Source organism: Spirochaetota bacterium, from assembly GCA_035477215.1.
Classification (GTDB): Bacteria; Spirochaetota; UBA4802; order UBA4802; family UBA5368; genus MVZN01.
In genome coordinates, this window is the sequence record DATIKU010000049.1 from 1 (window position 1) to 56782 (window position 56782).

Consider the following 56782-nt stretch of genomic DNA (forward strand, 5'->3'; position numbering starts at 1 on the left):
CCGGATCGTACTCGAACCCCTTCCCGTCGTCCCACACTGACAGCGTGAGCCGACCGGCCCGATGCACCAGCACGGCCTCGACCGCGCGCGCGCCGGAGTGCTTGAGCACGTTGTTAAGAAGCTCGTTGTAGACGGCCATCACGCAATATACGCTGTCCGGATCCAGTTGCTCGTACGGCGACTCGAGGTTGGTGACCAGACGGAAGGATACCTCCTGGAGATAAAGCGCCATCTCGCCGCGGAAGCGGAGCTCCTGCGCCAGGCGCTCGGCGGCGCAGCCTGAATTTTTCAGCGTGAACAGGATGTTCCTCCCCTCGCTGCTGCAGTGCGAGAGCAGCCTCTGCGCGTACGAGAGCTTTTCGGACGAAAGGCCGCCCGAGTCGATCTGAGCGCGCAGGTAGTTTCCGGCGGCCTCGAGCTTGTTGAGGAGCGAGTTGTGCAATACGACCGTAAGCCGCGTGAGGTCGCCCCTGGCCTCCCGGTAAGAGCGCGTGACGCTCCTCAACCGGTCGGCGAACGAGGAGCTCAGGATGAACGACATGCAGAGCGTACCCACGTAGGGGCTTACCCGTATGAACGAGGAGTCCTCGAGCACGGCGAGGTCGCGGAGCATGAGAAGGACCGTGGTGACGCACACCGGAAGGAGCGCGAGCAGAAAATCGCGGGCGCGCCGCACCGCGCGAAGATACAGCGCGATCCCGGTCGAGATTCCGATAAGCGCGGTGGATATCATGAGCACGCGCGTGAGCGTGAACACGTCCGCGAAGAGCGCCAGCGGCAGGACGAGCGCGGACGCCGCTGCGGCGATCACGAGCGCGCGGTCGAAGCGCGGAAGGTTCCGCGGCGTGTCGAGGTAGCTGCGGGCGAAGAGCAGGAAGAGCGAGTTCTCTATAAGCACCGCCGGGATGTGCCCGCCGAGGAGCAGGGTGTGCGGAACGAAGGGGTAGAGGACGGCGGCGCTGCCGTCTATCGTGGGGAGGAACACCAGGAAGGACAGCACGAACATGCTCAGGTAGAGCGTCGCGGCCTCGCGCAATTTGTAGACCAGGACGAGCGCGTTGAGGAAGAGGATGATGAGCCCCCCGTAGAAGAGCCCGAGAGCGGCGAAGGTGATCATGCTCTCGGCGTGAAAATCGGCCTTGGAATGCACTATGCAGGGAAAGATCTTCCAGACGCGGCTCTGAATGCGGAGATAAAAGACGGCGGTCTCGCCGGGGGCCAGCGTGAGAGGGAACGCCGGTTTGAGGTGGCGTACGGGACGCTCGGAGAAGGGCACCGCGTATCCAGCGCGCATTACGGAGCGCACGCCGTCCGGGCCGGTGATGTACAGCTCAACGAGCTCGAGCGGCGCGAAGCCGATTTCGAGCACGAGCTCGCGCGGGCGGTCGAGCGGGTTGCTCAGGCGGAAGCGCGCCCAGCAGGCCGCGCTGTCGTTTGAGGCGTAGGGGGTCTTTTCCGACGGCCTCGCGAAGTCGCGCGCTCTCTCGCCGGAAAGGACATCTTCAATTGATAGGTTCCCCGCGGGGTCGTCGAGGACTTCAATGGAGCGGCCGATGGGCAGGCTCCGTACGCTCTCGCCGAGAACCAGGGCCTCCGGGGCGGAGTGGGCCGTCGGCGCGCGGGCGAGGACGAGGAGTACGAGGAACAGGTAGAATTTCGGCCGCGTTCGCATGTGCGATGTCTCGATGCCCGTATATGTCTGTCCGCGCCGCATGGATGCGGTTAGTCCGAAAGAGAACTCACTTATTTTCAATGCCCTCCGAATACCATGTCAAGAGAATAATGACGAATCGCATCAGGTGGAGGGAGGCCGAAAATTACGCGGTCGTCATATTGTTTGACAGACGCGGTGTGGAATTCGTGCGAGCCTGATACGAAATCCGAGTCGGCCTCCGAGGCGGTGGAAGCTCACGCCGTCACCGCGGCGCGACCGGATGAATGACAACGGTGCGACGGGAGGATGCGATGGCGCGAACGGTTACAGCGGCCGCGTGGTCGGCGGTTATGGTCGTACTCATTATGTATCCGGCCGCGCTGGCGGCGGAGTCGGTCTTTCTGAAAGACGGAAGCATCGTAGAGGGCAGAATTGTGAGGGAGAACGACCGCGATGTCCAGATCGCGCTTTCGGCCGGCGGGAGGAAGTCGATCCCGCGCGGCGAAATACTGCGCACGGTGTATCACGACGAGTACAAGCAGAGGCGCTTCATCTATCTGATGAGCGGGGAGATGATAGAGGGGTTTATCGTGGATGAGGACCGCGAGACTTATACGTACCGGAGAGATCTGGCCTCCGCCGGGGAGAACCGTGTCGCGCGCTCGAAGGTCGATTTCATATCGAAGAGACGGCTCGAGGTGAAAGAGAAAAAAAGAAGGAAGAGACCGCGCCGGCGAAGGGCGGAAAAGAGCTGGCGGCCGAAGGGCGCACTTCCATTGGGACGAGACGTGGCGAGATGGTTTCGCGGGCGCCGCGGGTGCGCGTCGGCGGCGGGCCCGGGCCTCTTGGAGGCGGTCTTGGATGGAAGGACATCGACGGCAGAGGCTGGAAGGACCGGATGTCGGTGCTGGTCGATGTGATTATATGGAGGGAGCGTGACGCGGGCGGAAACGGATTCGACTTTTACCTGCGGGGAGGAATAAAGGGGTACAGCGCTTATTCCATCGAGACTCTGTCCGGTCAGCTTCGACTCGGATCGCTCGTTAACGCGTATATCGGTGAAAGCCTAATACCGGCCACCGATAACGTGAACTCCTTTGACATCAATCACTATTACCTGTCGCCCGGAGCGAGGTACAGCCGGGGGATGTATTTTCTGGGAATACTCTGGCAGGGATACGTAACGCTCCATTACCAGTATTCCCGTGTTGAACTGGACACCCAGCTTCAGGTCGATCTTGGAGGAGGAGCCTGGTCGGAGCCCAGAAGTAAAAAATATGAATACACATCACACGGGATGGCGGGCGGCGCTGGCATCGAGCTGGGCTTGTTTCGGTATTTCGGCGTGTTTGTGGAGGCGACATACGGGTACAGTCCGGCCATGCCATCGGATAGGAACCTCGAGGAATTCGCGATTAACTTCGGCCTGACGTGGCGCACCTCATACCGGTAATCGCGGGAATGCGCACCGATCGGGCGCGGTTGTGGCGCGCTCGAGGCGGCAGAGATGCCGGTAGTGCGGCGCTTTTCGAAATCTGGGATGAGCGTTCGCTCGGTATCCGCTGGCGGGCGGGCGAATTAGTACTTGAAATTATGAACAGCCGCCCGCATTGTGTATCGTGAAATGCGACGTTGCGAGAATTCCACGGGTTCGAGCGGATATATTCCCGGTCCGGGGCCGTCATTTTGTTGCGCGTCACGGTGGCCGGTTTGTATCACTATTGGAAAGCTATACCATCGGCGGAGAGTAAACGGCAATGAAAATCGAAACGATGAATTCTCGTTTTGTCTCGGCGTTCGTCATGACGCTTCTGTGCGCGTGCGTGGGACTGGTCTCGTGCGCGAAAAAGGAGGGCCCGCCGCTCGCGGCGGTGATCGTGTTCCTGGCGGGGGATGTAAAGGTCGAACCGGCGGCCGGAAGTCCCCGCAACGCGGACCTGGGGGAGCGGCTTTCCGCGGGTGATGTTATAACCACCGGCGACAGGTCGCACGCCACCATACAGATCGGCGACCGGGGCGTGACGCGCGTCGAGCGTAACTCGCGCGTGGAGATCAAAAAGCTCTTTTCCGCGGGCGAGGGCGAAATGTTCCTCCACAAGGGAGAGGTCGCGGCGAAGATCGCGCGCCTCCAGCGTTCGGAAAGCTTCAAGGTGAAGTCGCCCACGGCGATCGCGGCCGTGCGCGGAACCGAGTTCATAGCGAGCTATAGAAACGGCTCCGGGAAGGTGGCCGTGCGCGAGGGGAAAGTGGCCGTAACGCCGCTTGAGGAAGGGAAAGAGACGGAGGCCCGCGAAACGCTCGTTGAAAAGGGAAACACGGCCGAGATCCGGGTGGACGATTCGGCGCCGGCCGAGGCGAAGACCACCGTTGAGGTGCGTCCGATCAGCGAGCTCGAGGTGATGAAGATCGAGATCGTGGCGGCGGCCCCCATCATCCCCGATATCGAGATGGCGAAAGTGGAGCAGATCGTTGTCGCCAGCGCCCCCGTGGTCGAGAAGCAGAAGGAGCTCGAGCCGAAGATCGTGGTCGAGGAGAAGAAGGTACAGGCCGCCGAAAAGGCCGAGAAGATCGAAAAGCTCATCCAGAAGCAGTCGGCCACCATGGAAGAAATAAAAGAGGCATTCGACCGTATCGACGAGATATCGCTGTACAACGGCAAAGTGCTGCGCGGCGCGATCATCGAGCGCGGAAAGCAGTATTCGATTCTCACCACGGGCGGAACGGTGCGCGTGCCGGAGAACCAGGTGCGTTCGGTCAGGGTGATTCGCTGACACCTTGTCCTCCTCTGTAAAAAAGGGTGGGGACGACAGTACGTTTATATATACAGGCCCCCCGCGGCACGGGGGGCGTTTGCGCGCTTCGGGGATTCTTCCCCGCGCGCGCATAAAGGACGCGTATAAATAAAACTCCAGGGATATATGGATGAAAAACGGGATCACCTTTTCCGGATTCGTGTTCGTATGCGCCGTCGCGCTCCTCCTCCCCGGGCCGGGCGCGCTGTTCGCCGAGTCGGTCTTCCTTAAAGACGGAAGCATAGTAGAGGGGAATATCGCAAAGGAGACTGACACGGAGATTCAGATAACGCTCAAAACGAAGGAACAGCGATCGCTTCCGCGCAGGGACGTTCTGCGCACCGTCTATCACGATGAATACAGGCAGCTCCGGTATATCCACCTGTTGAACGGCGATGTGCTCGAAGGGTATATCGTGGACGAGGACCGGGAGAGCTACACCTATCGGAAGGACCTCGCCTCGAATAAAGAGAACCGGGTGGCGAAGACCAAAGTCGATTTCGTCTCGAAGAACAGGGTCGCGGCGCGTGCCGGAAAGGACGGCGCCGAAAAGCGCGAAGAGAAGGTCGCGCCGGCCGGAAGCAGGCAGGAGGGCATCGTCTCGCGCGCGGCGAAGCTGCGGGCGGGCTACGGTTTCGGGACCGACCTTGGTTTTGAACAATGGGACAACAAGGATATCTTCAATCTCGACTATTTTCCCTCCAGCTACCGGAACAGTCGCGCGAACGGCTTTGATATGCTTGCGCGGATTAAGATGCATAAATTGCAACAATATGATAGCGCCATCGGTGATGCCGATTTTCACAATTGGATTGGAGAATCCCTGTTGCCGGCGACTTCCACAATAAATGAAATAGAAATGACCCATCTCGGAGTCGGTTTAGGCGGGCGGGCTGTTTATGGGTGGTATATTTTCGGTGTGTTGTGGCAGGGGTATACTTCGGCTCTTATTCAATACTCCAGCGTTGATTTATGGTGTAAATATCAGGATGTGGGGATCAGTTACAGTCGATCCATCAGCAAGAACGCGGTGGGCGTTGTTTCGGCAATTGGGATAGAACTTGGATTGACGAAGTATATAGGCGTGTATGTCGAAGGTAATATCGGTTATGTGCCGGTGTTCCATTCCAATCAGAATCTGGAAGAGCCGTCCTTGCTTTTCGGCGCGGTGTGGAGGATGTCGTATCTGTAGAATCCCCTCGGCCTCCGGCGGCTCCCCTTCAGTAAAGGGGAGCCTTATCAAGGTGGCTGGTGTGTATATATAGTTACCTTAACAGGAGCCCCCTTTATCAAAGGGGGCGGCCCGGCGGGCCGGGGATTTAAATTATTCAGCCAGGTAAACACACCAATGCTTCTCCGCCATTGCCGTACCTGCGAGTGCTATCTTATGGACGACGGCCGCGAGGTGTCGTGCCGTTTTTCGAGCGATATCGCCTATTACGAGATAAAGCCGGCGACCGCGGGCGCCCGGGTGGGCCGCTGTCCGCTCGCGGGGCAGTCGCCCCGCCGCGCCGCCGAGAAGGCCCGCGCGGAGCGCGGGACCGCCTGAGGCGGGCCGCGCGCGACGCAAGGCCGTATCCCGTTCATTTTTCTGGAGGCAGTGATGCGCACTCGACCCTGTCGTGTGGTACTCGCCGTTCTGCTCGCAGTCGTATGCGGTATCGAGGCCGACGCGAAGCCCGCGCCGAAGTTCGCGCTGTTCAACGCGGACGGAAAGCTCGTCACCTCGAGCGCTCTCTACGGGAAAGGCAACACGATCGTATCCTTCTGGGCGACCTACTGCGTTCCCTGTAAAAAAGAGATGCCTCAGCTCGTTGATTTCCAGCGGAAACACGGCGAGGCTAAAAAGCTCGGGCTGGTGTTCATCAACATCGACAGAGAGGGGAAGGACAGGGCGCTTCCGGTATTAAAGGAGCTCGGCGTGGAGAACGAGTGCCTGTACGACATGTACCAGCTGACGGCGAAGAAATACATCTCGGACCTTAAAATTCCCGCGGTCTTTCTGATTGACCGCAGGGGCGAGATCGTCTTTCAGGCCGTGGGCGAGAGCGCCGAGACCATGAGCCTGCTCGAAAAGGCGATTGAACGCTTGAAATAGCCCGCGCCGCTTTCGCCTCTCCTTCGTTTTTCAGCCCGGCGTATCACACGATGGTGATATACCTGTCCGTTATCGAAAAAACACAGGGCGTTGTGCCGACGTACTCACCCTCCACGTCGATGGGCACGCCCGGCGTCTCGATTTCGAGCCTGCGGACCTCGCTCTCGTCCACATGGCGCACCTTGAGGTGGGAGCCCGAATAGACGCGCGGAAACACGGTGAGAAAGACGGGCCGCGACATCCATTTGAGGAAGATCATGCGCGCGCTGTCGGAGAGCGGATCGGAATTCGGAGACACCTTCATGCCGCCGGCATAGTATTTGCTCCGCGCAAACATCACCATGAGCGCCCGCTCCTTTCTGGGCTTTCCGTCGATACTGATGACCGCCTCGATCGGTTTGATTTTCATCAAAGTTTGCAGCACGCCGAGCACGTAGCCAAACTTGCCGAGACGCCGGTAGCGGTCGAAGGTGCCGGCCACCATTGCGCCGAAGCCCGCGTCGCCCACCCCCACGAAGTAGCGGCCGGTCCCGTTCGCCTCGACCAGGGAGAGCAGCATGCGGATGCCGCCGCCCGAAAGAAGGCGATCGTAAATTTCATCCACGCGCTCTCCCGCCGCCTTTGCGATTCCGAAAAGACGGCTGAGGTCGCAGCCGGAGCCGCCGTATGTCGGCGCCACCGCTATATCGGAGCGATGCGCCACGCCGTTCGCCACCTCGTTGATGGTGCCATCGCCGCCGCAGACGATGATGACGCCGCCGGAGGCTTTTCGCGCAAGCTCGACCGCGTGGCCCCTTCTTTCGGTAAAATGAGCGGCGTAATCGAAATAGCGTCTCAGGTGTTCCTTCAGCGCCTCGAATATCTTCGATCCCGAGCGCGACGCGGGGTTGACGATGATGGTTGCGGCGAGCCGCGGCTCTGCGGCGGTTGCGGTGCCTGTATTCATGGGCGGGCCTGCTCCTGGAGTCTGGTGTGATGAAAATTTTATAAAGGCCCGGCGCTATTTGTTCAACTCATTTTATAACGACCGCCGGATAAAAATAGCGATCCGGGGCAATTCCGCTTGAACTCTCCGTATGGCGGGTATAGCGTAACGGGTGCCGTCGGTTGTCGCGAGACGGAACGGTTTTCGCCGAATTTGGAAAGCGCACAATGGACGAACGATACAAAAAGGCCCTCTCGCTCGAATATTTCACCGTGGGATACAACATCATCGAGGCGGCGGCCTCTATCATCGCCGGGGGGATGGCCAACAGCATCGCGCTTATCGGCTTTGGACTCGACAGCATAGTCGAGTCGTTTTCGGGCCTTGTGCTGATCTGGCGGCTCAAGAAACACGGTACGATCTCCGCGGAGAAGGAAGAGGAGATAGAGGAGAAGGCGTCGCGCTTCGTCGGAGTCACGTTTTTTGTCCTTGGCGCGTATGTGCTTTTCGAATCGGTCAGAAAGATTGTCACAGCCGACGTTTCCGAGCCATCGCTCTTCGGTATCGTCATCGCCGTTCTTTCGCTCGTCGTCATGCCGGTGCTCGCGTACCGGAAATACAAACTGGGTAAGGACCTCGGCCTGCGCTCGCTCGTCGCCGATTCAAAGGAGACGCTTGCATGCTCGTTCCTTTCCATCGCATTGCTCGCCGGTCTTGTCACAACGTATTTTTTCGACTTTCCGCTTGCCGATCCCATCGTCGGCATCGTCATCGTACTCTTTCTCTTCAGGGAAGGTTATGAGCTTCTTTTTGAGAAAGAGTAGGTGGTTGAAGATTAGGCAGTGCGAGGGCACTGATGGCCGGCCGGTCGGCGAGTCGATATCCCGTCCCGTCAGCGTTCCGGCGGCCGCGTTCATGAAGGTGATCGTCCCGGCGGTGTCGGTGGAGATGATCGCTTCGTCGAGGCTCGCCAGAAGCGCGGAGAGCAGACTCTGCCGGTAGCGAAGCTCTTTTTCAATGCGGTGTTTGCGCAGCGCGATCTCGATGACCGGCCGCAGCTGATTGAGCTTCAGGGGCTTCAGGATGATCCCGCTTATGTCGGTTATATTGACGTGCTCGATGGTGTCGTCCTTCGCCGTGGGGGGCGAGATAAATGACCGGGATGTCGAGCGTGTCGATTATTTTCCGCGCGGCCTCAATGCCGTCGAGGTTTCCTTCGGGTACTATGTCCATGAGCACCAGATCGGGCGTTAGTTCCGCGGCCGCTCGAACGGCCTCTTCTCCGGAGCTTGCCGTTCGGCTGACCTCGCAGTCAATGGACTGGAGCATCCGCTCGAGCTGTACGGCGGTGACGCGTTCGTCTTCGGCGATGAGAATCCTGGGGCGGATGATATGCATACACGTCTCCTCGCGTTCGAATGGAGCTGCGAAGCCATGGCCCAAACAGCCGCGCGACCGGATTATCAAGAGCATATACGTCGGTTAATGTACGTCCGCGATATGCCGTTGTCGTGGCGGCGATTTCTCCGATAGAGTTGATGCATAACCGGGAAATCCGATATCCCCGGTACTGCAACAAGATATAAGTATATAACGGGATGGGGGCTTTACACAATTACTTTCCTATGCCGGGAAGCGTTCTCGCCCGTCCGGTACGAGCGGAATACGTTGACACGCGTACTTTGGAACAGGCGAGCCGGTGTTTAATAAATCAATATATAAATAAATTATAGGGCACTACTGTCTCATGAAATTCAGAAGTGCGGCCTCGCGTAAATGGCGCCGTTCACGCTACCGTCGGCGTCCGCCGTCGCGAGGACTCCCGTCTTCGGTGTCGATTCAAAATGCTGTTCGGTTTCCATATAGCCCCGGAGGCGGAAAGATTTCCAGAAAATTATTGTTTACAAAATCCCCCCGCCGTATCGAAGGTCTCTAGCATATGGGGCCAGTTCTGAACACCAATGGAGGAACGGAATGATCCATAAAAACGTCGTTACCGATTTTTCTTCTAAAGAGTACTCCCCGACCATCGACGAAACCGCCTATGTGCACCCGCTTGCCGCGGTGATCGGAAACGCCATAATCGGGAAAAGGGTGATGGTGTCGCCCTTCGCCTCGGTGCGCGGCGACGAGGGCCAGCCGCTCATCGTCGACGACGAGGCCAACGTGCAGGACGGCGTGATCATCCACGCGCTCGAGACCGAGCACGAGGGCCATGTAATCGAGAAGAATCTCGTTGAAAGCGAGAAGGGCAAATGCGCCGTTTACGTGGGCAAGCGCGTTTCGCTCGCCCACCAGGTGCAGATCCACGGGCCGTCGTACGTCGGCGACGACACCTTCGTCGGTATGCAATCGCTGGTCTTCAAGTCGCGCATCGGCAAGGGCTGTGTTATCGAGCCCGGCTGTACCGTGATGGGGGTGAAGGTCCGGGACGGCCGCTATGTACCGGCGGGCACGGTGCTGAAGGACCAGAAGACCGCCGACGCGCTGCCGGAGATAACGCTGGACTACGCGTTCAAAGACCTCAACAAGGGAGTGGTGCACGTCAACACGCATCTTGCCGACAAGTACCGGGTGATGAAGCCGTAGGGGGATGGCCCTTCACTGCCGGTCAGATAAGCTGTGTGTACTCGGACCGCTCTCCCTCGGCGGGTTGGTGAATTAAAACGACCCTTACTGGGGCGATTCGATGTTGGCTTCGGGCGGGTGCTTATCAGGAAGCCAGTATCGCGCATAATAAAAACAGCGAGCCCCCGCGGTGCGGGGGCTCGAACATGCGCGGCAATCCGACGGGGCCTACTGCTTTTCCTGCTGTTTCTTGAGATCTTCCATCATCTTGTTGAAGTCCTTCAGCGTGTCCTCGTTCTGCTTGAGATATTTTTCTGTATCGGCCTGATACCTGTCGCCTATGGTCGAGACGGCCCTGTAGCAGGTCAGCGAGGAAATCAGTATAAGCCCTACGAGCGCCGCGAGGACGATCGTGATGATCTTGGCCGTTCCCTCTTTCGCCTTCAGCCCGCTTACGAGCGCATTATAGAGCAGGTAGAGACCGTAGAGCAAGACCGCCAGGCTGATGAGCCCGCCAAGCCACAGGTTGATGCCCGAGGCGAACGAGAGCAGTGCGTTGATCGGAGAGAGCACCAGGAGCGCCGCGGTAACGCGGACATTCGCCTCATAATTGGTGTTTCCGCCGCAGATCGCCGACACGATAAGAAGAATGACCCCGCCGATGAAAAGTCCGATGATCGCGCCGATGATTGAGCCGATGAGCGCCATCACGCCCACCCCGCCTCCGATCGCTCCCCCGAACATGCCCGCGGCCGCGGTCAGATTCAGTACGCTCCAGATGAGCGCGAACACCCCGGCGATCGTTCCATAAATGACCGCCTTGATTAGCGGCTCAACAAACCCGCCTTCGGTGGGCATGGAGGCAAAGTACTCCTTCGGAGTAGTGAGGACCGCTTTTGAATCGTCGATCAACTTTTTAAAATCAAAACCGCCTTCAGCCATACGTCCCTCCCTTTTTATATGTTGATTGAGGATTTATGCCGTCAATAAAGCGTGCTGAACAAAAATCCCACCGATTCGCGACCATACCAAACCGGTGGCCTTATGTTCGAAAACACCGTATCAACGGGTTCCATCCAGCCTTCAGAAATGCGCGCAAAGAATCCATGCCGGAAACAACTCATGATAGGCATGCCTGCGGTGCAATTTCAATAAAAAAATAATACGGCCTTCATTTCCACCAAGGCCAGGCCGAAGAACGGCTGAAAAAGAATTGACTGCGCAGCGGCGGACGCTATACTTCAGGCCAGTCGCGCACACTCGCGAAAAGGGAAAAGGGCCGAGGCCTTATATCGAGGAGAACCATATGCTCGCACATCAGCTCACGATACCAGCCGAAAACAAGCCCGGCATGCTGGCCAGGGTTACCTCCATCCTCGCGAGGGAAAAAATAAACCTTCGGGCCATAAGCATCTCCTCGTTCGGTGATCACGGATTTTTCAATCTGATCGTTGACGAGCCTAAAAGGGCGCACAAGGCGCTTTCAAAAGAGGGGCTCGCGGTGACATTGAAGGAAGTGGTCGCCGTTCTCATCGACGATCATCCCGGCGGACTGGACGGGCTGGTGCAGGTGCTCGCAGCCGAAAAGATCAACGTCGAAAATGCCTATGGTTTCGTCCTCGAGGCGCATAAAAACGCCGTCTTCGTGGTCGAGGTCGACGACCGCGAAAAGACGCAGAAGATACTGGCGACCAAAGGCTATAAAACGCTCGACGCCGACGCGCTCAACGCCATCGAGCCCTTCCATTATATGAAGTACTGAGACACGGTCCCCGCACGGGGACCGTCCGGCCAGTTTGACATTTCTCTGCAGGGCCGCGCAATAACGCGCATAACGTTTATCGCAAAAGCGACGGCAGGAAGAGTACGATCTGCGGAAACGGTATCAGGATGAGCGTGAGCACGATCAGCGCGATGAGCATGGGCACCACCCCGCGGAATATCACCTCCAGCGGAACGTCGCGCGCCACGCCGCTGACCACGTAAACGTTTATGCCCACCGGCGGCGTGATTACGCCGATCTGCGTTACAAGAACAATAATAACGCCGAACCATATCGGATCGAAGCCGAGGTGCGTTACAACCGGGTAAAAGATCGGTATGGTGAGCATGATGAGCGCGAGTGAATCGATGAAGCAGCCGCCGGCGATATACATGGCGATGATGAGCAGCATGATCAGCCACGGATGCAGGTCGAAATGAGCAATCCAGGAGGCGATGTCGAAGGGTATGCGCGAGACCGCCAGGAAATGTCCGAAGATCGTGGCGCCCGCCACGATGACCATGATCATGCACGAGATGCGGGTGGTCTCCATAAGCGCGTCCGAAAATCCCTTCCAGTTGATGGTTCGGGTGATGAGTGAGAGAAGGAGTGTTCCCGCCGCGCCGATGCCGCCCGCTTCGGTTGGGGTGAAAATTCCCGCGAAAAGCCCGCTCATCACCATGATGAACAGTGCCAGGGTCTCGATGACGCCCCCGAGCGATCGAATCTTCTCTTTGAATGTGGTCTTCGGTCCGCGAGGTCCGAGTTCTGGATTAAGCGAGGTCCAGATGAGGATTGCGGTGATGAACATCAGTGTGAGCAGTATGCCCGGAACGATCCCGGCCAGGAAAAGCGTTCCGATCGACTGCTCGGTGAGGATGCCGTAAACGATGAAGATGACGCTGGGGGGGATCAATATCCCGAGGCTGCCGCCGGCGGCGACGACCCCTGTGGCGAGGCTCGGCTTGTAGTTGTAGCGCTTCATCTCGGGCAGGGCGACCGCGGCCATCGTTGCGGCGGTCGCGTTGGTCGAGCCGGAGATGGCCGAAAAGCCCGCGCACGCGCCGATGGTGGCGATGGCGAGTCCGCCCGGCAGATGGCCGATCCAGGCGTATGCGGTATCGAACAGGCGCCGGCTGATGCCGGAGTGGAAGGCGATCTGCCCCATGAAAATAAAGAGGGGGATCACCGTCAGATTGTAGGACCCGAAAATGGAAAAGAGGTCCTTGGCCGTTATACTGAACGCGGCCTCCGGCGAGACGATCCAGGCGAAGCCCGCGAAGCCGAGTATACCCATAAGGAAACCCACGGGAATACGGGTGAAGATGAGCGTGAAAAGCATGCCGAGGCCGATAAGGCCGATGACTGTAGGGCTCATCTTTTCAGGACCTCCCCGGAGGTCCTGAAAAAGGCGAGCGCAAGCACCATGGTAAGAAGCGCACTTCCGAGAGACATTCCGAATACGAACGGGTATACGGGCATCTTGATGGTCATGGATACCTCCCCGCTGCGATAGAAATCGAGTGCGTAAACAGCGAGGCGCCACGTCGCCATGGCGAAAAAGAGCGTGGACAAAAGCCCGGTGATGGCGTCGATGACCGACCTGGCCTTGTCGGGGAGCTTCTGCACGATAAATTCCACGGCTATATGCCCCTTCTCCACCGAGGTGTACGCAAGTGAGAAGGATATCATCACGGCGCCGAGGAGCCCCACGATATCGTAGGCGCCGGGCATGGACATGCGTAAAAACCTGAGAATGACGTCCGCGACGGTGAGCGCCATCATGGCGAACACGGCCGCCATCGATATCCAGTTTATGCGTGCGGCCGCGGAGTGCAGTATCTTTTCAATCCGGTACATGGGGTTGTCTTACCTCCGGGCATGCGGACGGCCGGCCCCGGTACGGAGCCGGCCGCCGGTGATCGTCACATGCCGTATTTAGCCGAATAATCGGATATCAGCTTTTTAAGCGTCGCGACCGCCTTTTCGCCGGGAAGTCCCTTCGCACTGACGGCCTTGGTGTATTCGTTGATGACGGGCTGGACCGCGCCCTTCCATTTCGCGTTCTCCTCGGGAGAGAGGGCAATTATCGAGTTCCCCAGCTTCAGCGAGAACTCGCGGCCCTCGGCATCCACCCTGTCCCAGGTCTTGCCGTGGACATCCACCCATTCTTCGCTGACGTCGGTGAAGATTTTTTTAAGATCGTCGGGAAGGGCTTCCCACTTTGCTTTGTTCATCACCACGTACATGGCGGTGGTATAGCCGATATCACGGCAGTCAGTGGTGTATTTGATCACCTCGGCCTGCTTCCATCCCTTGAGCGTCTCGATCGGGGTGAAGGTCCCCTCGACCACGCCCTTCTGGAGCGCTTCATATGTCGCGCCCTGCGGCATGGCGACGGGCACTCCTCCGAGCGCCTTGACGACTTTCGAACTCAACCCCGTTGAGCGGATTTTCATGCCCTTCAGCGCGGCAAGGTTCTCCACCGGCTTTTTGGTGTGCAGAAGCCCGGGGCCGTGCGCATGGATGTACAGCAGCTTGACTTCGTCGAGCGCCTTGGGTGTCATCGCCTTGTAAAACTCGTGCGCGACGCGGGTCGCGACCCGGCCGTTGGGGTATCCAAGGGGAAGGTCGATCGCTTCCATTTCTACGAACCTGCCGAGCGTGTAGGCGAAGCAGGACATGCCGATGTCGGTGATGCCCTTTAAAACCCCGTTATAGGTTTCGTCGGCCGATACCAGTGTGCCGCCGGGGTAGATGTTGATTTTGACCCTGCCACCGCTTTTACTCTCGATCTCTTTGGCCCAGTCGGTGGCCACCCTGCACTGTTCGTGCGCCGGGGGGAAGAAGATGCTGTAGCTCAGGGTGAACTCGGCATCCTTTTTGGCGCCGCAGGCGGAGAGCGCCACCGCCGTGACGATTGCCAGTGCGAAACAAAGGATTGTTTTTTTCATGATTCGCTCCTCTATGCGCGTATAAATGGTATTCCGCTGTTTCGGAATCGCAGCTCTACGGGATGTATTCGCCGACTCCCGGCGCGGTCCATCGGCATTGTGAACGCGATGCGGCCGGCATAAGACCTGTTGCACGACCCGAGTATTCCCGATTTTGCAACACGCTCTACCGAACATTATTCCGGAATAAAATCAAGTAAAATATATTCGCCGCACTCTGTGCAGAGCGGAGCGAATATGCAAATATAGATGAACACGTCCCCCGGCACGGACCCGCGTTTGGGCGTCTGACCGCAGAGCAAAGCGCCATGCTGGCGGGCAAAGCGCTCCGCCGGGATTCGATGTTCCGCGGTAATCACTGATAGTGCATGGCGCCGCCCGCGGAGGAATCCCCTCGGCCGCCGGGCCGGCTAATGACGCTACCTCCTGTCGCGACGTCGGCATCAGCACGTCGTGTGCGTCGGCTCGATCGAGAAGGATTGTTTCGTCTCTTGCCACAAGTGGGAGACGAAAATACTGCAAGAAGTTTTATGCTCAGGAACACACTTTATCGAAGGGGGTGGCCCAAAGAGCCGGGGATTTAAAATCGTTGCGGCGCGCCGGCCTGTTTCGAGCGCAGTCGAAGAGCAGCGGGGGGTGCGGTAAAATGGTTGACCCGAAGACGCACTATGTGACATAATATGCCCCTGTGGGATCGGCCCGCTGAAAGGAAAATGAAAGAGATACGACTGTATACGCGAAATAACCCGCTTTATAGAGATTCTTTTCTACGGGCGGGGTGCACAGTGGCTGAAGGAGACGGGCCGCCGGCCGCAACGGGCGGCGTTGCGCACGAAAGTCCGTCGGACCGCATCGCGGTGCTTGAAATTTCGGATGATTCCCTTGAGGAATGTTCGGTTGTGGCCGGGAGGCTGTGCGGCGATGACATCCGCGTGGTCTGCGTGGCGGCGGGGGACACGGACTGCGTGCGGGGCTTTCTTTTACGCGAGGGAATAGCCGATCTGCTCCCCGCGGGGCAGCCGCAGCGGCTCGTCGAATCGGTGGCGGCCGTTGGGGATGGGGTCGCGGAACCAGTCGGAACCTTCATCGCGCTCGATGATTGCGCGCCGCGGCTTCGTATCATGCGTTCGGTCGCGGAGAGGTTTGGTTTCGGGCTTAGGGCGGTTGGCAGTGTCGAAGATTTCTTCGCGGTGCTCGGCAACGATTGCGCGGCGACTTTCGTTAACCTGGGAGCGGCCGGATTCGAGATAAACCGTTTTATCAGGATGTCGCACGCGTGCGGGAAGGTGAAGCTTGTGCCATTTATCCCCTACAAGGACGCGTGCGAAGGGATTTTCGTTCACGAAATGATTTCGGGGCTCAACCGCCTTACGAGGGTAATCCTTTCCTGCGGGGAGATGCTGAGCTTCCTGGCGGGCATGCTTTTTCGCAAGGCGCTCGTGGGGCCGATAGACGACCTCGCCCGGGTGTTGCGCTATCCGGACAGCGCGGTGTTCGCCCGCGAGAGCTTCAGCCGGCTGTATTACACGCTCGGAATGGACGCGTTCGAGATGGACAACGTCCTCGGCGAGGAGGACCACGCGCGGATGCGCGGCACGGTTGCGCGGATGCAGCGCGCGCTGGTGAAGGCCGACGGCGTTCGCTGGCTGATCAGGGAGGCCGGACGGGCGCCTACCTGCGGCGTATCGGGTGTTTGAAAACGAAATCGGCTATGAGCCCCAGCGGGAGCTTCTGGCGCTTGCGCTCCTCGGCGCTTTCAGGATAACAGGGGCGTTCCTCCGTGTGGCAGTACCGGCACAATCGCTCCCGCGTCTTTATGCCGTCGTATCCGAGGATCGGGTACATGCCGAGCGAAACGGCCTTCCTGTACGAGTTCTCGCGAGCCTCGAACGAGGCGTGATTGCTGAACTCATGGTAGAGACTGCCCGGTCCATGGCAGGCCTCACATCCCACGCCCTCGGTCTTGGCGGCCTCCGTCTTCCCGCCGCCGGTCGTATGGCATTTAAGGCAGGCAAGGCTCTGGGCGGGGGCCTCCACTCCGGCCTTCCGCGCGATCTCGAGGCCCTTATCAAGCGAGAGAGACTGATAGGCCCGTGCGTGGGGCGACCCCAGCCATATCTTGTGCTGGTTGCCGATGCTGTCGGCATCGTGGCATTTTTTGCATTCAGAAACACCGATAAAAGAGGGGAAGTTCCGCCTGGACTCGATCGGCTCAGTCGGTACGAGCGCCAGGATGGCAACGGCCGAAGCCGCGACTGCGAGCTTTTTCAGCATGGCCTGTTTCCGTTGATGATATTCGGCGCGGTGAAAGTGAACGCGCTCCACGAAACAGGTTACGCCATACTCCCGTACGGTCAAGAATTTAAACTTGACTTTGCCATTCCATCATGTACCATTTTCTACAATGGATCGTCAGGGTCGGGGCGATACGGAGTATCGCTTTGCGGCCGACGCGGCCTGCCTCCACGGCAAGGCTGAAAATTCCGGGCCGGACCACAGGGAGGTTCGCATGGATCAAAAGCCGATGGCCGATCTCAGGGTTGGGGAGTTCCTCGTAGAGAGCGGGATCATCTCGGAAAAACAGCTGGATGAGGCCCTGTCGCTTCAGAAGGATAACGTGGAACGCCTGGTCGGCGAGATACTGGTCACGCTCGGGGTGCTCAGCAAGGAGGACCTCATAATGGCGATGGAGATGTATCTGATGACCACCAACAATCAGCCGAGGCACGTGGATGAATGGCTGGACCAGGACGAGATCGACATGCTTCTTGAAAAGTTGAGGGGTAAAAACAGCGGCTACTGAGCCCGTTGAACTTGCACGGTTTCCCGATCTCGGACTTGCCGTACTAACCGTAAAAAGTAATTGACAAATAAAATCCCTTATTAAAGGATTGCGCCCATGATTGAGTATGAGGATAAGACGTGTTTTGGCTGCGGTGTGGACAACGAGCACGGTTTACGGCTGAAGCTCAAGTTTGACGAAGACACCAAGACGGCGTACGGCGAATACAGGGCGCACCAGAAACTCGAAGGGCCTCCCAATATCATCCACGCCGGCATCGTAGCGGTGCTGCTTGATGAGACCATGATGACCGTCAACAAGTACATGGAGCTCATGGCGTTGACGGGGGAACTCACGATCCGCTATTTGCAGCCGGCGTTCGTCAACGAGAACCTCTACATTCGCGGCTGGTACGTGAAGAAAAACAAGCGGGTGATCGAAAACCGGGCCGAAATAGAGAATGAGATGGGAAAGATCGTTGCCCGTGCCAAGGGCAAGTACATAGAGATGGATGAAATCCCCCAGCCCGAGTGACGCCTGCCGAAGGGGCCGGTTGCACCGGGCCCGCGAGTGATGATCAATACAAAGCCGAAGTGGTGGAACTGGTAGACGCAGCGGACTCAAAATCCGCCGGGGGCAACTCCATGAGGGTTCAAGTCCCTCCTTCGGCAGAGTACCAAACAGCCCTTTACAATGAAGGGCTTTTTTTCGCCCTGTGTGCGGGGGAGAAATCGGGGACAGGGCTCCATGGATGGTGCGGGGTTTGGGGGATAAAGGGATACGATATCTCCGAAACCCTGTCCCGCGGGGGAAGTGGGGGAGGTTACAGTTCGCAAAGTTTATACAGAGGCGTCGCATTGAGTCGCGCGAGCGATTCCGCGGCGCCGCTTTGAGCATTGATTAAAAGTCCCGAAGAAACGGTGTGCGCGTGCCCGTGGATGTCTCCATCCCCCGCCGGCCGTTCGGGCTTACGGTTTTCGATTACGGTGCCGCCAAACATGGCAATAAGGATGCCGATGGTTTCATCGACGGCGGGGCACTTTTTCGGATGACTACAATGTGCTTCTTTTCCGAAGAACATATCCTGATTTCTGTTGTTCTGCCCGCAACTTTTATGAAGAAAACGACTCTTTGCCTGTCCATTCGCTTTCATGGGGCTCCTTGTATTTTTTCGAAGTGTCCGTTCATGCCACACAGATGGAAAAACCGCATGAGCGGCAGTAGAAGCATCCCGATTCGGGGAGGAGGGACGCTCCGCAATCGGGACAGCGGCGAATGATCATCGGTCCGGTATATACTGCTGCTGTCATACTACACCTCCGTAACGGCAACAAATATATAGTATATATATGTGTAGTATTTTGCAAGCGTTTTTTAAGTATTTTTGTAATTTTTTTAAGGCCTTGCTGGTGCCCGTTGAAAGGGGGGAGCGGGCCTCATGGTTCGGAAAAGTCCGTTAAATCGACAGGACAAGGGGTTGCAATATCTTGTCCTCCGGGTCGGGAGGCTGAATTGTATATAAGCCTGTCGCCTCCTTCCCCGCGGAAGGCGCGTCGGACGAAATGCACCGTCATCGTAAAATTATTATGAGAATACGGTTGAATTATACTTCGCTTTCCGGATGATTGTCACTATATTGTTAAAATGCCGTAGCAATGTGATATACTGGTCGGTGGGTGGTGTGATTGTAGTGTCACAACAAGGTTTCACCGTATGCGTTAAGTGAACGCATGCACAGTCGGCGACGAAGATGAAGCGAGTAACATTCGCTGAAGTTTGGAGACATATTGAAACAGAAAATAAACTGACAGACTTGGTGTAAGTCCGCCGAGTCGCCTGCCTCCGCAGGGTCGAGGGCCGGGAGGGGCGTTGAGGCGGATGCAGTAAGTTAACGAGGAGAAAATGGCGAAACCATCGATAGACCCAAACAGGGATTGGGAAGAGCTGCTGAAGTCGGAGTTCACCGAGGTGATCAACCCCAATGCCGAGACGACGGGTGCGAAGCCCGGAACGGCCGCGCATCAGTCAGACATCAATTTCGATATAAAACCCGAGGAGCTGGAGAGTTATCTCAACCGCTACGTCGTGGGGCAGGAGTCGGCGGTGGAGATCATCGCCACCAAGGTGTGCACCCACTTCAACAGGATGAAGCTCGACAAGTCCATCCCCGAAGAGGACCGCATGGTCGGAAACATCAAGAGCAATATGCTGCTCATCGGCCCAACGGGAGTCGGGAAGACCTACATCATCAAGCTCATCGCAAAACGCATCGGCGTGCCCTTCGTCAAGGCCGACGCAACCAAGTTCAGCGAGACCGGTTACGTGGGCGGCGACGTTGAGGACCTGGTGAGGGAGTTGGTGCACGAGGCGGACGGCGACATCGCCAGGGCCGAATACGGCATTATCTACCTCGACGAGATCGATAAAATCGCCTCGACGGGGAATGTTTACGGGCCCGACGTATCGCGCACCGGCGTGCAGCGCAATCTCCTCAAGCTCATGGAGGAGTCCGAGGTCGATTTAAAAACGCCGCACGACCTCGCCTCGCAGGTGGAGGCGGCCATGGAGGCCCAGCGTACCGGCAAGGTGACGCGAAAGAAGATCAACACGCGAAACATCCTCTTCATCGTGTCGGGCGCGTTCGGCGGGGTTTCGGACATCATCAAGAAGCGGCTCAACATGCAGTCCATCGGTTTTGAGCAGGGCGAGGCGCAGCGGGACGACCGGCAGAATATGCTCAAGCGGGTTAAGACCGAGGACCTCATCCAGTTCGGCTTCGAGTCCGAGTTCGTGGGGAGGCTTCCCGTTACGGTCGTGCTGAACGAGATGACCGAGGAAGGTCTGTATAACATACTGAAAAACAGGTACAGCACCGTGGTGCTGGGAAAGAAGCTCGACTTCAGGGCGTACGACATCGACCTCGAGTTTTCCGACGAAGCGCTGCGGGTTTTCGCGAAGCAGGCACACTCCGAACGCACCGGCGCGCGCGGGCTCCTGAGCGTGTTCGAGAAGGCGCTCATCAAGTTCGAGAAGACGCTTCCGTCCACCGAAATCAGGAAACTGGTCGTCGACATGGACGTCGTCGAGCATCCCGAAGAGACGTTGAAAAAAATGCTCCTCAGCGACAGCATCAAGCATTATCAAAAGGACTTTTTGTTGAAAAACGGGATATATCTCGATTTCAAAAAGGAAGCGGCGGAGCGCGTTCAGGACATGGCGCAGGCGAACAACCGCAGCATCAAGCAGCTTTGCGAGGAACTGTTCCACGATTACGCCTACGGTATCCGCCTGATGTCGCTGGAGCACTTAACCATCACGAAGGAGGCCGTCGAGAACCCGCAGGCATACCTGGACAACTACATTCGCGAGAATTACAAGAAGAAGGATTGACGCTAAACCGGGCCGGCATTCAAACCCGGCCCGGGTCTTCTCATCGGGACGGGTTTCCAGCCGTTTATGGACGCACTGTCCCCCGTAATAAATGTAGCGGCCGGGTCGGGTCTCCCCGGCGTTTCTTCCCTTCCCTCCAGGCGCCGTTTAACAGTGGCGAATATTCCTTCCTTCTTAATGACTTCCTCCTTCCGATCCGCCACCGCCTACGGAGGCCCGCCGCCGGGAGTACGGTCAGTCAATCCTCTTGAACGATGCCCGGTACTGCGCGGTGAGGTCGATGTAGACCTGTTTGCCGAGCTCCCAGGTCTGGCGGTGCTTGTCCTTCACGTCGCCGATCTCCTTCGCGGGCACTCCCGCGAATATCTTGTTATCGGGCACGACCATGCGGTTCACCACAAGGGCGTGCTCGCCGATTATCGCCCATTCGCCGATGACGGCGTAATCGGTGACCGTCGCCATCATGCCGATGACGCAGGAATCTTTAAGCGTGCAGGTGTGGAGCATGGCGTTGTGGCCGACGGTGACCCTTCTGCCGATTGTGGTCCTGTCCATCGGCCGGGCATGGATGGTGACCCCCTCTTCGATGGCGCTTTCATCGCCGATGGTGATGGTGCCGTAGTCGCCGCGCAGGATGGCGCCGAAGCCTATGTAACAGTTCTTTCCGATGCGAACATCGCCGATGACCTCGGCCGACGGTGCGATCCAGGTGCCCTCGCCGATCTCGGGCCTGCGTTTGTTGATCTCGTACAGCGGCATCGTCTCCCCCCTCCTCTCTGTATGGTGTCCGGTTGTCGCGACGGCTACAGCCCCGTGGCGTCCATGATGCGTTTAACCGCCTGCGCCCTGTTGAGCGTGTAGAAGTGGAGTCCCGGCACCCCCCACGATTTAAGCTCGACACACTGTTTAATGGAGTATTCGATTCCCGCCTCACAGATGGAGTCCCCGCCCGTGCAGGCGTCGAGACGCCGTATGAGCTCGTCGGGGACCTTCGCGCCGCACATGGAGGTGACACGGTCGACCTGCGAGAGGTTCGTAACCGGCATGATGCCGGGTATGACGGGCACGGTTATGCCCAGTCGCGCGAGGCGATCCATGAATCGGTAATAGTCCTCGTTACTGTAAAAAAGCTGGGTGATGATGAAGTCGGCCCCGGCGTCGACCTTGCGTTTGAGGTTTTCGAGGTCGGCTTCCATGCTTGGCGCTTCGAGGTGCTTCTCGGGATAGCCGGCTACGCCGATGGCGAAGCCGTCGATGGAGCGGATGAACGAAACGAGCTCGTTCGCGTATGCGAAGCCGTCGGGCGGGGGGGTGAATCGGGCCTCGCCCTTCGGAGGATCGCCTCGCAAGGCAAGGATGTTTTCGATGCCGTTTTTCTTCACCTCGTCGAGGTAGCGGCGTATCTCGTCGCGTCCCGCGCCGACGCAGGTGAAGTGCACCAGCGGGAGTATCCCCAGCGCGTCGCGGAGCCTGAGCGCGAGCTCCAACGTCTTCTCCTGGGTTGACCCGCCCGCGCCGTAGGTCACCGAGATGTACTGCGGCTGGTAGCCCGAAAGCTCCGCCAGCGCCTGCTTGAGTCCGTCTTCGCCCTGTTGGGTTTTCGGAGGGAAAATTTCGAACGAGACGACAAAGCGCTCGCGATAGAGGTCGATTATCTTCATCTGGATTTCATTGGCTCTCGATGACGGGCGCCCGAGGGATCAGCCTCCGGTCCTTGCGTGGACGCTCCCGGCGCGGCGCCGGCCGCGGGAAGGCGATTCGTCTTCGACGCGCGACGACCACCGGGCCCCATTCTCGCATCCCGGCGTGATCCATCAAGTCTTTTTTAAAGGCCCGGTTTGATTGGTATGCTCAAAATATATCATCATTATTTGAATAGTGTAAGTTAGATATGGATTATTATTTTTAAATTTTAGTCGTTGTTTTCTTGACAAATTTGTTATGAGGGATGACATTCCGTCCGGTCGGTTTATATTCCGGCCGGTCGGAATACGCATAATCCGGTGTTGTTGGTGAAGCGCTACGGGGAACGGAAGCGTGGCAGGCATGCAAATAATTAGGAGATTGCCGGGATGAACCAATGTAACGATCTGGAAGAGATCAGGCGGGAGCAGATAATCGCGGCCGCCCTTCGAAAGATAGCCGAGGTGGGGATATATACGGTCACATTGGAGGAAATAGCGAAAGAAGCGGGATTTTCAAAGGGGGGCATCGCCCATTATTTTTCGACAAAAGAGACGTTGTGCAAGGAAGCATTCAAGTCTTTTTTCGAGGGGATATTCAAGCGCAGCAGGGACACCATGGGTATGTACGGCGATCCCCGCGAAAAAATTCTCTCTTTCGGATGGCTGTACGACCGGACCGACCCGGATGTCAATATGGGTTACCAGCTTCTTTTCGATTTTACGTCGATGTCCGTGCGGGATGAGGAATGCAGAAAGATTTATCACGATTGGGTGGACAACTGGATCGTCCTCCTGAAAGAGGCGATCAGCGATGGAGTAAAACAGGGAATATTCAGGGACATGGATGCCGAATTCATGGCACGATCCATTTCCGCCATATATCACGGTATCGCCATGAGGTGGTACCTCGACAGAAGCTCTCATCCGGCGGAGTGGGCCGTCAAAGCTTTCACGGAATCTATTACCCGATTGTTGGGTGTGTAGATAAAAAAATAGAGTTGCTGCATAACCGGGGAATATAGAGGCCTTCCCCCGCCCGCGGCGGGGAAAGGCGATATTCCCGGGATTTGCAGCAAGCCTAATAAAAAAAGGAGGTACTCCATGGCGGTTTTTAAAAATGCGGAAAGCATGCTGGAGATTCTCGGGGGGATGTTTTCGATAGTTTTACAGGATAAGGAGGCCGGGCCAAAATTCAAGGATGCGGGTGTCGTTATAAGATTCAATATAACCGATCCTGACGCAATTCTCTGGGTTGATACGGTGAATATGCAAGTCCTGAGCGGCAATCAGGACATTAAGGCAAACGTGGAAATGGATTTAAGCGGCGATTCATGCCACGAGTTTTGGCTGAAAGAGTTAAAGCTCCCGATAGCCCTGGCCAAAGGTAAAATCAAAGCGAGGGGTCCCATGCCTACCATATTAAAGCTCCTGCCCCTGTTAAAACCCGCATATGATATGTACCCCGGTATCGCCAGAAAGAACAATCTTCCGGTACGGGGATAGTTCAATCACACAAGGGAAAGGAGATCATTATGAGCAAAGAGAAAGCGATGAAACAATTCGAAGAGGACCGTATCCAGGCGGCAAAGATTGCGGCAAGGCTTCTTCTCGCGTCATGCACGACTTCCCCCCGCGTGGGGGGTGTGGGCGAGTGCACGACTCATATCCTTGATGATGAGTGCGCCATCGAGGATCTCTGTCAGAAAACCGAGGAGTTGTCCGGTGAAAAGGCAAGCTGGGGTTTTTTCAAGAGGGATGCCGCGATGCTGCGCGATGCCGACGCGGTGCTTCTGGTAACGTCCCTTAGAAGCCTTACCGACCCGGCGGACATCAGTTGTAATATGTGCGGATATATGACCTGCGATTACATGCGGGAGGTAAAGAAAATTGAGAAGGGACCGGGTATCGCCTATACGGGGCCTCTGTGCTCTTTCAGGGCGACCAATATCGCCTATGCCGTAAGCGGCATCGTGACCCAGGCCCGGAATTTAGGCATCGACCATGGAATATTCTGGTCGGCCGGAGCGGCGGCGATGCGCATGGGGATTCTCCCAAGGGATACCGGTTTTGCGCTGGCTGTCGGTATCTCGGTGACCGAAAAGTCGCCCTTCAGGGATATTCCGCTGCGCTACGATGAAATAAACGACAGAACCATGAATGACCGGATAATTCGGAGACTGTGGCCCATATTCCGGTCAATATACAGCTAAAGGAGGGTACCATGGTAAGAATTGAAATGAAGGAATTAATCGATAATGGTCTTGCCAGGGCCGTGGAGCTTATGGCCGTGGCGGCCTATAACGCGATAAAATTCAGCGACAGAAACACGATTAAAATCGTCGCGTTGGGAAAGGACGACATGGAACTGATCTCTGAGTTTTGTTTTTCCCTCGGGGACATGTCGCCCCTGGGCTCCAGGGACGGCCGTGCGCTCCAGGCCATGATGAAGGAGCCAATGGCCATGATGGTCATCGGCGATAAAAGAAAATCCGATTTTAACTATAACTGCGGCGCCTGCGGCTACAAAACCTGCGCGGAATTGAACAAGTCCGAATTAGTCGAAGCTCTCACATCCAATGGCCCCTACTGCCTGTTCAAGTCGATCAACCTGCACATGGCCGCCAACGCAGCGGCCGCCATGGCATGGCAGCTGGGCCTGCAATGCAGGGTGTTCAGCACCTTTGGATTTGGCGCGAAAAGCATGGAAGTTATGTCGGACATCGATACCGCGGTTGCCGTGCCGGTAAGCGTGGCGAAGCGTGATCCCTACTTCGACAGGCACCAGTATTGGACCAAGGAGCATTGGGATGCAATCTTCGAAAAAGAATTCCCTACGTTCGTCCGGGGGTTTATCGGCGCAATTGAAGAATAGGAAGCGAGGAATTTTTACGGAGGTGTATTCTAATGGGCAAGGAACATTTAAATCAGGCGATCTGCTCTCATAACATCGAGATCAAGGCGGATGAATCGCCCGACAGGGAGATATTGACTTTTATCGGAGGGGTGGAAGACGAGCACCTGACCTATAAAGATGTATATGAGAATTCGAACAAGGCGGCGCGGTTACTTCTGGATAGCGGCATAGACAAGGGTGATAAATATATCGTGCTGATGCATAACTATCCTGAGTTCGTATATTCGCTTTTGGCGGGGCCGACGGTGGGGGCCATGATGATACCCGTCGATCCCCGGTCAAAGGGCGGCAGGTTGGAATACTATTTCCGAAATTCAGGAGCGAAAGGCGTAATAGTCTCTGATGTTTGCCTTCCGCAGATAGAGGAAGTATTGCCGAATCTGCCGAAATTGAATCTGATTTCTGTCGTATCGAGGCCGGAGTCCAAGATCGCTCCAACAACCAGGTTCCATAACTTCAATGAGGTAATTCAGAAAACCTCCTGGCAGCGGGTCGACCAGCAGATATTCGATGTCCGCCAGCCCATGCAGATCATCTACACATCCGGCACCACCGGAGATCCCAAGGGAGTGATGGTCCGAAACAGCAGGACCGGTGTATTCAATATCATGACCCGTCTGATATGGAGATATCACAGGGACAATGATAAACTGTACACAGGACTTTCACTCACCCACGGCAACGCGCAGGCGGTAACGCTCTTTCCCGCGATGTACCTGGGAGTGAAGGCCGTGTTCAGCCATCGGTTTACAAAAAGCAGAATATGGGACATCTGCCGCAAATACGGGTGTACGTCCTTTTCGCTCCTCGGCGGTATGCTCGCCGGCATTTTTATGGAACCGGAACGGCCGGAAGATTCCGAGAATCCCGTAAACCTCGTCATCAGCGCCGGCACCCCAATGGTGCTATGGGAGGCCTTTGAGAAGAGATTCGGGGTTAAGATCCTTGAGTGGTACGGTGCGGTTGAGGGAGGATTCGCCTGCAACCAGGTCGGCAAGGGTCCTATCGGATCTTTCGGAAAACCGGTGCCGGGAGTGATGGAAATGAAGGTCGTCGATGAGAATGAAAATGAAGTGGCCCCGGGCGAGAAAGGGGAGCTTATATGTAGAAATATCAAGGGCGAAACCAGGGTTGATTACTGGGGCATGCCCGAGGAATCCGAAGCGAAGACGCGGGGCGGATGGCTCCGCACCGGCGATATCGTTCATAAAGACGAGGACGGATGGCTCTACTTCGATCATCGCAAGGGATCGGAGTTAAGGAGGTCGGGCGATTTCATACAACCGGAACATGTTGAAAAGATCATCGGAGAGCACCCCGATATCAGCGACATTTGCGTGTATGGCGTTCCGGCGGCATCCGGCGCTCCCGGAGAAAGCGATATCGTCGCGGCAGTTGCGCCCTTTGAAGGGAAATCCATCAATCCGGCGGCGATATACGACAAGTGCAAGAAGGATCTGGAAGCGAACTTCATCCCTTCATATCTGCAAGTTGTAAGTGAAATCCCGAAAACCGTTTCTGAAAAGAACCTGGATCGGAAGCTCAGGGAGGATTTTCAAAAGGGCGAGGGCGTTATTTATAAGTTTGATGATTATAAATAGAGTTGTTGCATGACCGGGGGATGCCGCATTCCCGAAATTTGCAACAAGCCTGATGAACATCTCAAGACCATGTGGTAAAAACAGGGGGAAATATATGGGATACAGAGAGCTGAATCTGCAACTAACGGACGAACAGATGATGTTAAAGGAGAGCGTGCACAAGTTCGCCGTCAATGTGTTAAAACCAGCGTCCATCGAGCTGGATAAAATGACCCCGGAAGAGGTGGTGAAAAAAGGCTCGCCCTTCTGGAAGGTCATGAAGCAGATGTACGAGATGAAATATCATACCGTGCTGGTTCCCGACGAGTACGGGGGAATGGGGCTTGATCCCCTGAGCCTTCATATTTTTTTCGAGGAGCTTTCCTATGGCAGCGTCGGATTTGCGGTCGCATCGGGTGTCGCGTGTTTTCCCTCATTCTACGCTTCCATGGTTCCGGAAGATCATCTGATTGAAAACATCATACTGCCGTACGTTAATTGCACTGACGCCACCAATGTTGGCTGCTGGGCCATAACCGAACCGGATCACGGCTCGGATATTTTAATGTCGGGGACGGAATTTTTTCATGACCGTAAAATAACACAAAGCGTAAAGGCGCAGAAAAATGGAGACCGGTGGATCATCAACGGTCAGACATCGGCATGGGTGTCATGCGGCCCGCTTGCGACGTCGGCGGCGCTTTCCGTGGGTATTGATCCGAGCAAGGGGATGGCCGGCGGCGGCATATGCCTGATAGACTGCACACAGAAAGGGGTAACAAAAGGAAAACCCCTCGATAAGATGGGGCAGAGGGATCTTCCGCAGGGCGAAATCTTTTTCGACAACGCGGAGGTTCCGGAAGATTACATGATTGTCGACCCCGACAGCTACGAGGCCATCACCGATACCACGCTCGCCATCGCCAACGCCTGCATGGGGGCTTTTTTCACCGGAGTCGCTCAGTCGGCCTACGACCTGGCGGTTCAGTACGCCAAAGAGAGAGTACAGGGCGGGGTGCCTATCATCAAGCATTCCACGGTAAAAGAAAAGCTCTTTTACATGTTCAGGAAAATAGAGCTGGCGCGCGCCTACTCGAGATCGACGCTGGTGTATAACTTCAGCACGACGCCGCCACACACCCAGTATTCCATCGCATCAAAGACTTACTGCACCCAGATCGCCTATGAAGTCGCCAGCGATGCCATGCAGATGTTCGGCGGTTATGGAGTTACCAGGGAATATCCCATAGAAAAGATTTTCAGGGATGCCCGGGCTGGGTTGATCGAGGACGGCAGCAACGATTCTCTGGCGCTTGCGGCGGCCGACTTGTTATTTAACGAAAAAGAATAAAGTAACGGGACGAGAATAATTCCCCCGAATATTTCATCATATAGCGATATGGGAGTGTCATATGGCAAACATATATATCATTGGAATCGGCATGATCCGTTTCAACAAGTACCCGGACAGGAACGTCCGCGACATGGCGGAGGAGGTGACAAGGCTGTCCCTCCGGGACGCGGGGCTGGATACAAAGGATTTGCAGGCCGCGTATTTTTCCAACACTTTCTGGGGTATGTTCAGCAACCAGCATTCGATCCGCGGTCAGGTGGTGCTTCGCGGCATGGGTATCGATAAAATACCGGTAACGAACGTCGAAAACGCCTGCGCCGGAGCGACCACGGCGCTTCACCTGGCATACACGGGCATACGCGCCGGGATGTTCGACGTCGCCATCGCGATCGGGTCTGAAAAGATCACCGATCCGGATAAAGCAAAGTCACTGGCTTCCTACGCAGCCTGTATGGACGTAGAGAATTTTGGAAAACAAATCCAGATGATAACGGAGGTTGGGAAAAGTTTTAAAAATATAAAACTGCCCGATTCCGATTCGGCGCCCGGGCAGGGGCGAAGCATCTTCATGGACGCCTATGCCATGGGGGCCCGGTGGCACATGGACAGGTTCGGATCGACCCAGCGGCAACTGGCGGTAATATGCGCCAAAAACCATTTCCATGCCTCGTTGAATCCCATGGCGCAGTATCAGGAGAACATGACCGTGGAGCAGGTCCTGGCTGACCGGCCCGTGGCCTATCCGCTCACCCGGGCGATGTGCGCGCCGGTCGGCGACGGGGCCGCCGCGGCGATTGTATGCTCCGAAAAGTATCTGAAAAAAATGAAAAGGGCGCGTCCGGTTAAAATCCTCGCGTCGATAATGGGGCAGGGAAGCGACCGCGATCTGGACGGTAAAGACATCGGCGAGCGCCTGTCAAAAGAAGCGTATGAAAAAGCTGGTATCGGCCCCGATGATATCGATGTCGCAGAACTGCACGACGCGACCGCGTACGGAGAATTGCATCAGACCGAGGCCATGGGGTTCTGTCCCGTGGGGCAGGGCGGCCCCTACGCGGAATCAGGGGCGACGACGCTCGGAGGCAAAAAGCCCATAAATACGAGCGGAGGGCTGGAGTGCCGGGGGCATCCGATCGGGGCGTCCGGGTTGGCGCAGATCTTCGAACTGGTGACCCAGCTCAGGGGCGAGGCCGGCGCCCGCCAGGTCGAGAACGCGAGGACAGCACTCTCTGAAAACGGCGGCGGGAACATCGGCGTTGAGGAAGCGGCGATGTGCGTTCATATACTCGGCAGGTGAATCGGTGCGGAAACGCCTCAGCGGCGAAAACATGAGGAACTCCATGAAAACCAGGTGTACGATTTTGATAACCGGAGCCGCATCGGGAATCGGGAGGGAGACCGCGCTCCTGTTCGCGCGCAAGGGCTGGTACGTCGGTCTCTATGACGTGAATCGAAAAGGGCTTGAATCGCTGCGCCGCGAGATCGGCGCGCGCGACTGCTGCCGCAAGGTCATGGATGTATCGGCCGCGGAGAGCGTTGAAGAGGGCGTAAAGCATTTTTTGAGGAATACGGGCGGGGTGATGAACGTATTGTTCAACAATGCCGGAGTATTGTCGATGGGTGCCTTCGAAAATATGCACATGCGCGACGCGATGCGCATTATCGACGTCAACCTGAAGGGGACGTTGAATTGTATTCACGCTTCCCTGGGCGCGCTCAGGAACACGAAAAATTCCCGCATCATCAACATGTCGTCCGCCTCGGCGTTGTACGGCACTTCTTTTCTCGCTGTCTATTCGGCGACCAAGGCGGCGGTGTGTTCCCTGACCGAATCGCTCAATGTCGAGCTGGGGAAATACGGGATAATCGTGAGTGACGTAAGGGCGCCGTTCGTGAAGACGCCGTTGCTCGAAAAGGAGGTGAAGGCGCCGGTAATGGAAAAGCTCGGCGTCCATCTTACCCCGGAAGAGGTGGCGATGGTGGTGTGGAAAGCGGTGTTCAGCCGGAAGATTCACAAAAACACCAGGGGCGTCGCGCCTCTCCTGGCGCTCATCAGGCTGCCGGATTTCATCTTTTTGCGAATACTGAAGTTTCTGGTATTGCCGAGGGGTTAACGCTGCAGAGGGGCGCATGAAAAAAAGATTCAACGTGTTCATTACCGGGGTGTCGGGTTTTATCGGGCAGAAGATCATCGAGCGGTTCAGTGAGCGGGACGATGTGGGGAAAATCATCGGGATCGATGTCGTGGCGCCCCCCCGCTTGCGCGAGAGGATCACCTTCATCGAGCACGATGTCCGCGACGATATGGCCCCGCTGATGTCCGGGTACAAAATTGACTGGGCGATACATGCCGCCTTTGTGGTGTCCATACTGCACGACAAAAAGCTCATGGAAGACGTCGATATAAACGGTACGGTCAATTTTCTCAACGCGTGCGCGAAGAATAAAATAAAACACGTGATGCATATGTCCTCGACGACCGCGTACGGCGCGCATGAGGACAATCCCCCGTTGCTGGGGGAAGATGCTCCGTTGCGCGGAAACGAGGGCTTTATCTACGGCATGAGCAAGGCAAAGCTCGAATTGACGGCGGTGCGGGAATTTTTCGAAAGGCATCCGGACGTATGCGGATCGATCGTGAGGCCCTGCTTCGTGTGCGGCCCCCATTTTTACAAAAACACGCTTGGCCGGCACCTGATGAAAAGGATCGTGATGTTGCCCGGCGACATGAGACCGTTCCAGTTCGTTCATGAGGACGATGTCGCCGATTCCATGTATCATCTTCTGGCGAAAAGGCAGAGAGGCGCCTTCAACCTCGCCGCCGACGGCACCATGACCTTCAGGGAGATGCTCGATTTAACCGGGGGCACGCCCCTGCCGATTCATCCGGCGCTCCTCTATCCGCTGAACGACCTGGCCTGGATGCTGCGGCTTTCCTTTGTCACCGAGTTTCCGAGCGCGCCCATGGCGCTCATCCGGTTTCCATGGATCGCAAGCAACGACAAAATCAAAAACGCGGGCTACAGATTTAAATATACGACAAGAGAGGCGTTCGAGACCTTTGCGGAGCTGGTTCTGAATTTTAAGGGAAGGGGAAATTCAGTCGTATTCAAATGATTTTCCCCATGTGAATTCAGGAGCCCTTAAGGCGGGCCTGTCCGATTGACCCGAGAAACTGATTGACAAAGCGTACGCCGCGTGAAGAAAGCATGGTATGGAGTTCAGGGTGCTCGGGCGCGATGCGCTCACGAACGCGCGCAGGGGTGAGCTTGTCACCTCCCGGGGAGTGGTGCGAACGCCGGTGTTCATGCCGGTGGCGACGCGGGCCGCCGTCCGGGCGCTGGGGCTTCGGGATGTTGAGGAGATAGGATTCGACATCATCCTCTCGAATACCTATCACCTTTACATGCGCCCGGGGACCGCTGTGCTTGAAAAGGCCGGCGGCCTCCACCGGTTTATGAACTACGAGCGCCCCATCCTGACCGATTCGGGCGGCTTCCAGGTCTTTTCCCTCTCGTCGCTTAGAAAACTCTACGACCACGGCGTCGAGTTCAGGTCGCATATCGACGGCTCGCGGCACCTCTTTACCCCCCGCGCGGTGCTCGACATCCAGCGCGTCATAGGATCCGATATCATGATGGTGCTCGATCACTGCGCCGAGTATCCGGTTTCCGAAAACGGAGCCCGGGAGGCGGTCGAGCGCACCATGTGCTGGGCAATGGAATCATATAGCTACTGGCGCGAACGCTTCGACACGGAAAAACAGGCGCTCTTCGCCATCGTGCAGGGAAGTGTGTACGAAAATCTGCGCGCGGAGTGCGCCGAACGCCTGTGCGAAATGGACTTTCCGGGATTTGCCATCGGCGGGCTGTCGGTCGGCGAACCGAAGGAACTATACAGGGAGATGACCGCGGTGACGCTTGCCCGACTCCCCGGCGAGAAGCCCCGCTACATGATGGGGGTGGGCAGTCCCCTCGAGATACTGGACGCAATTGAGTGCGGCGTGGACATGTTCGACTGCGTTATGCCCACGCGAATCGCGCGAAACGGCACGCTCTATACCTCGGAGGGCAGGCTCAACATCAAGGCCGCTCGTTACGAGGTTGATTTCTCGCCGCTCGATCCGTTGTGCTCCTGCTATGTCTGTCGCAACTTCAGCCGGGCGTACCTCAGGCATATCTACCGCGCGGGTGAGGTCGCGGCGCTGATCTACAATACGTACCACAACCTCTATTTCATGAAAAATTTCATGGATGAAATTCAACACTCCATCGGCTCCGGGGGTTTCCCGGAGACCTCACATAAATGGCGGGCCGCCTTTAAGGGGAGCTAAACAGATATTTTGCTTTATGCCAAAATTATTTCTATTGACAGACGCACGGAAAACAAATAGAATTCAAGGCTGTTCCGGTTCCGGCATCATACTGTAATCTCAGGAAGGAGCGAGCGCAAATGGACATAACCAAGCGTACGAAGGGCGAGGTCGTCTTGCTGGATATCGCGGGCGAAATAGACCTGTACAACGCGCCGGAAATAAAAGATATTGTAAGCAAGCTCATAGAAGAACAGAGATATAATGTAATAATCAACCTCGAAAAGGTTTCTTATATCGATTCCTCCGGTATCGGCGCCCTGATTTCGAGCCTGTCCAATCTTAAAAAATATCAGGGTGGATTGAAGATCATAAACGTCTACGCCTCCGTGAGAAAGGTGTTTGAGCTCACCAAGCTTACCTCTTTCTTCGACATTTTCGATACCGAAGAGGACGCTCTCGAGTCATTCTATAAGTAGTTCGCATAACCCTGCCGCTCGCCGGGCTTCCGCAGGGACCGCCGCCCCCGCGGGCGGATCGGGTAAAAATAATGGTTGGGGACCAGCAATGAACAGACCACGAAAGACGGCAGCCGTCATCGGAATTATTATAATGACCACGCTTGCGCTCGGCTGCGGCGAGCCGATACCGGTCCGCGAGATGTCGCTGGCCAGGATGGAGATTACAAGGGCCGAATCGGTCCGGGCCGACAAGTACGCTCCCGCCGAGATGGAGGAGGCGAAGAAACTCCTTCTGGGAACGCACGAATTCATTAAAACCGACCAGTTGGACAAGGCGAAGCAAGGCGCCCTCGATTCGTTTAAAAAGGCGCGCGAGGCGTACGAAAAATCACTGCCGCTCCTCGCCCGGGACACAATGGAGATAGCCGAGAAGAGCCTGGATGAGGCCGGCGAGGCCGGCGCCGACATGCTCGCAAAGGACGAGTTCGATCGTGCGCAGGCCGCGTTCAAGAACGCGGGTGAAAACTTCGAAAGCGGGAAATTCTACGAGTCATACCAGGCGGCCATCGAAGCCGACAAGCTGGCCAAGAGCGCGCGGAATTCCGCGCTTGGCAGACGCGCCATATTGAAAGAGGCGGTAGCCGAGGTCGATTCCGTAATAGCCGAGGCATTAAAGTACAACGCGCGCAAGCACTCCCCGGAGAGTTTGAAGACCGCCGAGGAGAACAACAAAACGGCGTCGGAGTCGCTCGACGGCCTCCAGCTTAAAAAGGGGTTCGCGGCCGTCGCCATCGCGAAGACCAGCGCGGACGAGGCCTACCTCGACGCGCTGAAGGGCTCTTCCGCCGACGACCTCGCAGCGGCGGAGGCATCCGTCGCACGGGCCGGGAAGTCCGATGGGGCGGACCTTGCCAAAGACGAGCTTGCGGCATCGAAGGAATCGCTTGCCCGCGCGAAGGAAGCGCGCGAGCAGGGCCGTTACCGCGAATCAATGGTCCTCTCTGCCGAGGCGGCCCGGCTTGCCGCGTCGGTCGAGGGCGCAAAAAAGGCCGGTACGGTCGCCGGCGGAAAAGACAGGGACGCCGGTGTGGCCGGGGACGGGGAGCGGGACGGCAAGGAATATACGACCTACCGGGTCAAATACAACCCCTCTCGCCGCGATTGCCTGTGGCGGATAGCCGAGCGATACTACGGCAATCCGCGCCTGTGGACCCGCATCTACGAGGCGAACCGGGACAATATACGGAACCCCCATTTAATCATGCCCGGACAGACGCTGAGAATTCCGGTGCTCAAACCGGCGATGGGGGAGCCCAAATCGTCCGGCGAGAAGGTGGTCGAGCAGAGCGCGATCCGCATGGAGGCCGCACCCGACGAGAAAACTCCGGAAGAAGAGCCCGGGCTTGACGAAGCGCCCTCGGACGATGAGCCGGAAGGAGAGATGCCATCGGACGAAACCGAAGAGGGCGTTCCGCTCGACGAGCAGATGTAGGCTTGATGCATCGGGTACGCATGCAATCCCCCGCCACGGCGGGGGATTTTTATACCTGTAACAAATCGACTGATGAAAAACCAGATATCAGAGTCCCCTGCGATGTATCCTCTTAAAAATGTGCAGGCGTGCTAACATGTATTTTCCAATCGGATTCGTTGAGGTTACGGGGGCGGGATTTCTACGCCCCCAGCGGTGCTTATGCACATTTACGGTTTATTCGGCAATGTTATAAGGCTACAGGGGAAAGCGGATGGATTACGTCGAGATAGAGAAGCTTTCGGAGCGTGTGAAGGAGGCGAGTGTCTTCGCCGCGCGTATCAGGGAAGAGATCGGAAAGATCATCATCGGGCAGGAAAGGCTCGTGGAGCGCATCATCATCGCGTTTATCTCGGGCGGGCATGTGCTGCTCGAGGGACTGCCAGGCCTCGCTAAAACGCTTACCGTTCGCGCTTTCGCCCGCTGCATCGACGCCGCCTTCAGCCGTATCCAGTTCACACCGGACCTGCTCCCGGCGGACCTCATCGGCACTCGGATCTACAATCCGAAAGAGCTCGACTTTTTTACACGCAAGGGGCCCGTCTTCACCAACATCCTCCTTGCCGACGAGGTGAACCGCGCGCCGGCGAAGGTCCAGTCGGCTCTTTTGCAGGCGATGGAGGAGCGCGCTGTAACCATCGGCGCGGAAACGCACGTACTTCCCTCGCCCTTCATGGTGCTCGCCACGCAGAACCCCATCGAACAGGAGGGAACGTATCCGCTCCCGGAAGCCCAGGTGGACCGATTCTTCATGAAATGCCTGGTGGGCTATCCCGCGGACGGCGAAGAGAAGGAGCTGCTGCGACGCTACGGTGAAATCGATCTGGCGAGGGTGGGGGTTGTGACCGACGCCGTCGCGCTTTCCGAGGTCGCGGCGCTCGTCGCCGGCATCTATATTGACGAGCGGCTCATCGACTACATTGTAAACATCGTACGGGAAACCAGAAACCCCGCGAGCGCCACGCTGGCGGGCCTTGTAGAGTTCGGGGCCAGCCCCCGGGCCTCGATCGCGCTCATGAAGGCGGCGCGCTGCATGGCGTTTCTGCGGGGGCGTGGGTATGTAACGCCCGACGATATCAAGGAGGTGGGCGCCGACGTGCTGCGCCACCGCGTGGTGCTGAGTTACGAGGCCGAAGCCGCCCGCACGAGCGCGGACGATGTCGTGAAGATCGTCTTAGACTCGGTGGAGGTGCCGTAAATGGAGCCTGCCGAACGGGCGCTCTTTCGAAAGCTCCGGATAAAGCTGCGCAGGAGGGTTGAGGACCTCTTTGCCGGCGAGTATCACTCCGCGTTCCGGGGATACGGGCTCCTCTTCGACGGAGTGCGCGAGTACATGTACGGAGACGATGTCCGCAATATCGACTGGAACGTTTCGGCGCGGGCGAACAACCTGTATGTGAAGGAGTACATAGAGGAGCGCGAGCTTTCCATCGTGCTGGCCGTGGACATGTCGGCCTCGATAGACTATGGGACCTCGCGCAGCAAGCGGGACCTTCTTCTGGACGCGGCCGCGCTTCTGCTCTATCTCGCGCGCGTGAACAACGACCGAATATCGGTTCTACTCTTCGCCGACAGTGTCGAGAAATACATCCCCCCCCGGAAGGGGCGCGGCGTCATGTACGCGCTGCACGACGAGATCGCGCGGTTCGAGCCCGGCGCCAGAGGGACCAATATTTCAGTTGCGGTCGATTTTCTAAGAAAGGTACTTAAAAAAAGAAGCGTTATTTTTATGCTCTCGGATTTTCTCGACAGCGACTATCTTACGGGGCTTCGTCTTCTCGGCAGGAGGCACGACGTCGTTCCTGTCGTCCTTTCGGACCCCGCGGAGCGGGGCGCGGGCTTTCTCGGCCTGGCGGAATACGTCGACCTCGAAACTGGGAAAACCATTCTTACCGAAACCATTCCCACGGGCATTGCGGCTCCGGATTTTCCGGGATTCGAAACGATCCGCCTGAGCACCGACATGCCCGTTGAAAAACCGGTGCTCGAATTCTTGCGGAAACGAAGTCGCGCCCACCGCGCGACGGCCCCGTGAGCGGGTTATGCGCAGACTGGCCGGAATCGCCCTGACCGTGCTGGTGGTTGCGTGCGCGTCGGCGCTTATTGTCCGCGCGGCGGAAGAATACCCGGCGGTGACGGCCTCGGTGTGGCCACAAAAGGCCACGGTAGGCAGCCGGCTGGAATACGTCGTTACGGTCAGCGGGGGAAATATCGAGGGTATCGAGATATCGCTTCCGGAGACGCGCGAGTATGTTCCGCCGCCGGACCACGGGACGGAGGAGGCCTCTCCGGCGGTCGGCCTGCTTCCGCTCTATGTAATTCACTCGGCGGAGAGGAAAGAGGAGGCCACGGGCCGGAAGTCCTCGGTTTCACTCGCCATGAGCGTCGCGTATTACCGCACTGGCCGGCATCCGCTTCCCGCGGTCGAGGTGCACGGCGCGGACGGCGTCGCCATCGGTTACCGAGTTCCCGAGGTGTTGATAGAAGCGAGCAATCCATCCGGGGATTTTCATGAGATAGAACCCCCGCTCGATCTCGGTGGCAATTATTACAGGCTGTTGATTGTCATTGCGTTACTGGGAGCCCTCGCCGCCGCCGCTTACCTTGCCCTCCGCCGTTACGAAAGCCGTCGAAAAAAGGATACTCCCGCCCCGTACGAAATCCCGGCGATCGACGAATTCCTGGCGCGGATGCAGACCCTTCGCGTTCTGGGACTGGTTGAAGAGGGGAGGGGCGAGGAATATGTCGTGGAGGCCTCCCGTTTCTTTCGAATGTTCCTCTCCCGTCTTATTGGCATCGACGCCATGGAGATGACAGGCCTTGAGCTTGCCGCCTCCCTGGAACGGCATCTCGGTCAGGCCGCCTTTTCCCGATTGCGCGGAGACCTCGAGCGCATAACGGGACTCTGGGACCTTGCGAAATTCGCGGAGTTCGCGCCCTCCCCCGGGGCGCTCGGCGACAACCTGGAACAGGCGATGGACCTCGGCAGAAGGATCGCCCGGGAGGAACGCGGTGGCAGGCCCTGACTTTAAAGATCCACTGTATCTTTTGCTATTGGTACCGTTCGCGGCGATGGTCGCCCTGTATTTGTACCGGCGCATCGGTCAGCGCGGCGCGGCGATTGCCGTCTCTTCCGAGATGGTCGTGGGATTGCGCACATCGATCCGGGTCGCAACCTACCGGTTCCTTCCCGTTCTGCGCTTCGCCTCGATCTTTCTGCTCATCATCGCGCTTGCGCGGCCGGGGAAAAGCGTCGACCTTACAAGCATCAAAAATCCCGGTATCGATATCATGATCGTACTGGATGTTTCCGACTCCATGATGGGCGAAGATTTCGAGCCGGATCATCGTCTGGGGGTCGCCAGACGGGTCGTGAAGGATTTCATCGCGCGCAGGACGACCGACCGCCTGGGCCTTGTCGTATTCTCGGGCGATGCATATCTGCACTGCCCGCTGACCCTGGACCACGCCGTGGTGGGGGAGCTTGTTGACGAGCTCGATTTCGATACCGTCGAGGAAGAGGGGACCGCCATCGGCGAGGCGATCGCGCTTGCGGCGGCCCGGATGATCGAGAGCACCGCGAAGAGCCGGATCATCCTGCTTCTCACCGACGGCATGAACAACCGCGGCGGGATCGATCCCGAAACGGCGGCCGCGTTATGCGCTGAATCAGGTATCAGGGTATATGCAGTGGGAATCGGCAGGGACGGTCGTGTTCCCTATCCCGCCGGCGGCGGGCTATTCCGTTCCCGGAGGTTTCTCGTAAACCATTTCGACGAAAAAACGCTTCGCAACGTCGCCGATGTGACGGGCGGGAAGTTCTACCGCGCCGAATCGGGGGGCGTGCTCTGGGAGAACGTTCGGGACATCGACCGGCTCGAGAGGAGCGATATCGAGACGAAGGTGTACCGCGAATTTCATGACGGATTCCAGTTTTTTCTCGCGGCCGCGATGCTGCTGTTCTTCCTCGAAATTACGCTGCGCTCTGTATTTTACCGGAAGGTGCCATGATGGATTTCGCGAACTACCGGTATCTGGCGTACGTGCTGCTTGCGGGGGCGATCATTCTCGCGTTTTACGCGGCCTATCTCGGGTGGAAGCGCAGGGTGCTGCGCTCCCTGGCGCCGCGGGCCGACATGCGAGCGGCATTGCTTGCAGGATCGCCGATTGTGCGCGCACTTAAAACAGTAATGATTGCACTGTGCGTTGTACTGTTCTCCGTGGCCGTGCTTCGACCGCGGTGGGGCGAAACCATGCGCGAGTCCCGAAACGAGGGTGTCGACCTGCTTGTCGCGCTCGATGTCTCGCGGAGCATGCTCGCCCGCGATGTCCCCCCGTCGCGGCTGGAGCGCGCCAAAGACGCCGTGCGCCTGATGGCCAATTCGCTGGGAGGCGGAAGGACGGGAATGATACTCTTCGCGGGCGACGCCTTTTTGCAGTGCCCGCTCACGGAGGATGCCGGCGCCTTCATGATGTTCCTGGATTCTGCCGGCGTCGGTTCGGTGCGCAGGCAGGGAACGGATATCGGCAGGGCGCTCGAGGCCGCGGAAAAGGTCTTCGCGGCGAAACGCATGACCTCTAAAATGCTCGTTCTCATAACTGACGGCGAGGACCACGAGGGCCGGGCGGTGGATGAGGCGCGTCGCCTGCGGAAACTCGGCGTTTCAGTGCATACGGTCGGTATCGGAACGGCCACCGGCGGCGCGGTGCCGCTTGATGAGCGCTCGGACGAATACCTGCGCGACGACGGCGGTGGAACGATCATAAGCGGCAAAAATTCCGCCGTGCTCGAACGGATCGCCCGCGAGACGGGCGGAGAGCATCTCGACATAACCGCCGACCTCTCCGACATCTACCGGCTCATCCGCCTTGTGGGCGACCAGGATAAGTTGAGCCACGGCAGTCGCATTGTAAAGGAGAAGGTGGAGCGCTTTCAACTTTTCGTGCTGGTCCTCATTGTGCTGTTGAGCCTCGAACTTATGATTCCCGAAAGGCCCCGCGTCCCGCGTTTCGGGCGTCCGGGACGCGCCGACCGTTCGCGGCGGGGAAGCATTTGGGCGGCGCCTGTCGTCGCGCTTGCGGTATGCATGTTTTTTATCTCCTGGATCGATCCGTACCGCGACGAGGTGCGGGAAGGAAACCGGCTCTTCGGTGAAAAGGATTACCAGGGGGCCGGGGAGCGCTACCGTACGGCGGAGAAGTACGCGCCGCGCGAGAAGGACAGGGACAGGCTGCGCTTCAACCACGGAGACGTCCGGTATATGCAGGGAGATTACGACGGTGCGCTGGACCATTTCAGGGGCTCCCTGCGCTCGGGCGATCCCGATGTCCAGAAGAAGGCCCTTTTCAACGCGGGTAACGCGTATTTGAAAAAAGGCGATTACCGCGCCGCGGTGGGAGCGTACATCGACGCGCTCAAAATCGACCCGGAATATCTCCCGGCGAAAAAAAATCTTGAATATATGTTGCGCATGAACAAGAAAAACCAGGATGGCCGCGGGGACACCGGAAACCAGGATGACAGAAGGGAAAAGGATGGGCACAGGGATGGCGACGGACGCGGCAGGCCGGATGGAGATTCGCGCCCGGATGGTTCCGCCTCGAAAAAGGCCGGCGGCCGGATAAGCGCCGAGCAGGTGCGAAACCTTCTGGAATCGATGAAAAACAAGCCGGTGCGCAGGGAGAAGGGAACGGGCGACGGAAGGCGGGAGCTTGATAAACAGTGGTAGCGGGGGAAGGATGATCGGCGTGATGAGGACGATAACGGTGACGACGATCACACTTCTGATCGCTGCCCCGGCCCTGTTTGGCCTTTCCGCCAAGACCGTTATCGAACCCGCCCGCGTGCGCGTGGGGGAGGCGGCGACGCTTTTGATTACAATCGACGGCGCCGACGTTCCCGATCCGGTTTCAGTTCCTGAAGTGGAGGGGCTTTCGATCGCGTTTACAGGCACGCGGCGGAGCTTCCAGTTTATAAACGGAAAGGCTCACTCGGAAACGGCGGTGACCTTCCGCGTGGTCCCGGAGCGAAGCGGGAGCTTCGCCATCCCGCCTGTTGTGCTGAAGCGCGGCGGAGAAACGATCCGCTCGAGCGCCGTAACGTTTCTTGCGTACGCGGGAAGCGCGCACTCCCCGCGCGGCACGGGCCCGGTCGGGGGGCTGGTACGCGTATCGAAACAGAATGTGGTTGCGGGCGAGCCTGTACTTCTTCGTTTTTATCTGGTGCACACGGGGGTCGATATAACACGGGCCACGGTTTTCGACAAAATGCCGGCGGTACGGGGATTTCTCCTTAAACAGGTCGACGAAACGCTGCCGGACGAAAGCGTGCGAACCGAAAGGGGCGAGTTCATCAAGTCGCACGTCGCCACCTTCGCCGCCGTACCACTTGAGAGCGGGCGCTTCGCCGTCGGAGGCGGTTCGGTCAGTGTCACCGTAGCCGAGACCGATCCCGGTTCGTTTTTTCCCTTCGTGGTGCCCTCGACGCGTCGCGTCGATTTCGATACAATAGCGGTCATGGTGAACCCCCTGCCGGCGGCGGGGAGGCCCGCCGGTTTCCGCGGCGATGTCGGTATCTTCTCCCTGAAGGCGGAATTTCCCGACCAGGCCTTTTCCGCCTTCACTGAATTTCGCCTGAAGGTGAAGGTGGCCGGAAGGGGAAACCTCCTTTCGCTTTCGCGGCCCGAGTATGCGAAGGTCGATGGGCTTTCGATAATTGGAAGCGACGGCGCCGTCCGGCTTGCCGTGGCCAACGGATCGATTGAGGGCGAACGGGAATTTATTTTTACGATCATTCCGCAGAGGCCGGGCTCGTTTATTCTGCCGGGTCTGGGTTTAAGCTTTTTCAATCCGGCCTCGGGGCGCTATGAGCTTGCCCGGACCGCCGACCATGCCTTCGAGGCGGCCCCGGGGGCCGGGGCGCGGAAGGGCCCCGGGCATGATGATACCGGGGAAAAGTCGCAGGGACTGGAGTTCGACCCGCTGCCGGTGATGGGAATCATCCTGCTCGCTGCCGGGGGCGTCGCGGCGGCCGTTTGGTGGAGGCGACGGGTTTCCATGGCTTCCCCGGAACCGGGTCCGGAGGCGGAAGCATCGATCGCGCGGGCGCCGGCGCGATCGAAAGACCGGCGGGCGGACCTCGCGAACGCGGCACGCAGGAGGGATGCCGGATCATTTCTGAAAACGGCCGCCTGTATGCTCGACGAGGCGTGCGCAGCCGTGTGGTACGGCGGCGCGGACGAATCGGTAAAACGGGGCATCGATGACCTGAAACGGCGGGTTTACCTTCACCGGTATGCCGGCAGGGCCCTTTCGGACCTGGAGATGGATGAGCTCTATCGACGGTTAAGGGAAATATTCCGCTGAGGCCGATCGGCCGCCTGGAATTTTAGACTAACGCAGCTTGGCCGCCTCCCATAGCTCGTCCATCTCGGTCAGTGTCATTTCTTCGAGCTTCCTGCCCCGCGCCGAGGCCTCTTTCTCGAGCGTCCTGAAGCGGTTTATGAATTTATTCACGGTGCGGTTGAGCGCGTCTTCGGCGTTGATGTCGAGAAAGCGCGCGATATTGACCATGGAGAAGAGGATGTCGCCCATCTCATCCTCCATACGGGCCGTCCAGCCTTCATCCGGTTTCGACGACAGCGCCTCCTTGAATTCGGCGACCTCCTCGTCGAGCTTGGCGATAACGTCTTCGGTTTTCTCCCAGTCGAAACCTACCCGGGACACCTTCTGCTGGACGCGGTAGGCTTTGAGGAGCGATGGCAGGTGCGCCGGGACGCCCTCGAGTATCGATTCCCTGTGCTCCTTCTCCTTTTTCTTTATACTCTCCCAGCGCTCTATGACCTCGTTTGCGCTCGATGCCTTTTCTCCGCCGAAGACGTGTGGGTGACGATAGACCAGCTTCTCGACGATCCCCCGCGCCACGTCGTCGATCGTGAACCGGTTCTCCTCGCGGGCAATCTGGGCATGGGCGTATACCTGGTAGAGCAGATCGCCCAGCTCTTCCCTGAGGTTCTCGGGATCGCCGCTGTCGATCGCCTCGTACACCTCGTACGCCTCTTCTATGAGATAGGGCTTCAGCGTCCGAGAGGTCTGCGCCCTGTCCCAGGCGCAACCGCTTTCGGCGCGCAGTATCGACGCCAGCTCTTCGAGCGCGTAGAGCGGCCGTTTTTCCTTGAATTCCATGGCTGTCCCTCTTCGCCAACACCATGGACGCGTGAAATACCGGTTGTCAATAGAAAATGATCAAACGTCGCGCGGCGATGCGTTTTCGCCGCGCATTCGGAGCGGTCAGTCTTTCTTGGTGCTGATGCCGAACGGCACGTACAGCGGGCAGGTCGAAACGATACTGGTCGCGATGAAAATAATCGCGATGATTCCGAGTATTATAGCGGCGAGTCCGCTGATATGGCCGGCCAGGTATAAAACCCCTATGATGATCGCGACCGTTACACGCAGTATTCTGTCCATGGTGCCCATGTTCTTCCTCATGTCCTTCCTCCGCATGGTTCATATGATGAGCGTCTCGAACCGCAGGGACCGTTTCCATCCGGCAAAAGCGGCCCCGATAAGAAATAATACCGAGCGCGGAAGAGGATGTCAAAAAAATTGTTGTGCCGGTGGCGGGTAAAAGCGGCGACTTCAGTTGAAGATGGAGATGGTATAGTCCGGGCTCGAATCTTTTACTTCGAGCCGTATGTTAGCCAGAAACGCCTGTTCAAGCTCGAACTCGAGCCTCGATAGCCAGCGGTCGAATTTGACCAATTTAAAGTGCTTTCTTGCGATCGTCATCTCGATGTCCCGGCCGTTCACCTGGAGCTCGTATGAGACTGCTTTGCCGCCCGTCGGTACGGTCACATCGTAGATATTGACTTTCTTATGGGATGCTTTGATCTCGATGTCCTGTTCTCCGTTGAACGCCCTGGTGACGCAGGCCACCACCTTCATGTGGTCGATCGGTGCCATCTGGCTTACCCCTCTTTTTGAAAAATCCTTGCATATCATGGCCGGATGGATCAGCATAGCGCAACAAGAAAATGGAAATAGAAAAGATAATCAGGGTGCTGACCGCCAACAGCCGCTTCTTCCACGCCTTTAGCGAGGAGGAGATGATGGATTTTCTGAAGCAATGCACCAGCAAATCGCACAAGGACGGCGAGGTCATTTTTCGCGAGGATTCGAGCGGGACCGAGCTCTTCATCATCGTGTCCGGCTCGGTCAGGGTTAAAAAGGACGGTCGCATAATCGACGTCGTCCGCTCGGGTGAGTGTTTCGGCGAGATGGGTGCGCTTTCCGGTGAGAAACGCTCGGCGACCACGAAAGCGAACGGCGATGTGGTGCTTCTGGCGATAGACGAAAAAAAGATCGCGATACTTCCCGTGGAAGCGCAGGCGAAACTTTATAAAAACACGCTCATGGTCGTGTCCGAGCGGCTTCGAAAGCGCCTTGAGGAGCGAAGCCATGGGGGCTGATCTTCCGTGCCCGGTGATCGAAGTCCGCGCGCTGATCAAGGATTTTCCCGAGGTGCGCGCCGTCGATAACGTAAGCTTCGCGATAGAGCGGGGGAGCTGTTTCGGCCTGTTGGGGCCCAATGGCGCGGGGAAGACCACCACGATCGAGGTGATCGAGGGGATTTTAAGGCCCACCGCGGGCGAGGTGCTCTACAAGGGCGCGTCCCGGACGGCCGGCTTTCGCGGAGAGGTCGGGATACAGTTCCAGAACACCGAGCTCCCGCAGTACCTCAGCGTCAGGGAGACGCTCCAGGTTTTCCGCAACCTGTACGACAAAAAAGCGGACCTGGAGTATCTCATAGAGATATGCCGTCTGGGCGAAATTCTCGGTCGCGACAACCGCAAGATATCGGGCGGACAGCGGCAGCGCCTCCTCCTCGCCATGGCCCTGGCGAACGATCCTGATCTTGTTTTTCTCGACGAACCGACCACCGGCCTCGATCCCCAGGCGCGGCGCCACCTGTGGGATATCGTCGCGAAGATAAAGTCCGAAAACAAGACCGTCATCCTCACCACGCACTACATGGAGGAGGCGCAGATCCTCTGCGACACGATAGCGATCATGGACCATGGCAGGGTTATCGCCCTGGGGGCGCCCGAGGAACTCCTCGCCATCCACTGCCGGGGTGCGTCGATTTTTTTGCCCGGTAAGCTCGATGCGGGAAAGCTCGAGGGCGTTTCGTGCAGGTGGTTCGAGGTCGAGAACGGGATTGAGATACAGACCGATTCGCTGAACGGCTGCATCCACTCGCTTGTGGGGCAGGGGGTCGATCTTTCGGGGATGAGTGTTCGTTCGCAAAACCTCGAGGACCTGTTTTTAAAAATCACCGGTTCGCAGCTTCGAAGCTAAAAAGGGGGGCCCATGTGGAAGCGGATCCGGATTCTGTTTGTCGCGCGTAACAAGGAGTTCTACCGCGATAGATCGGCCCTGGGGTGGAACCTGCTTTTCCCCTTTCTCATCATAATAGGGTACAGCTTTCTCTTCGGCGGCAACAGCCAGGCGCTCTACAAGGTCGGTGTCGTTTACGAAACAGATGCCACCGCGAAACACCTCCCGCCGCAATTCGTCGAATTTAAAAAAACCAGGCACGTCGAGTTCGTGGAATTTACATCCGTTGACGAAGGACTGGGGAAACTCAGACATCACCGTATCGACCTTCTGGTACGGCCATCCTCAAAGCGGTACTGGATGAGCTCGACCTCTCCGAGGGGGTATGTGACCGAGCGCCTGCTTGCCTCGGCGACAGCGGGACCGCCCGGCGGTTTCGAGCGGCAGAGCGTGGCGGGACGGGAGATCCCCTATGTGGAATGGCTCTTCCCCGGTATTCTCGGAATGAACATCATGTTCAGCGCGCTCTTCGGGGTGGGATACACGGTGGTGCGATACCGTAAAAACGGCGCGCTCAAACGCCTGAGCGTTACCCCGGTGCGTCCTCACGAGTTCCTGACCGCGCAGGTGCTCTCGCGCATGTTCCTCATTCTCGTCACCACGGCGGTGGTCTACGCGGGCTGCGCCGTTCTGTACGGCTTCAGTTGCATGGGATCGTACGCCACGCTCTTCCTGGTCTTTGCCGTCGGAGGGTTCAGCATGGTGGCGCTGGGGCTCCTGGTGGCCTCGCGGAGCTCGAGCGAGGAGTTTGCCGGGGGCGTGTTGAATTTACTCAGCTGGCCGATGATGTTCCTTTCCGAGGTATGGTTCTCACTGGAAGGCGCGCGCCCCTGGGTGCAGAAGCTCGCCAAGGTGTTCCCGCTCACGCCCATGATCGACGCCGCTCGGCGCGTCATGAACGACGGCGCCGGGCTCGTCGATATCGGTCCGCAGCTTCTGGCGATGGCGGCCATGTCCGCGCTCTTTCTCTTTGCCGGATCGCTCCTCTTCTCATGGCGAAAGGAGTGATTACAGACGGTCCTCCCACTCCACCCCGGCGGTCGCGCGCATGAGCCCGATGAACGCGACGATGATGATGCACAGTCCGAGAAAAACAAGCCCCCCGGCAGTCATGGCACTCCTTGGCGTGTCGTGATTTGATCATAAGAGCCGGGGAGGACTCCCCGAAACCGGTTGACGTATATACCATTTCAAACACTCCGTCGAGGCAAATGCCGGCCGGCCCGCCTGTGTTGTGGCCGGCGCCATGAAAAGGCCCGTTTGTAAATATTTTCTGTTGACACGACGGGGAACCTCCGATGAAGCTGTGCGCGCGGAGGCTCTCCCCGGACCGACCATCCGCAATATCGATGCTGTGCGAGGTTAGCAATGGCAGCAACATCTTCCCGATACAGATATCTTGCCCAAAACGATCCCGAGGTGGCCGCGATTATCCGCCGCGAGAACGGGCGGCAGGAGGATTCGCTCATCCTCATCGCCTCGGAGAATTACACCTCCCAGGCGGTCCTCGAGGCCTCGGCCTGCGTGATGACCAACAAGTACGCCGAGGGTTATCCCGGAAAGCGTTATTATAACGGCTGCGCGTTCGTTGACGAGGTCGAGGTCCTTGCGATCGAGCGCATCAAAAAGCTTTTCGAGGCCGATGTCGCCAACGTCCAGCCGCACAGCGGCACGCAGGCGAACATGGCGGTGCTGATGTCGGTGCTTTCGCCCGGCGATACCTTCATGGGGATGAACCTCGCGCACGGCGGACACCTCTCACACGGCTCGCCGGTGAACTTTTCGGGCCTGTATTATCGGGTGGTCTCGTACGGGGTGAAACAGGACACCGGCCGCATCGACTATGACGCCGCGGCGTCGACCGCGAAGGAATTCCGGCCGAAGGTCATCATCACCGGCGCCTCCGCCTATTCGCGCATAATCGACTTCGCCAGATTCAGGGAGATCGCCGACTCCATCGGCGCGCTTCTCGTGGCGGATATCGCGCATATCGCGGGGCTCGTGGCGACCGGCGACCATCCCTCCCCGGTCGGCATCGCCGATTATGTGACGATGACCACGCACAAGACGCTTCGGGGTCCGCGCGGCGGGGTCATCCTGGCGAAGAAGGACCAGGAGGCCGTCATGAACAAGTACATCTTCCCCGGCATCCAGGGCGGGCCGCTTATGAACACCATCGCCGCAAAGGCCGTCGCTTTCGGCGAGGCGCTGGAGCCCTCTTTCGGCGCGTACTCGAAACAGGTCATCAAAAACGCGAACGCGCTCGCCGAAACGCTCCTCTCGCGGGGCCTCAAACTGGTTTCTGACGGCACGGACAATCACCTGATGCTGGTGGATTTAAGAAATAAAAACCTTACCGGCCGCGATGTCGCCAGCCATCTGGACTCGGCGGGCATCACCTGCAACAAAAACGGCGTGCCCTTCGACGACAAGTCGCCCATGGTGACCAGCGGCATCCGTCTTGGAAGCCCGGCGCTCACCACGCGCGGCCTCGGGGAGGATGAATTCAGGCGCGTCGGTGCGCTCATCTGCGACATCATCGACAACATGGCCGACGATACCGTTCTCGTGCGCGTTAAAGCCGGTGTCGCCGAGCTCTGCAAATCGTTTCCGGCGGATTTCCTGCGCCTTCCCTTTCGCGAGGCGCGGTGACGAATCGGCAATAAATGCTTGACGATGGCCCGTTTCGGGCGTTTATTATGGGTATCGTACGAATACTGTACATCACCATTTAACTTGTTGCACAGCCGGGTAATACGGGGTGTCGCCGTGTCTTCGTCGGGGGGCGCCCCGGCAGCTTGTGGACTCGCAACAAGTCCATTTAAATCATACGGGAGGATCTTATGAGACGCATGCTTACACTGCTCGCCGTCGTTGCTGTTATGTTTGCGGCATACGGCTGCAAGAAAGACAAGGATGTCACCGTTGAGCGCACCGGGCTCGTGAATTTTATCGGAGGCGAGGTGTTCCTCATCGGGAAAGACGGCAAAGAGGCGAAAGCCGCTGTTGGCAGCGAAGTCAAGCAGGGTATGAAGATAAAGACCGTCGGCAAGAAATCCTTCGCCGACATCTATTTCGGCGAAAACGCCGTCAAGGTGCTCGGCGACACGGTCGTCGAAGTGCAGACGCTGGTGACGAACGTCGGCACCAACGGCGAAGAGTCGGCCTTTTACGTGGAAAAGGGGCAGTTCTTCTCGAAGGTGGGCAAGAAGCTCGCGAAGGACGACAAGTACACGGTGAAAAGCCAGACCACCACGGCGGGCGTGCGCGGCACGGACTTCCTCATCAGCGAGGAAGAGGGCAAGGCAAATGTCGCCGTGCTCGAAGGAAGCGTTGAAGTGCTGAACAACTCGCTCGCGGGCAGGGAGCCCATAGTGGTCAACGACAAGGAAGAGGTCGACGTGCTCTCCGGCCAGGACATGGTGAAGAAACAGCTTTCGGAGGATCGCATGCGGGCGCTCGCCATTCTCCTCGAGATCAAGGCCATGCGCGAGGAGATTTGGAACAAGATGCGCGAGCAGCGCGAGGAGATCCGCAAGGCGGTTGAGGACCAGCGCCAGGTGAACAAGGATATGCTGGAAAAACAGCGCGAGGGCGACAAGGCGCTGGTCGAGGACCAGAAGCGCCGCGACCAGGAGATGATTGGAAACATCAAGGACGAGACGAAGAGCCTCGGCGAAGCGGCGAAGGGCCTCGCGAAGGACCAGATGGCGGACGCCAAGAACGTAGACAAGGACGCGTCGAAGGACGAAGCCATCCGCCAGAAAGAGGCCATGAAACCGACCATCGAGAAGATGAAGATCGATAAGGACCAGTTTAAAACGCAATAGCGGTTCGGTCGTTCAGTGGGGCGATACGCGTGGCGGCATGGGACACCGTGCCGCCATTGTTGTATCGGGGCGCATGGTGGTACGTAACTCATGCGAGGTTCGTCCCCTGACGGGGTAAAATTATTCGTTAGCCGCTTGCGCGGCGGGTGGATGATGAGGTGCCGTCCGCCGGAGGATTTGCGATGAAGATACTTGCCGAAATAATGGACCTGGTCGTTTATATTTTACAGAAGCTCAGGGACCTCCTGCTGTATGCGGTCGATCGGCTGTACCGGTACGTCGAACTGGCGCTGGGGCGGTTTCGCGACGCAGGCATTGCGGAAAAGGTGATCATTCTCAACAGCGTCCCCGCTTTTTTCGCGATCATACTGTCCGTGGCGCAGTATTACATCTTTGAGACGTGGTTTTATATCAACAACCCTCTGGCGGTGTATCTCATTGCGATCGTCGCCGGCATGCTGGTCTCGGTCTTTTTCGAGGGGCCGGTCAAGTTTCTCGCCCGGCTTATGCTCAACGGCTATTACCTTGCCTGGGTGGTGTATCTCCCGCTTGCCGGGGAGCTCACGAAGGCCGATCCGCATACGCTGCGCTTCGGGTACTATCTCAATATTGTCGTTCCGGTGGTGTACATGGGGGCGTCGCTGGTCACTTACTTTTTTGACGAGAGGTGAGGCGGTCGGTGGGATTCAGTTTTCGATGTTGCCGGCCGAGGGCAGCGGAACCACGTCGATTCCTTCCTTGAGGAGCTCGTTGATCTCTTCCCTTGTGGATTGACCGTAGATGTTCCGCCCTTCCTCGACTCCGTAATAAATGGCGCGCGCCGTTTCGGCAAAGTCGTTCCCTACGTTGTCGAAATTCTCTTTAACGTGTTTTTCCACAAGTCGCAAAACCTCGAAGAGATTGGGCGCCTTCCGGTCGATGACCGTGGCGGCCGTAGGGCGCGCCTGTATGGAACAGCCGCTGAAGAGCCGCTTGATGTCGCCGCTTTCACAGAACGGGCAGGTCACCATTCCCCGGGCCATCTGGTCTGTGAAAGACTCGTAATCTCTGAAAATTCCCTCAAAGCGATGTTCGTTGCCGCACTCAAGGTCAAATGAGATCATCGAAAACACCCCGGTGATTATATTCAGGCCTTGTACAATAATACTACGGGACGACGCGCACGGCAACTTTCAATAACCGGTTCTGTCGTCCCGCGCGGCGTCATGAGAGCTTGGCGAGATTCTTTTTGAGCATTGCCAGCATCGCGGCAAGCTCGTCCCGCTTGGCCCCCTCTTTCTCGATGACCTTGCCGGGGGCCCGCGAGGTGAAGGATTCGTTTCCGAGCTTGGCCTCGGTTTTGGCAAGATCGCCCTGTATCCGCTCGATCTCCTTCCCGAGGCGCGCACGCTCCCTGTCCATATCGATCAGTCCCTTCAGCGGAACGAAGAGCTCGCCGCCGGCGAACACGGCCGAAGCGTCGGTCTTGGCGGGGATATAGGCGCCATCAACCGAGATCGCCTCGACCTTCGCGTTCGTCCGTATGTGTACCGCTTCTGTTTCGACCAGTCTGCCGAGCATCGGGTCGGAGGTCTTGACGATGACGTCCGCTTTTTTGTCGGGCGGGATGTTCATCTCGCCGCGGATGTTTCGTATCTTGTAGACGATCTCCTTGAAGAGCTCGGTCTCCCCGGCTTCGCGGGGGAACGAGAAACCGCTCTCGGGCTCGGGCCACTGCGCCACGATGAGACGTCCGTCGCCGCCGCTTTTGATGCGCTCCCAGATCTCCTCGGTGATAAAGGGCATGAAGGGATGCATTAGTATCATGCATGTTTTAAGGACATGGTACAGCACCTGTTTGGCCGCATCGGAGGACGGGCGGCCCTCTTCGCCGGTCGCGTAGACGCGGGGCTTGGTGAGCTCCAGGTACCAGTCGCAGAACTCGTGCCACCAGAATTCATAGATCGCCTGGGCGGCCTCGTTGAAGCGGTATTCCCCGAGCGCCCTCCCGACGTCGTTTATGGCCTGGTTGAGGCGGTGAAGTATCCAGCGGTCGAAGCGTTCCAGATCTTCGGTCCCGATCTTCCGGGGAATGAAGCCATCGCCGAGGTTCATGAGGATAAATCGCGTGGCGTTCCAGATTTTATTACAGAAGGCGCTGTAGCCTTCAATACGTTTTTCGGAGAGGATGACGTCGCGTCCCTGCGCCGCGAATATGGCGAGGGTGAAACGGAACGCGTCGGTGCCGTATTTGTCCATGATGATGAGCGGATCGATGACGTTGCCGCGTGATTTGCTCATTTTGTGTCCGTGTTCATCGCGCACCAGGGCGTGGATGTACACGTCGCGGAAGGGCACGTCGTTCATGAATTTAAGGCCCATCATGATCATCCGCGCGACCCAGAAGAAGATGATGTCGAAACCGGTGACCAGGACGCTGGTAGGATAGTACTTTTCGAGCGCCGCAGTGGACTCGGGCCAGCCAAGCGTGGAGAAGGGCCACAGCGCCGACGAGAACCACGTGTCGAGCACGTCCTCGTCCTGCCTGATGGAGGTCGAGCCGCACTTTTCGCACGAGATCGGATCGTCCATCCCGACGGTAACATGTTCACACGATTCGCAGTAGAAGGCCGGTATGCGGTGTCCCCACCAGAGCTGGCGCGATATGCACCAGTCGCGCACGTTGTACATCCATTCGAAGTAGGTCTTTTCCCAGTTTGCAGGGACGAACCGGATTCGTCCGTCTTTCACCGCGAGTATTCCTTCGTCGGCGAGCGGCTTTATTTTAACGAACCATTGTTTAGAAAGATAGGGCTCGATGACGGTATTGCAGCGATAGCAGTGGCCGACCGAATGGTCGTGGTCCTCGATCTTCTCGAGGAGCCCCCGCGCCTCGAGGTCCGCGATCACTTTCTCGCGCGCCTGGAAACGGGGGAGCCCCCGATAGGCGCCGCCGTTTTCGTTGATGTTGCCGCGCGGGTCGAGGATGTTGATCTCTTCCAGCCCGTGGCGTTTGCCCATCTCGAAGTCGTTGGGGTCGTGCCCGGGCGTGACCTTGACCAGGCCCGTGCCGAAGCTCTTGTCGACGTAGCTGTCGGCGAATACCGGGATCTTTCTGTTCATGAGCGGCAGGACAACCTGCTTTCCGACAAGGTCGGTGTACCGCTCGTCGTCGGGGTTTACCGCGACGCCGGTATCGCCAAGCATGGTCTCGGGCCGTGTGGTTGCCACGACGATGAAGCCGTCGCCGCCGTCGATGGGGTATTTGATATGATAAAGCTTCCCCTCGAGATCCCTGTATTCGGTCTCGATGTCCGAAAGCGCGGTCTCGCATCGCGGGCACCAGTTGATGATGCGATAGCCGCGGTAAATGAGACCCTCCTCGTACAGGCTGACGAAGACCTTGCGTACCGCGCGCGAAAGGCCCTCGTCGAGCGTAAAGCGCTCGCGTGGCCAGTCGAGCGAGCAGCCCAGGCGCTTGAGCTGTCCCTTGATCCGCCCGCCGTAGTGTTCCTTCCAGTCCCATACGCGCTCGACGAAGTCCTCGCGCCCGAGGTCGTTTTTAGTTTTACCTTCCTCTTGGAGCAGGCGTTCGACGACGTTTTGCGTAGCAATGCCGGCGTGGTCCATCCCCGGCATCCACAGCACGGATTTGCCCCTCATTCGCTGCCATCGGGAGAGTATATCCTGAAGCGTGTTGTTGAGCGCATGACCCATGTGCAGGCTGCCCGTTACATTGGGCGGCGGTATGACGATGGAATACGGCTCCTGGCCGTCGTCTTCGCGGGCGTGGAAGTGTCCTTCCTCCTCCCAGGCGCGGTACCATCTGTCTTCAACTTCCTTGGGATTATACGATGACGGGAGTTCCATGGCTCGGTCCTGTATGCGTAATAGTGCGCGAATTCCCGGAGAACCCGGATTTTTCCGCCCGCGCGATTATCCCCGTATAACCGGTCCCGGAAAGCGCAGGCCTGGAATGCGCGGGGAAATCGCTTTAATCATTGAAACAGGGCGCTTTCCGACGATCTCGGCACAAGGGATTATTTCTATGGACCGAGACGGAGTGTCAATATATTTTTAGCGGGGAGCTTTCGGTTCCTTGCGGTTCTTTTTGAAAAAATTCTCGAAGAGGTCACTGTCGATCTGCATGAGGCGTGAACGGATTTCGCTCAGGCTCTCGAAATTGTACTGCTGGAACTCGAAATAGTCGAGCATCCATAGATACTTGTTGATGAGCCGGGGGGCGATGTTCGAGTTCTCGATACGCTCCCTGCCCAGTGTCTGGTAGCTCTTTTCGAGGCTGTAAATCTCCCGGCGGATTCCCTCGACCTGCTGCATGTTCAGCTGGCGCTTTACGAAAAAGATGTCCTCGATGAAGCCGATAACCGGGACCCACTCGCGCGCGTCGGTCGCTGACGGCTTTTTCTCCGCAATGGCGACCAGGGTTTCCTGTATGGGCTTGGCTTTCAGAAGACCCATCTCAATCTCGGCGGGATTTATCGAGAAAGCCTCGCGGAAAAGCAGCAGGGACTTCGGAATCTCGTTCGTGTGATAATATGCCTCGGCGAGAAGCGAAAGCAGGCGCGCGTTGGAGCGGTATGAGCTGCGCGCGTATTCAAGCGTCTCCACGGTCTGGCGGTATTCGCCGAGGGTTAAAAAGCAGAGGCCCAGGTTGAGCAGCAGTTCGAAATTATCGGCGGTGCTCTCCTGGCTCTGGAAGGCCAGCTTGTAGTTCTCGGATGCGGTGAAGAATATGTAGCGCATCGCCGACTTGTAGACGCTGAAGTTTTGTAAATTTTTTTCCTGCGCGTAAGCCTTGAATATCTCCCACTGCGTCATCAGAAAATCGGCCGTCTGCTTGCCGCGATCGAGCCGCGTAATCTCGCGCTGGCGGTTGTTCCAGAATTTCGCCGTACGGTAGCCTTCCATCAGCCCGGGGTATTCCGGGTTTACCGAAAGCAGTTCGTCGAACTTTTTGACCGCGCCGGTAAAATCCCCTTCCTCGATGAGTTGGTGCGCGGCATTGACGCCGACCAGGAGCGGGTCGTCGGAAAATGTGAGTTGTCCGTCGCGATCCATCGATTATAGCTCTTTTTCCGCAGAACGGTCGGCAAGCGATCCGTGCTGGGTGAATACGATTATCTGCCGCTCCCGCGCCGCCTCGGCGAGCAGCCGTTTGAGGTTTTCGCCCCTCCGGTCGTCCATGAAGATAAAGGGGTCGTCGACGATCAGCGGAGGCGCGCTTCCCGACTCAAGGATAAAATCGGACAATGCAATTTTTACGGCAAGCAGTAACAGGTGCGCGAGCGCCGGATTGAGGTCGTCGATCCGGCCACCCGCTCTGATAAAGCGGATTATCGCGTCGTCGTCGATCTCGGTTATATGCCGGTTCTCGGTAATGGCATCGAACTTCCCCCTGGCCGAGCGGGCAAGCCTCGTGATCTGGCTGGCTTCTCTTCGATCGATGACCTCTTCGAATATGGCGCCGATCATATCCATTGTTTTTTTACGGGCCGTAAGCCGCCCGTATCGTTCCTCGGCCGTCGCGCGTGTTTCTCTCAATTGCCTGAGTTCGTCTTCATAATTCCCGGCGGTGTCGACCTCGCAGGCCAACTGCGCGAGTATTTTTCCCTCGGCCTGCCGCTGGCTGTCGAGGATGGCGATTTCTCTGTCGATATCCTCCATGATGGAACGAATACGAACCTCGTCGATCTCCCGCGAGCCGTAACGCGCGAGCCTCGACAGGTCGGCCAGCACCTCTTCCCTTTGCGTGTCGGCGGAACGCGACAACTCCCGCCGCTCATCCTGCAGGGCTCTCAGATAGTCGGGGCTTTTAAGCCCTTCGCGAAGCTTGAAAAGCTCCAGGAGGCCGTCGGCATATTCCCCGTATTCCTCGAAGTACTGGAGCAGAAAGCCGTACACCGCTTCGAGCTTGTAGTCGACCAATTCTATCTTATTCTCTTTTAATATCTCCCGAAGTCTTGCTTCTATCACATTCTTTGACGCGAGAAGGGTCGCCAGCTCGCGCGGTCTTCGGGGTATGAAGAGGGGCAGGTATAGTACGGCCGCCATGAGTACAAGCAGTCCCAGCAGGCCGGTAACCAGGTACATCCTGATCCTGATCGGGAGCGCGAGCAGGCCCCCGTTCACAAGGAAGTAAATAAGCGCAATTCCGCCGAAGCCGGTAAGCGCGAGGATTCCCGCGGCCTTTTGAAAGCGGGCCTTTCGCGTCGAGGTATAATTGTCAAGCGCTACGTGGATGTCCCGGATCTCGCGGTAGGTTTCCTGGAGGCGTTTGAGGTTCTGTTTTTTCTGGTCGGTGAAGTCCCTGAACTGGGGAAACCTGCTTTCGATGGATGCCTCGCGGGAGGCTATCGTTTTAATAAGATTATCCGAGTCCAGCAATTCGGCGCCGATATCGTCGATCCGTTTCTCGACCGATCGGAGGTTATCAACTATCATTGTGAGTTTGCCCGCGATTATACGCTCCACACTGAGCGCCGTGATACGGTTGTCGATACGGGCGATCTCGTTTTCCACCTGCCTGCGTTCGCGTAGAATCTTATCTCCCCGCGACTGCTGGATATCGATGATGCGTGTTTTTTTCTCGATCTCCTTGAGATCGGCTTCGGCATGGAGGAATTCATCGAGAAGCCGGTCCCCCGCCCTTCGTCCCGCCGCGCCGCCGTAGGCCCTTCGGTAAAGACCGAAGAAGCCGGAGGCATCTTGAAGGAGCATATACCGTACAATGTCGTAGGCGAGGGGCGGCGATTCCGACGCGTCGGTGGGAGACGCAATGAACGAAACGGCGCTGAACGCGTCGGCGTTGAGCGAGGCGTACATGCCGCGCAGGACGGGATCGTTAACCGTGGAGGCGAGCCGGTCGATAAGCAGGTTTCGCATGGACTCCGGAGGCGTGGCGGGATCGCCCCGGAACAGCTCGGCTTCGGGCTTCCCATTGCCGCCCAGTATGGAGAGGAGCTTGTCGCTGTTGCGTATGAAGGAATAATCGAACGACGTGGCCAGGTGAACTTCGAGATAGAAGTTCTCCCATGTCCCCTTCTTTAACAGGGTTATCGGGTAAGCGCTCCCCCAGACGAGCTCGATTATGGCGCGCGCAAGTACGCTCTTGCCGGACCCGTTTCGCCCGTATACGATCGTAAGGCCCTCGTTGAATTCGAGGGTGCGGTTGTTGAAGAGCCCCGGGCGGGAGGCGACACATCGTTTTATACGCAATGCCAGTCCTCCGCGTTCCAGGAGCCCGGTGACGCCGTCATCCTGAAAATCATGGCGGCGAGCAGGCGGCGGTCGATATCCTCGGGTAGCTCGTTACCCTCGATCATTTCCCTCAGGCGCCCGAAAAACGCCCCTCTCAGGGAATTTTCGTCGATGTATTCGTGGGCGAGGAGGGAAAGTGTGGGTGAGGACTCGTCGATAACATCAAGCCGTTCAAAGCCGCGCCCGCGTTCCAGTACGGCGTTGATATCGAGCGGGAAGCCCCGTTCTCCCGTCAGAACGACGGTAAGCGCGGTCCGTGGCGCCGCTTTTTTTTCAACAATGTCCGCTATATCGCGCGAGGATCTGACCCCCTCGCAGGGAATGGAAAGCCGTTCTACGGTGGTGGTGTTGACTGCGAGGCGTTTGACCTGGACTATTTCGCCGTTTTCGATCGTTATTGAAAGAACGTAGCGCTCTCCGGTTTCGCCCGCCTCGACCGCTTCGGGGCTTCCGGGATACGCGCCGATTACCCTGTTCCGGGACTTGAATATTCTGAAGTTGTGATTATGCCCCAGTGCATAGAAATCGAGATTGA

General features: G+C 57.7%; 58 protein-coding genes and 1 tRNA gene (1 of these 59 cut by a window edge). 42 read left to right on the top strand and 17 right to left on the bottom strand.

Annotated elements, in window-relative coordinates; translation table 11 throughout:
* Positions 1-1672, bottom strand: a 1672-nt coding sequence (locus VLM75_11690) for a 7TM-DISM domain-containing protein (protein HSV97577.1), incomplete at its 3' end; no start/stop codon positions are given.
* Between the two features lie 293 nt (positions 1673-1965).
* Here VLM75_11690 and VLM75_11695 point away from each other — a divergent pair.
* The 6 genes from VLM75_11695 to VLM75_11720 all read left to right on the top strand — a co-directional run bounded on the left by VLM75_11695 (position 1966) and on the right by VLM75_11720 (position 6544).
* Positions 1966-2574 carry a hypothetical protein gene (locus VLM75_11695; GenBank protein HSV97578.1) on the top strand — a complete coding sequence of 203 codons (609 nt, stop codon included), beginning with the start codon at positions 1966-1968 and terminating at the stop codon, positions 2572-2574.
* Positions 2553-3107, top strand: coding sequence for a hypothetical protein (locus VLM75_11700; protein ID HSV97579.1), 555 nt, complete (start codon positions 2553-2555; stop codon positions 3105-3107). The genes VLM75_11695 and VLM75_11700 overlap by 22 nt, the downstream gene beginning before the upstream one ends.
* 304 nt (positions 3108-3411) lie before the next feature.
* Positions 3412-4425, top strand: coding sequence for a FecR domain-containing protein (locus VLM75_11705; protein HSV97580.1), 1014 nt, complete (start codon positions 3412-3414; stop codon positions 4423-4425).
* Between the two features lie 151 nt (positions 4426-4576).
* Positions 4577-5638: a hypothetical protein gene (locus tag VLM75_11710; GenBank protein ID HSV97581.1), complete on the top strand. Its 1062-nt coding sequence runs from the start codon at positions 4577-4579 to the stop codon at positions 5636-5638.
* Positions 5639-5794: 156 nt separating this feature from the next.
* The gene (locus VLM75_11715) at positions 5795-5995 is read left to right on the top strand and encodes a hypothetical protein (GenBank protein HSV97582.1); all 201 of its coding nucleotides are present in this window, start codon (positions 5795-5797) and stop codon (positions 5993-5995) included.
* A gap of 54 nt (positions 5996-6049) precedes the next feature.
* The gene (locus VLM75_11720; GenBank protein ID HSV97583.1) at positions 6050-6544 is read left to right on the top strand and encodes a TlpA disulfide reductase family protein; all 495 of its coding nucleotides are present in this window, start codon (positions 6050-6052) and stop codon (positions 6542-6544) included.
* A 43-nt stretch (positions 6545-6587) separates the two neighbouring features.
* Here the strand turns inward: VLM75_11720 and VLM75_11725 are convergent, their stop codons facing one another.
* Positions 6588-7490, bottom strand: a complete 903-nt coding sequence (locus tag VLM75_11725; GenBank protein ID HSV97584.1) for a diacylglycerol kinase family protein — start codon at positions 7488-7490, stop codon at positions 6588-6590.
* Positions 7491-7696: 206 nt separating this feature from the next.
* On the opposite strand from VLM75_11725, the gene VLM75_11730 reads away from it, so the two are divergent.
* From VLM75_11730 to VLM75_11750, 5 genes are all read left to right on the top strand, one after another.
* Positions 7697-8293 (top strand): cation transporter, encoded by a 597-nt coding sequence (locus tag VLM75_11730; protein HSV97585.1) that lies wholly within the window; start codon positions 7697-7699, stop codon positions 8291-8293.
* 4 nt (positions 8294-8297) lie between these two features.
* A complete protein-coding gene (locus VLM75_11735) occupies positions 8298-8471 on the top strand; it encodes a hypothetical protein (GenBank protein HSV97586.1) in 174 nt (57 codons plus the stop codon).
* A 93-nt stretch (positions 8472-8564) separates the two neighbouring features.
* Positions 8565-8723: a hypothetical protein gene (locus tag VLM75_11740; protein HSV97587.1), complete on the top strand. Its 159-nt coding sequence runs from the start codon at positions 8565-8567 to the stop codon at positions 8721-8723.
* Positions 8701-8955, top strand: coding sequence for a hypothetical protein (locus VLM75_11745; GenBank protein ID HSV97588.1), 255 nt, complete (start codon positions 8701-8703; stop codon positions 8953-8955). Before VLM75_11740 ends, VLM75_11745 begins: the two co-directional genes overlap by 23 nt.
* Before the next feature lie 488 nt (positions 8956-9443).
* Positions 9444-10058 (top strand): carbonic anhydrase, encoded by a 615-nt coding sequence (locus VLM75_11750; protein HSV97589.1) that lies wholly within the window; start codon positions 9444-9446, stop codon positions 10056-10058.
* Between the two features lie 207 nt (positions 10059-10265).
* On the opposite strand, the gene VLM75_11755 is transcribed toward VLM75_11750, so the two are convergent.
* A complete protein-coding gene (locus VLM75_11755) occupies positions 10266-10979 on the bottom strand; it encodes a YIP1 family protein (protein ID HSV97590.1) in 714 nt (237 codons plus the stop codon).
* A gap of 364 nt (positions 10980-11343) precedes the next feature.
* Here VLM75_11755 and VLM75_11760 point away from each other — a divergent pair, with 364 nt between their 5' ends.
* On the top strand, positions 11344-11799 hold the full coding sequence (locus VLM75_11760; protein ID HSV97591.1) for an ACT domain-containing protein: 456 nt from the start codon (positions 11344-11346) through the stop codon (positions 11797-11799).
* Between the two features lie 76 nt (positions 11800-11875).
* On the opposite strand, the gene VLM75_11765 is transcribed toward VLM75_11760, so the two are convergent.
* From VLM75_11765 to VLM75_11775, 3 genes are all read right to left on the bottom strand, one after another.
* Positions 11876-13177 (bottom strand): TRAP transporter large permease, encoded by a 1302-nt coding sequence (locus VLM75_11765; protein ID HSV97592.1) that lies wholly within the window; start codon positions 13175-13177, stop codon positions 11876-11878.
* On the bottom strand, positions 13174-13659 hold the full coding sequence (locus tag VLM75_11770) for a TRAP transporter small permease (protein HSV97593.1): 486 nt from the start codon (positions 13657-13659) through the stop codon (positions 13174-13176). The genes VLM75_11765 and VLM75_11770 overlap by 4 nt, the downstream gene beginning before the upstream one ends.
* A gap of 65 nt (positions 13660-13724) precedes the next feature.
* Complete coding sequence (locus tag VLM75_11775; GenBank protein ID HSV97594.1) at positions 13725-14753, bottom strand: TRAP transporter substrate-binding protein; 1029 nt, start codon at positions 14751-14753, stop codon at positions 13725-13727.
* 785 nt (positions 14754-15538) lie between these two features.
* Between VLM75_11775 and VLM75_11780 the strand changes: the two genes are divergently transcribed.
* Positions 15539-16450 (top strand): hypothetical protein, encoded by a 912-nt coding sequence (locus tag VLM75_11780; GenBank protein ID HSV97595.1) that lies wholly within the window; start codon positions 15539-15541, stop codon positions 16448-16450.
* On the opposite strand, the gene VLM75_11785 is transcribed toward VLM75_11780, so the two are convergent.
* Positions 16425-17027, bottom strand: coding sequence for a cytochrome c family protein (locus tag VLM75_11785; protein HSV97596.1), 603 nt, complete (start codon positions 17025-17027; stop codon positions 16425-16427). The two genes, VLM75_11780 and VLM75_11785, sit on opposite strands and share 26 nt — an antisense overlap.
* 235 nt (positions 17028-17262) lie before the next feature.
* Here VLM75_11785 and VLM75_11790 point away from each other — a divergent pair, with 235 nt between their 5' ends.
* The 5 genes from VLM75_11790 (at position 17263) to VLM75_11810 (ending at position 20925) form a co-directional block, all read left to right on the top strand.
* On the top strand, positions 17263-17556 hold the full coding sequence (locus tag VLM75_11790; GenBank protein ID HSV97597.1) for a hypothetical protein: 294 nt from the start codon (positions 17263-17265) through the stop codon (positions 17554-17556).
* A gap of 96 nt (positions 17557-17652) precedes the next feature.
* Entirely contained in the window at positions 17653-18069 is a 417-nt protein-coding gene (locus VLM75_11795; protein HSV97598.1) for a PaaI family thioesterase, read from the top strand.
* Between the two features lie 53 nt (positions 18070-18122).
* Positions 18123-18206: transfer RNA gene (locus tag VLM75_11800), tRNA-Leu, on the top strand.
* A 251-nt stretch (positions 18207-18457) separates the two neighbouring features.
* Positions 18458-18814, top strand: a complete 357-nt coding sequence (locus VLM75_11805; GenBank protein ID HSV97599.1) for a hypothetical protein — start codon at positions 18458-18460, stop codon at positions 18812-18814.
* 623 nt (positions 18815-19437) lie between these two features.
* Positions 19438-20925, top strand: coding sequence for an AAA family ATPase (locus VLM75_11810; GenBank protein ID HSV97600.1), 1488 nt, complete (start codon positions 19438-19440; stop codon positions 20923-20925).
* 234 nt (positions 20926-21159) lie between these two features.
* Here the strand turns inward: VLM75_11810 and VLM75_11815 are convergent, their stop codons facing one another.
* Positions 21160-21684: a gamma carbonic anhydrase family protein gene (locus VLM75_11815; protein ID HSV97601.1), complete on the bottom strand. Its 525-nt coding sequence runs from the start codon at positions 21682-21684 to the stop codon at positions 21160-21162.
* 44 nt (positions 21685-21728) lie between these two features.
* Complete coding sequence (gene metF, locus VLM75_11820; GenBank protein ID HSV97602.1) at positions 21729-22586, bottom strand: methylenetetrahydrofolate reductase [NAD(P)H]; 858 nt, start codon at positions 22584-22586, stop codon at positions 21729-21731.
* Between the two features lie 411 nt (positions 22587-22997).
* Here metF and VLM75_11825 point away from each other — a divergent pair, with 411 nt between their 5' ends.
* The 18 genes from VLM75_11825 to VLM75_11910 all read left to right on the top strand — a co-directional run bounded on the left by VLM75_11825 (position 22998) and on the right by VLM75_11910 (position 42127).
* Positions 22998-23594, top strand: coding sequence for a TetR/AcrR family transcriptional regulator (locus VLM75_11825; GenBank protein HSV97603.1), 597 nt, complete (start codon positions 22998-23000; stop codon positions 23592-23594).
* A 117-nt stretch (positions 23595-23711) separates the two neighbouring features.
* Positions 23712-24113 carry an SCP2 sterol-binding domain-containing protein gene (locus VLM75_11830; GenBank protein HSV97604.1) on the top strand — a complete coding sequence of 134 codons (402 nt, stop codon included), beginning with the start codon at positions 23712-23714 and terminating at the stop codon, positions 24111-24113.
* Between the two features lie 29 nt (positions 24114-24142).
* Positions 24143-24820, top strand: a complete 678-nt coding sequence (locus tag VLM75_11835; protein ID HSV97605.1) for a DUF2148 domain-containing protein — start codon at positions 24143-24145, stop codon at positions 24818-24820.
* An 11-nt stretch (positions 24821-24831) separates the two neighbouring features.
* Positions 24832-25482, top strand: a complete 651-nt coding sequence (locus VLM75_11840) for a DUF2148 domain-containing protein (GenBank protein HSV97606.1) — start codon at positions 24832-24834, stop codon at positions 25480-25482.
* Positions 25483-25514: 32 nt separating this feature from the next.
* The gene (locus VLM75_11845) at positions 25515-27125 is read left to right on the top strand and encodes an AMP-binding protein (GenBank protein HSV97607.1); all 1611 of its coding nucleotides are present in this window, start codon (positions 25515-25517) and stop codon (positions 27123-27125) included.
* Between the two features lie 94 nt (positions 27126-27219).
* Positions 27220-28455, top strand: a complete 1236-nt coding sequence (locus VLM75_11850; GenBank protein HSV97608.1) for an acyl-CoA dehydrogenase family protein — start codon at positions 27220-27222, stop codon at positions 28453-28455.
* Positions 28456-28516: 61 nt separating this feature from the next.
* Positions 28517-29755, top strand: a complete 1239-nt coding sequence (locus VLM75_11855; protein ID HSV97609.1) for a thiolase family protein — start codon at positions 28517-28519, stop codon at positions 29753-29755.
* Between the two features lie 43 nt (positions 29756-29798).
* A complete protein-coding gene (locus VLM75_11860; GenBank protein ID HSV97610.1) occupies positions 29799-30572 on the top strand; it encodes an SDR family oxidoreductase in 774 nt (257 codons plus the stop codon).
* Positions 30573-30588: 16 nt separating this feature from the next.
* On the top strand, positions 30589-31575 hold the full coding sequence (locus VLM75_11865; protein HSV97611.1) for an NAD-dependent epimerase/dehydratase family protein: 987 nt from the start codon (positions 30589-30591) through the stop codon (positions 31573-31575).
* Between the two features lie 97 nt (positions 31576-31672).
* Entirely contained in the window at positions 31673-32791 is a 1119-nt protein-coding gene (gene tgt, locus VLM75_11870; GenBank protein ID HSV97612.1) for a tRNA guanosine(34) transglycosylase Tgt, read from the top strand.
* Positions 32792-32910: 119 nt separating this feature from the next.
* The gene (locus VLM75_11875; GenBank protein ID HSV97613.1) at positions 32911-33249 is read left to right on the top strand and encodes an STAS domain-containing protein; all 339 of its coding nucleotides are present in this window, start codon (positions 32911-32913) and stop codon (positions 33247-33249) included.
* Positions 33250-33337: 88 nt separating this feature from the next.
* A complete protein-coding gene (locus VLM75_11880; protein ID HSV97614.1) occupies positions 33338-34723 on the top strand; it encodes a LysM peptidoglycan-binding domain-containing protein in 1386 nt (461 codons plus the stop codon).
* A 253-nt stretch (positions 34724-34976) separates the two neighbouring features.
* Positions 34977-35960: a MoxR family ATPase gene (locus tag VLM75_11885; protein ID HSV97615.1), complete on the top strand. Its 984-nt coding sequence runs from the start codon at positions 34977-34979 to the stop codon at positions 35958-35960.
* The gene (locus VLM75_11890; GenBank protein ID HSV97616.1) at positions 35961-36797 is read left to right on the top strand and encodes a DUF58 domain-containing protein; all 837 of its coding nucleotides are present in this window, start codon (positions 35961-35963) and stop codon (positions 36795-36797) included.
* A gap of 7 nt (positions 36798-36804) precedes the next feature.
* Complete coding sequence (locus VLM75_11895; protein HSV97617.1) at positions 36805-37788, top strand: hypothetical protein; 984 nt, start codon at positions 36805-36807, stop codon at positions 37786-37788.
* Positions 37775-38773: a VWA domain-containing protein gene (locus VLM75_11900; protein ID HSV97618.1), complete on the top strand. Its 999-nt coding sequence runs from the start codon at positions 37775-37777 to the stop codon at positions 38771-38773. Before VLM75_11895 ends, VLM75_11900 begins: the two co-directional genes overlap by 14 nt.
* A complete protein-coding gene (locus tag VLM75_11905; protein ID HSV97619.1) occupies positions 38770-40491 on the top strand; it encodes a VWA domain-containing protein in 1722 nt (573 codons plus the stop codon). Before VLM75_11900 ends, VLM75_11905 begins: the two co-directional genes overlap by 4 nt.
* A 22-nt stretch (positions 40492-40513) precedes the next feature.
* Positions 40514-42127: a BatD family protein gene (locus VLM75_11910; GenBank protein HSV97620.1), complete on the top strand. Its 1614-nt coding sequence runs from the start codon at positions 40514-40516 to the stop codon at positions 42125-42127.
* Between the two features lie 27 nt (positions 42128-42154).
* Here VLM75_11910 and mazG read toward each other — a convergent pair whose 3' ends face one another.
* The 3 genes from mazG to VLM75_11925 form a co-directional block, all read right to left on the bottom strand.
* Positions 42155-42946, bottom strand: a complete 792-nt coding sequence (gene mazG / locus VLM75_11915) for a nucleoside triphosphate pyrophosphohydrolase (GenBank protein ID HSV97621.1) — start codon at positions 42944-42946, stop codon at positions 42155-42157.
* 105 nt (positions 42947-43051) lie between these two features.
* Complete coding sequence (locus VLM75_11920) at positions 43052-43252, bottom strand: DUF2892 domain-containing protein (GenBank protein HSV97622.1); 201 nt, start codon at positions 43250-43252, stop codon at positions 43052-43054.
* Between the two features lie 150 nt (positions 43253-43402).
* Positions 43403-43726 (bottom strand): hypothetical protein, encoded by a 324-nt coding sequence (locus VLM75_11925; GenBank protein ID HSV97623.1) that lies wholly within the window; start codon positions 43724-43726, stop codon positions 43403-43405.
* A 71-nt stretch (positions 43727-43797) separates the two neighbouring features.
* Between VLM75_11925 and VLM75_11930 the strand changes: the two genes are divergently transcribed.
* From VLM75_11930 to VLM75_11955, 6 genes are all read left to right on the top strand, one after another.
* Positions 43798-44232, top strand: a complete 435-nt coding sequence (locus VLM75_11930; protein HSV97624.1) for a cyclic nucleotide-binding domain-containing protein — start codon at positions 43798-43800, stop codon at positions 44230-44232.
* A complete protein-coding gene (locus VLM75_11935) occupies positions 44222-45121 on the top strand; it encodes an ABC transporter ATP-binding protein (GenBank protein HSV97625.1) in 900 nt (299 codons plus the stop codon). Before VLM75_11930 ends, VLM75_11935 begins: the two co-directional genes overlap by 11 nt.
* 12 nt (positions 45122-45133) lie before the next feature.
* Positions 45134-46168, top strand: a complete 1035-nt coding sequence (locus tag VLM75_11940; protein ID HSV97626.1) for an ABC transporter permease — start codon at positions 45134-45136, stop codon at positions 46166-46168.
* Positions 46169-46528: 360 nt separating this feature from the next.
* Positions 46529-47812, top strand: coding sequence for a serine hydroxymethyltransferase (gene glyA, locus VLM75_11945; GenBank protein HSV97627.1), 1284 nt, complete (start codon positions 46529-46531; stop codon positions 47810-47812).
* Between the two features lie 191 nt (positions 47813-48003).
* The gene (locus VLM75_11950; GenBank protein ID HSV97628.1) at positions 48004-48990 is read left to right on the top strand and encodes a FecR family protein; all 987 of its coding nucleotides are present in this window, start codon (positions 48004-48006) and stop codon (positions 48988-48990) included.
* A 182-nt stretch (positions 48991-49172) separates the two neighbouring features.
* Positions 49173-49661: a hypothetical protein gene (locus tag VLM75_11955; protein ID HSV97629.1), complete on the top strand. Its 489-nt coding sequence runs from the start codon at positions 49173-49175 to the stop codon at positions 49659-49661.
* Positions 49662-49676: 15 nt separating this feature from the next.
* Here the strand turns inward: VLM75_11955 and VLM75_11960 are convergent, their stop codons facing one another.
* From VLM75_11960 to VLM75_11980, 5 genes are all read right to left on the bottom strand, one after another.
* Positions 49677-50093 (bottom strand): DUF1178 family protein, encoded by a 417-nt coding sequence (locus VLM75_11960; GenBank protein ID HSV97630.1) that lies wholly within the window; start codon positions 50091-50093, stop codon positions 49677-49679.
* Between the two features lie 100 nt (positions 50094-50193).
* Complete coding sequence (locus VLM75_11965; GenBank protein HSV97631.1) at positions 50194-52839, bottom strand: valine--tRNA ligase; 2646 nt, start codon at positions 52837-52839, stop codon at positions 50194-50196.
* Between the two features lie 207 nt (positions 52840-53046).
* Positions 53047-54048 carry a tetratricopeptide repeat protein gene (locus VLM75_11970; protein HSV97632.1) on the bottom strand — a complete coding sequence of 334 codons (1002 nt, stop codon included), beginning with the start codon at positions 54046-54048 and terminating at the stop codon, positions 53047-53049.
* Positions 54049-54051: 3 nt separating this feature from the next.
* Complete coding sequence (locus tag VLM75_11975) at positions 54052-56205, bottom strand: AAA family ATPase (GenBank protein ID HSV97633.1); 2154 nt, start codon at positions 56203-56205, stop codon at positions 54052-54054.
* Positions 56196-56782 carry the 3' portion of a metallophosphoesterase gene (locus VLM75_11980; protein HSV97634.1) on the bottom strand. The gene runs 532 nt beyond the window's last position, so the window shows 587 of its 1119 coding nt (coding positions 533-1119); the start codon falls outside the window, past its right edge; its stop codon occupies positions 56196-56198. The genes VLM75_11975 and VLM75_11980 overlap by 10 nt, the downstream gene beginning before the upstream one ends.

Excerpts from the sequence above, each read along its gene's own strand:
- VLM75_11705 (HSV97580.1), top strand. The coding sequence starts at position 3,412 with ATGAAAATCGAAACGATGAATTCTCGTTTTGTCTCGGCGTTCGTCATG.
- VLM75_11755 (HSV97590.1), bottom strand. The coding sequence starts at position 10,979 with ATGGCTGAAGGCGGTTTTGATTTTAAAAAGTTGATCGACGATTCAAAA.
- VLM75_11845 (HSV97607.1), top strand. The coding sequence starts at position 25,515 with ATGGGCAAGGAACATTTAAATCAGGCGATCTGCTCTCATAACATCGAG.
- VLM75_11910 (HSV97620.1), top strand. The coding sequence starts at position 40,514 with ATGAGGACGATAACGGTGACGACGATCACACTTCTGATCGCTGCCCCG.
- VLM75_11740 (HSV97587.1), top strand. The coding sequence starts at position 8,565 with ATGTCGGTTATATTGACGTGCTCGATGGTGTCGTCCTTCGCCGTGGGG.
- VLM75_11775 (HSV97594.1), bottom strand. The coding sequence starts at position 14,753 with ATGAAAAAAACAATCCTTTGTTTCGCACTGGCAATCGTCACGGCGGTG.
- VLM75_11895 (HSV97617.1), top strand. The coding sequence starts at position 36,805 with ATGCGCAGACTGGCCGGAATCGCCCTGACCGTGCTGGTGGTTGCGTGC.
- VLM75_11720 (HSV97583.1), top strand. The coding sequence starts at position 6,050 with ATGCGCACTCGACCCTGTCGTGTGGTACTCGCCGTTCTGCTCGCAGTC.
- VLM75_11970 (HSV97632.1), bottom strand. The coding sequence starts at position 54,048 with ATGGATCGCGACGGACAACTCACATTTTCCGACGACCCGCTCCTGGTC.
- VLM75_11790 (HSV97597.1), top strand. The coding sequence starts at position 17,263 with ATGGATCAAAAGCCGATGGCCGATCTCAGGGTTGGGGAGTTCCTCGTA.
- VLM75_11930 (HSV97624.1), top strand. The coding sequence starts at position 43,798 with ATGGAAATAGAAAAGATAATCAGGGTGCTGACCGCCAACAGCCGCTTC.
- VLM75_11760 (HSV97591.1), top strand. The coding sequence starts at position 11,344 with ATGCTCGCACATCAGCTCACGATACCAGCCGAAAACAAGCCCGGCATG.
- VLM75_11810 (HSV97600.1), top strand. The coding sequence starts at position 19,438 with ATGGCGAAACCATCGATAGACCCAAACAGGGATTGGGAAGAGCTGCTG.
- VLM75_11695 (HSV97578.1), top strand. The coding sequence starts at position 1,966 with ATGGCGCGAACGGTTACAGCGGCCGCGTGGTCGGCGGTTATGGTCGTA.
- VLM75_11880 (HSV97614.1), top strand. The coding sequence starts at position 33,338 with ATGAACAGACCACGAAAGACGGCAGCCGTCATCGGAATTATTATAATG.
- VLM75_11905 (HSV97619.1), top strand. The coding sequence starts at position 38,770 with ATGATGGATTTCGCGAACTACCGGTATCTGGCGTACGTGCTGCTTGCG.
- VLM75_11830 (HSV97604.1), top strand. The coding sequence starts at position 23,712 with ATGGCGGTTTTTAAAAATGCGGAAAGCATGCTGGAGATTCTCGGGGGG.
- VLM75_11875 (HSV97613.1), top strand. The coding sequence starts at position 32,911 with ATGGACATAACCAAGCGTACGAAGGGCGAGGTCGTCTTGCTGGATATC.
- mazG (HSV97621.1), bottom strand. The coding sequence starts at position 42,946 with ATGGAATTCAAGGAAAAACGGCCGCTCTACGCGCTCGAAGAGCTGGCG.
- VLM75_11730 (HSV97585.1), top strand. The coding sequence starts at position 7,697 with ATGGACGAACGATACAAAAAGGCCCTCTCGCTCGAATATTTCACCGTG.
- VLM75_11925 (HSV97623.1), bottom strand. The coding sequence starts at position 43,726 with ATGGCACCGATCGACCACATGAAGGTGGTGGCCTGCGTCACCAGGGCG.
- VLM75_11890 (HSV97616.1), top strand. The coding sequence starts at position 35,961 with ATGGAGCCTGCCGAACGGGCGCTCTTTCGAAAGCTCCGGATAAAGCTG.
- VLM75_11835 (HSV97605.1), top strand. The coding sequence starts at position 24,143 with ATGAGCAAAGAGAAAGCGATGAAACAATTCGAAGAGGACCGTATCCAG.
- metF (HSV97602.1), bottom strand. The coding sequence starts at position 22,586 with ATGAAGATAATCGACCTCTATCGCGAGCGCTTTGTCGTCTCGTTCGAA.
- VLM75_11855 (HSV97609.1), top strand. The coding sequence starts at position 28,517 with ATGGCAAACATATATATCATTGGAATCGGCATGATCCGTTTCAACAAG.
- VLM75_11950 (HSV97628.1), top strand. The coding sequence starts at position 48,004 with ATGAGACGCATGCTTACACTGCTCGCCGTCGTTGCTGTTATGTTTGCG.
- VLM75_11770 (HSV97593.1), bottom strand. The coding sequence starts at position 13,659 with ATGTACCGGATTGAAAAGATACTGCACTCCGCGGCCGCACGCATAAAC.
- VLM75_11960 (HSV97630.1), bottom strand. The coding sequence starts at position 50,093 with ATGATCTCATTTGACCTTGAGTGCGGCAACGAACATCGCTTTGAGGGA.
- VLM75_11710 (HSV97581.1), top strand. The coding sequence starts at position 4,577 with ATGAAAAACGGGATCACCTTTTCCGGATTCGTGTTCGTATGCGCCGTC.
- VLM75_11700 (HSV97579.1), top strand. The coding sequence starts at position 2,553 with ATGTCGGTGCTGGTCGATGTGATTATATGGAGGGAGCGTGACGCGGGC.
- VLM75_11850 (HSV97608.1), top strand. The coding sequence starts at position 27,220 with ATGGGATACAGAGAGCTGAATCTGCAACTAACGGACGAACAGATGATG.
- VLM75_11955 (HSV97629.1), top strand. The coding sequence starts at position 49,173 with ATGAAGATACTTGCCGAAATAATGGACCTGGTCGTTTATATTTTACAG.
- VLM75_11750 (HSV97589.1), top strand. The coding sequence starts at position 9,444 with ATGATCCATAAAAACGTCGTTACCGATTTTTCTTCTAAAGAGTACTCC.
- VLM75_11865 (HSV97611.1), top strand. The coding sequence starts at position 30,589 with ATGAAAAAAAGATTCAACGTGTTCATTACCGGGGTGTCGGGTTTTATC.
- VLM75_11885 (HSV97615.1), top strand. The coding sequence starts at position 34,977 with ATGGATTACGTCGAGATAGAGAAGCTTTCGGAGCGTGTGAAGGAGGCG.
- VLM75_11815 (HSV97601.1), bottom strand. The coding sequence starts at position 21,684 with ATGCCGCTGTACGAGATCAACAAACGCAGGCCCGAGATCGGCGAGGGC.
- VLM75_11715 (HSV97582.1), top strand. The coding sequence starts at position 5,795 with ATGCTTCTCCGCCATTGCCGTACCTGCGAGTGCTATCTTATGGACGAC.
- VLM75_11920 (HSV97622.1), bottom strand. The coding sequence starts at position 43,252 with ATGAGGAAGAACATGGGCACCATGGACAGAATACTGCGTGTAACGGTC.
- glyA (HSV97627.1), top strand. The coding sequence starts at position 46,529 with ATGGCAGCAACATCTTCCCGATACAGATATCTTGCCCAAAACGATCCC.
- VLM75_11825 (HSV97603.1), top strand. The coding sequence starts at position 22,998 with ATGAACCAATGTAACGATCTGGAAGAGATCAGGCGGGAGCAGATAATC.
- VLM75_11765 (HSV97592.1), bottom strand. The coding sequence starts at position 13,177 with ATGAGCCCTACAGTCATCGGCCTTATCGGCCTCGGCATGCTTTTCACG.
- VLM75_11940 (HSV97626.1), top strand. The coding sequence starts at position 45,134 with ATGTGGAAGCGGATCCGGATTCTGTTTGTCGCGCGTAACAAGGAGTTC.
- VLM75_11860 (HSV97610.1), top strand. The coding sequence starts at position 29,799 with ATGAAAACCAGGTGTACGATTTTGATAACCGGAGCCGCATCGGGAATC.
- VLM75_11965 (HSV97631.1), bottom strand. The coding sequence starts at position 52,839 with ATGGAACTCCCGTCATCGTATAATCCCAAGGAAGTTGAAGACAGATGG.
- VLM75_11840 (HSV97606.1), top strand. The coding sequence starts at position 24,832 with ATGGTAAGAATTGAAATGAAGGAATTAATCGATAATGGTCTTGCCAGG.
- VLM75_11935 (HSV97625.1), top strand. The coding sequence starts at position 44,222 with ATGGGGGCTGATCTTCCGTGCCCGGTGATCGAAGTCCGCGCGCTGATC.
- VLM75_11785 (HSV97596.1), bottom strand. The coding sequence starts at position 17,027 with ATGCTGAAAAAGCTCGCAGTCGCGGCTTCGGCCGTTGCCATCCTGGCG.
- VLM75_11795 (HSV97598.1), top strand. The coding sequence starts at position 17,653 with ATGATTGAGTATGAGGATAAGACGTGTTTTGGCTGCGGTGTGGACAAC.
- tgt (HSV97612.1), top strand. The coding sequence starts at position 31,673 with ATGGAGTTCAGGGTGCTCGGGCGCGATGCGCTCACGAACGCGCGCAGG.
- VLM75_11725 (HSV97584.1), bottom strand. The coding sequence starts at position 7,490 with ATGAATACAGGCACCGCAACCGCCGCAGAGCCGCGGCTCGCCGCAACC.
- VLM75_11745 (HSV97588.1), top strand. The coding sequence starts at position 8,701 with ATGAGCACCAGATCGGGCGTTAGTTCCGCGGCCGCTCGAACGGCCTCT.